Origin of the sequence: Actinoplanes auranticolor (assembly GCF_018332655.1) — a bacterium.
GTDB lineage: Bacteria > Actinomycetota > Actinomycetes > Mycobacteriales > Micromonosporaceae > Actinoplanes > Actinoplanes auranticolor.
In genome coordinates, this window is the sequence record NZ_BOQL01000001.1 from 1 (window position 1) to 57,671 (window position 57,671).

A 57,671-nucleotide genomic window follows, 5' to 3' on the forward strand; every position below is an offset into this window, starting at 1 on the left:
GTCGTTCCCGCGACGCCCGGCAGTGTCGTTCCCACCACGCCCGGCGGCCTCGTCCCCACCACACCAGGCAAGGTCGTTCCCAGCCGGCCGGGCGCCGTCACTCCTCCCGGGCGGGGTGGGCTGCGGCCCGGGGCCACCACCCCGTACCCGCCCGGCGCCGGCCCGTGGCCTGGTGGCGTACCGCTGATCCCCGCCACCGGGTCGTCGACCGAGCCCATCAGCGGCATCCCCGGCATCGGCGGCCCGCGGCCGGCCGGGCCGCAGTGGCCCGGCGATCCGGTCCAGGCTGTCGGCCCCTTCGGCCCGGTGCGGATGCCCGGGTTCGTTCCGCCGGTCGACGCCCGCCCCGTCCTTCCCCCCGACGGTATGGATCCTGCCGACGATGCTGCCCTGCGGGAGATGGCGCGGCTGCTCGGCAACAGTCTGTCCCTGGCCGGCGGGCCCGAGGAGGTCGCCGAGCGGTTGCGCGCCGCGCTCGTGCAGGCTCAGCCGGGGCTTTTCGCCAGGTTGCCCGGTGGCCCGGCCCTCCAGGCCACGCAGCTGGCCGAGGCCCTGACCTGGCTGGTGCACCACCTGGACCAGCCGCCGGTGCTGGTCGCGGCGTGCGGCCGGCTCGGTGCCTCGCTGGCCGAGTGCGGAGTGCTGCCGCAGCAGTTGCAGCTCGCCGGGGCGGCGCTGGCCGAGGCGATGCGGGCCGGCATGGCTGCCGGTGGCTGGCGGCAGGATTTTGATCAGGCCTGGCGGTCGACGTGGCAGCACGCGTACGAGTGGATCGCCCATGGGATGGCCGCCGCCGCTTATCAGCCGACCTTCTGGACCGCGGTTGTCGTCGGGCACGAACGGCGCCGGGATGATCTCGCTGTGCTGTGGCTGCGACCGTATTTGCCCATGCCTTTCCGGCCCGGCCAGTATGCCCGGATCGAGGTGCCCGCGCAGTCGGGGGTGTGGCGGCCGTACTCGTTGTCGGGTGCACCTCGCCGGGACAACCTCGTCGAGTTGCACGTGCGGGCCAAGAGTCACACCGGGGTCAGCGGCACGCTGGTCTACCACACCGCGATCGGGGACACCGTACGGATCGCCCGGGCCGAGGGGGAGATGGGGTTGCCCGCGTCCGGGCGGGACCTGCTGATGATCGCCGGGGACACCGGGGTCGTTCCGCTCAAGGCGCTGCTCACCGAACTGGCCGAGACCGGGGATCCGCGGGCGGCGGTCCTCTTCTGGGGCGTGCGCAACCTCAGCGAGCTGTACGACATCGACGACATCACCGACATCGCCCGAGCCTGCCGCCGGGCCACCGTGATTCCGGTGATCTCCGAGGGGGAGGCCGGGCCGTACCCGAGTGGCCTGGTCACCGACGCGGTCGCGGCCTACGGCGAGTGGTCCGAACACGAGGTCTACCTGGCCGGACCGCCGCTGATGCTGGCCGCGACCAGCCTGGCCCTGCAGGCGCTGGGCGTGGCCCCCGACCGCATCCACCACGACAAGCCCGACTGACGAGCCCCGGCCCGCCCTGGCCGATCGGCCAGGCCCGGCGGCCGGGACGCGTCGGCGGCCGGGCGGTACCGGACCGGTCAGATGAGGGCGTCGGCCAGGATCTTGGCGTAGGCCGGCGGCACGTACGTCGGCCCGCCCGGCGTCAGCACCTCGTCCCGGGACGCCGCCGCCCACGCCTCCGCCGGCACCGCCGCCCGCAGCGCCGTGATCACCGGTGCGTCCGCCCACTGCGGGTCGTCGCCCAGCATCGTCAGCGCGACCAGCGACTCCTCCACCTCGCCGACGCATTCGAACGGCTTGTGCGCGTCGATGCCGAGCAGTTCCAGGTAGCCCGGCACCTGCTCCGGCTCGGCGAAGAGGTCCCGGCCGAAGATCCGGGTGAGCCGGGACCGGGACATCGACGGAGCCATGGCCAGCGCCACGAACCGGCACTTGGGGCAGTCGCCGCACCAGCGGGCCGTCGGGTCGTGCAGCTTGAACGCCTTGTTGCAGCTCGTCACCACGTCGTCGTACGCGGTGTGCCGGGCGAAGAGCTGGGCGATGTGCAGCTCCGACAGCGAGCGCAGCAGGGAGAAGTACGGCTCGGTCAGGCCGGTGTGCGCGGTGACGGCGGCCCGCAGCAGGCCCTCGGCGGCCACGCCCTTGGACCACTGATGGTTGATCTCGTGACCGTTCCAGATCAGGTTGGGGTCAGAGGCCGAGCGTTCGTTGGACATCACCACCGGGCCCAGGCCGTGCAGGGCCGCGGTGGCGATCGCGATCAGGGAGTTGATCGCGGTCACCGGGATGTGGCCGTTGAGGGCACCGGCCTTGTTCAGCTCGAACAGGCGCGGGTCGAGCTTGCGGCGGGCGGCCAGGGCGGTCAGGCCCGAGGCGGCGTTCACGTTGACGATCACCGGGTTGGGGTTGACCGAGAACGGCACCGGGTCCAGCCCGGCGGCCCGCAGGATCTCCAGGGTGACGATGGAGTCCTTGCCACCGCCGACCGCCGACAGCGGCCGCCCGTCCGAGTTGTCCACGGGGGAAGCGGGAGAAGCCGAGGAAGCCGGCGCGGTGACCGACAGCTCGAGCACGTGCGGGAGCTTGTTGACGTAGGCGTACTCCCCGAGACCGTGTGTGTAGACGGCTGTGAAGAACTCGGTGACCGCAGCCGGCACCGCGACCGGCGCCTCGATCCGGGCCGGCGCGCCGACCTTGTAGTAGCTCACCCCGGCGACGACGTGCAGCAGCTCCAGCACCTTGAAGAAGTGCGCCGGCGGCTTGCCCGGCCCGAGCGGGAAGGTGATGGTCTCGGTGAACTCCAGCGGCGCCGGGCCGTCGAGCAGGTAGTCGAACTCCGCGACTCCCGTCGCCCGATCGAACCTGTATGCGGGGAACCGCATGACCTCGTACTGCGCGCGCACCCGGAGCTCCCGTCGTAGGACCAGCGAGCCATACTAGTGCGACTCGACCGAGGGAGACGATTGTGCGCCTGGCAGACCTGCGCGGCCGTTCCGTAGCCGTCTGGGGGACCGGCCGCGAGGGCCGGGCCGCCGTCACGGCCGTCGCCGCCCACGGTCCCTCGCGCCTGATCGCGGTGGACGACAGCGTCAACTTCCTGTCGGTGCCCTGGGAGGGCGAGCTGGCCGCACTGGCGCCGCTGGCCGGCGGCGACCACGCCCAGGCCGCCCTGGTGGCCGCCGACGTGGTGGTGCGCTCGCCGGGCGTGCCGCAGACCCACCCGTGGATGGCCGACCTGCGCGCCCGCGGGGTCACGGTGACCGGTGGCAGCGCGCTGTGGATGGCCGACCACGCGAACCGCACCATCGGCGTGACCGGCAGCAAGGGCAAGAGCACCACGTCCAGCCTGATCAGCCACCTGCTGGCCGCGGTGGGGCGGCCCAACGTCTTCGGCGGCAACATCGGGGTGCCGCTGCTCGACCTGCCTCCGGCAGAGCTGTACGTCCTGGAGCTCTCCAGCTACCAGTGCAGCGATCTGACCGACTCCCCGCGGGTCGCCGTGGTGACCTCGCTGTTCCCCGAGCATCTGGACGCGCACGGCGGCGAGCGGGAGTACTACCGCGACAAGCTCAACCTGCTGGCCCACGGTCCCGAGCTGATCGTGATCAACGGAGCCGACGACCGCCTGATCGCCGAGACCGTGGCGGTCAAGGACGCGAACGGCTTCGCGGCGATCCCGGCCGCCGGCGGCGATTCGCGGTTCCGGGTCGAGGCCGACGCCCAGGTCTATTGCAGCGACGAGGCCCTGTTCCCGCGGGACACGCTCAAGCTGCGGGGCCGGCACAACGAACGCAATCTCTGTGTCGCCCTGGCGGTGCTGGACGGCATGGGCATCGACGTCGTCGGCGAGCGGGAGGCCCTGCGCGTGGCGGTGGCATCCTTCCAGGGGCTGCCGCACCGGCTGGCCGAGATCGAGGACCCGTCGGGGCTGACGTTCGTGGACGACACGCTGTCCACGAGTCCGTACTCGGCGATGCACGCGATCGACGCGTACGAGGGCCGGCCGTTGACCGTGCTCGTCGGCGGCACCGACCGCGGCCTGGACTACAGCCCCCTGCGTGAGCACCTCAAGGACCGGGAGATCACCGTGATCGGCCTGCCGGACAGCGGGCCGCGCATCCTGGCCGAGCTGGCCGGCCTGGCCGGCGTGCGCACGGAGGCGGCCGAGGATCTGCCTTCGGCGGTACGGCTGGCCCGCAAGCTCACGCCGGCCGAGGGAGTGGTGCTGCTGTCCCCGGCGGCGCCCAGTTACGGCCGTTTCCGCAACTTCGAGCACCGCTCCGAGGTCTTCGCCCAAGCGGTCCGCGACAGCGCTTAACCGGTTCTGGGCAGAATTATTGCCGGAGCTTCCTCTGTTTCGAGACGCCCTCGCGGATTGCGAGGGCGTTTCGCGTTGCTCGCCGGTTCCCCCGTCCGGGCCACTCAGTCACGCCGTTTGATGCCGTTGGCGACCCAAAAAGCCGACCAGTAAAACGGTCTAAACGGGTGCAGGTGATAGCGGTCACGCCCTAACGGCCATATGTGGATCGACGTACGTCAACCGACTGCCGGGTCACCCGCATCGACCGACGTGCTCCAGGTAACGGTTTGAAAACTTCACCCACGGTCTTGACACGGGGGGTCAGAAAGTAAGAACTTTTACCGCGACAGTTAACACTCCTTTCTGAAGGGACGGCCCATGGTCGAGCCAGACGCAGACGGCACCGCAGCGACCGCGGTCGTCGACTCGCTGGTGCGCGACCAGGCCCCGCCGCCGCAGCACACCATGAACAACTCGGACGGGGTACTGGTGCGGGTGCGCACCCTGCTGCCCGAGTTCACCGGCGCCCTGCAGCGCGTCGCCGAGCAGGTCCTCACCGACCCGGCGGCGGCCTCCCGGGCCACCATCGTCGAGCTGGCCGAGCGCAGCGGCACCTCGCCGGCCACCGTGACCCGGTTCTGCCGGGCGCTGGGCTTCGACGGCTACGCCGACCTGCGCCTGGGCATCGCGGCCGAGACCGGCCGGGCCCGCGCGTCCGGCTGGACCGTGGACATCGGCCGTGAGATCCAGCCCAGCGACCCGCTGGAGCGGGTGCTCGGGCAGATCATGGCGGCCGACACCCGGGCCATGCACGACACCGCCTCGCTGCTGGACCTGGCCGAGGTCGAGCGGGCCGCGGTGGCCATCGCCGCCGCGCCGCGGGTCAACATCTTCGGGGCCAGCGGCAGCGCGCTGGTCGGCGAGGAGATGCAGTTCAGCCTGCACCGCATCGGGGTGGCCGCCTGGGCCTGGACCGATGTGCACAACGGCCTGGCCAGCGCCGCGCTCTCCCGGGCCGGCGACGTCGCCCTGGGCATCTCGCACAGCGGCGAGACCGGCGAGACCATAGAACTGCTCGCCGAGGCCAGCAGCCGCGGCGCCACCACCATCGCGCTGACCAGCTTCCCCCGCTCGCCCCTGGCCGAGCTGGCGGACATCGTGCTGCTCACCGCCACCCAGGCCACGACCTTCCGGCCGGACGCGCTCTCCGCGCGGCACCCGCAGCTGGTCGTCCTCGATCTGCTCTACGTAGCCGTCGCCCAGCGGACCCACGAACGTTCGCACGCGGCCTTCCAACGCACCGCCCAAGCCGTCCACGGCCACAAAGCCGTCAAGGACGGGAGCTCCGCCCCATGAATTCGAGATCCCCTCTCACCCGCATAACTCATTCGTCCAGGAGGACTAGCGTGAAGCGCAGAATCGCGGTTGCGGCGACCCTCGCCGCGACGCTGATCGGTGCCGCCGCGTGCGGCTCGAACAGCGACAGCAGCGACACCCCCAACGCCGCCGCTTCCGTCAACGGTGCCGGCAAGACCATCAAGGTCTGGCTGATGGTCGACGCCCAGTCGGGCTGGCCCGAGGTCGTCAAGCAGGCCAACGAACGCTTCACCCAGGCGACCGGCGCCCAGGTGCAGGTCGACTACCAGCAGTGGACCGACCACCTGGCCAAGCTGGACACCACCCTGGCCGGTAACGACGTGCCCGACGTGGTGGAGCTGGGCAACACCGAGATGCCCAAGTACGTCTTCAACCAGGCCTTCGCCCCGCTCGACAAGGGGCAGTTCGAGAACTCGGCGCAGTGGCTGACCGGTCTCTCGGCGCCGTGCGAGCTCGACGGCAAGACCTACTGCGTGCCGTACTACGCCGGCGCCCGGGTGCTCGGCTACCGCACCGACCTCTTCGAAAAGGCGGGCCTCGCCGCGCCGAAGACCTACGAGGACGTCATCAACGCCGCGAAGGTCCTCAAGGAGAAGAACGGCAGCGACAAGCAGTTCTCCGCCTTCCACATGCCCGGCAAGTACTGGTACGCGGGCATGGCGTGGGTGCACGGCAACGGCGGCACGATCGCCAAGAAGGACGGCGACAAGTGGGTCGGCACGCTGTCCGAGCCCGGTGCGCAGGCGGGCCTGACCAAGTGGGCCGAGCTGGCCAAGACCTTCTACAGCGGTGACCCGACCAAGGACGAGAACGACCAGGCGGCGATCTTCTCGCAGGGCAAGACCGGCATGATGTACGGCAACGGGTGGGAGCTCGGCGCCGCGCAGGAGCAGCCCAAGGACCCGAACAACCCGGCCGGCGACAAGGTCAAGACGAAGGTGAACGGCAAGGTCACCGGCGTGGCGATGCCCGGCATCCCGTCCTTCCTAGGCGGCTCGAACGTGGCCGTCACGGCCAAGAGCAAGAACGCCGACCTGGCCGCCAAGTGGGCGCAGATCTTCACCGACACCAAGAGCCAGGAGGCGCTGATCGCCAAGGGCGCGCTGCCCAACGCGACCAACCTGCTGGACAAGGCCGCCGCGGTGAAGGGCAACGAGGCGACCGCCCAGGCCGCCAAGGAGACCTGGTTCGTCCCGATGGCGCCGAAGTGGTCCGACGTCGAGTCGGCCAACGTGCTGCAGAACATGCTCGTCAGCATCGCCAGCGGCAAGGCCACCGTGCCGGACGCCGCCAAGGAAGCCGACACGAAGATCAACGAGATCCTCAACGCCAGCTGACCGGACGCGCCGCCCGCCCGGCTCCGGGCGGGCGGCGCACCCGGCACCTCACTTTCCCCCGCAAGAGAGGTAAGGGACCGATGTCCGTCGTCGACTCCCCGTCCGCCCCGCCGGCAGAGCAGCCGCCGGCCGAGGCGCCGACGGGTGGGCGCGCCCGGCGCCAGCGTCGCTCGGCCACGAGCGGCGGCTTCGCCCCGCTGGTGCTCACCCTTCCGGCGCTGCTGCTGCTGGCCGGTCTGCTCGGTTATCCCCTGGTACGGATGGCCGTTCTGTCGTTCCAGAGCCTCGGTCTGCGCCAGCTGTTCGGCAACCTTCCCCCCGACAACGTCGGCTTCGACAACTACGTCAAGATCTTCACGGACCGGACCTTCTACGAGGTCGTGGCCCGGACCGTCGCCTTCACGGTGGTGTCCGTGGTGCTCACCGTCGTGCTCGGGCTCGGGGTCGCGCTGCTGATGCGCCGGGTCGCGCCCAGCGTGCGGATCGCCATGATCGTCGCGATGATGTTCGTCTGGGCCATGCCGCAGCTGGTCGCCACCCAGACCTTCCGCTGGCTGGTGGACTCCGACTTCGGTGTCCTCAACTACCTCATCGACCTGCTGCCCGGCGTCGACTTCGCCAACCACAGCTGGTTCGCCGACCCGTGGCAGGGCTGGACGGTGATCACCACCATCGTGGTGTGGGCGGGTATCCCGTTCATCGCGATCACCCTCAACGCCGGCCTCACCCAGGTCCCCAAGGAACTGCTCGAGGCAGCCGTCGTGGACGGGGCCTCGGTCTGGCAGGCGCTGCTGAAGGTGACCCTGCCCATCCTCAAGCCGCTGCTGATCATCGTCACCACGCTGTCGGTGATCTGGAACTTCGGCCTCTTCACCCAGGTCTGGGTGGTCCGCAACGGCCGGCCCGAGGAGGAGTACCAGGTGCTCGCGACCTGGTCCTACAGCACCGCGTTCAACAACAACAACTACGGACTGGGCTCCGCGATCGCCGTCGTCACCGTGTTGCTGCTGCTCTCCGTGATGGCCTTCTACATGCGGCAGATGTTCAAGATCGGAGACGTGGACTGATGGTCGCCACCACACCGCAGACCGCCGTACGCAAGCGGCGCCGCCCGCAGCGCGAGTCGGACACGCCCACGGTCGGCCGGAGCAGGGCCGCGACGGTCGCCGCCAACACCTTCGGTGTGCTGTTCGCGATCGTGATGTTCTTCCCGGTCTACTGGGTCATCAACACCTCGTTCAAGCCGGCGCCGGAGATCCTGCAGTTCGAGCCCACGTTCTTCCCGAGCACCTTCACGCTGGACAACTTCAAGTCGGCGTTCAACGCGCCGTTCTTCCAGCAGAACCTGATCAACGGCGTGCTCATCACGTGTGGCGCGGTGCTCGGCGCGCTGGTCGTCGGCTTCCTGGCTGCCCTGGCCATCGCCCGGTTCCGGTTCTACGGCCGCAAGGCGATCATCCTCGTCGTCCTGTCGGTCCAGATGGTGCCGTTCATCGCCATCCTGATCCCGCTGTTCCTCATGCTGCAGGGCGCGAACCTGACCAACAGCCTGATCGGGGTCACGCTGGTCTATATCGTGTTGATCCTGCCGTATACGGTCTGGACCCTGCGCGGTTTCATCCAGGCCATCCCGCGCGAGCTCGACGAGGCCGCACTGATCGACGGAGCCAGCCGATTCCAGGTCTTCTGGAAGATCATCCTGCCGCTGACGGGTCCCGGTCTGGTTGCGACCTCCGTCTACGGCTTCATCCAGGCCTGGAACGAGTTCATCATCATCAACACGCTCAACGACCAGGCGAACCAGAACCTGATGGCCTGGCTCCTGCAGAACCAGACGAGTCGTGGCACCTTCTGGGGCCCGCTCATGGCAGGGTCGATCTTGACCGCCCTCCCGGTGGTCATCTTCTTCCTGATCGTCCAGCGCAACATCGCAACCGGCCTGACGGCTGGCGCCGTCAAGGGCTGACCCGGCACCGCATCACCATCTGAGGAGAAAGCGCATGACTGAGATTTTCAAGCCCGAGGTCGACCGCCGGACGCTGCTGCGCCGCGCTGCCGCCGTGGGCCTGCTGGCCACCCCCGCCGTCACGATGCTGAGCGCCTGCGTGGGCGGCGGCAGTGACGACAAGGACGCCGCCGCGGACAAGCCCGCCGGTACGGTCTCCGCGACCAACCCGCTGGGCATCAAGGAGGACGAGCCGCTGGAGATCCTGATCTTCAACGGTGGCCTCGGCACCAAGTACGCGACCGACGTGGACATCCCGTCGTACAACAAGCTGTTCCCGAACTCCAAGGTCACGTTCAACCAGGCCGAGGAGATCTCCACGGTGGTGCAGCCGCGGTTCACCGCGGGCAACCCGCCGGACATGATCAACAACTCCGGCTCGAAGCTGATGGACCAGGGCGCCCTGGTCCAGGCCGGCCAGGTGCAGGAGCTGACCGACCTGTTCGCGGCGCCGTCGGTGGACATCGCCGGCAAGACCGTCAAGGACACCCTGATCCCGGGCACGATCGAGCAGGGCACGTTCAACGACAAGCCGTACGTGCTCAACTACGCCTTCACCGTCTTCGGCCTCTGGTACAGCGGCAAGCTGTTCAAGGACAACGGCTGGACCGTGCCGACCACGTGGAGTGACTTCACCGCGCTGCTCGACAAGATGAAGGCCAAGGGCATCACGCCGTTCGGCTACGCGGGTGCGAACGCGCCGTACTACATGTACACGCTGCTGCTCACCAGCGCGGCCAAGATCGGTGGCGCCGACATCCTCAAGAACATCGACAACCTCGAGGACGGTGCCTGGACGAACGACGCCGTCAAGCAGGCCGCCGCCGCGTGGGCCGAGATCGGCGCCAAGTACTCCAACAAGGCGTTCCTCGGTCTCAAGCACACCGAGGTCCAGCTCCAGCAGAACCAGTACAAGGTGGGCCTCTACCCGTCCGGCTCCTGGCTCGAGAACGAGCAGGCCAAGGACACCCCCGCGGGCTTCGACTACCAGCTCATGCCGGTGCCGAGCGTGACCACGGCCGACAAGCTGCCCGTCACCGCCCTCTACGCCGCCGCGGGCGAGCAGTACTTCGTCGCCAGCAAGGGCAAGAACCCGCGCGGCGGCATGGAGTTCCTGCGCCACATGCTGAGCAAGGCCGGCGCCGTGGGCTTCACCCAGCTCACCAAGACGCTGACCGTCGTGGCCGGCGCCACCGACGGTATGGAGATCAGTGCCGGCCTGACCTCGGGCAACAAGGCCCTGGGCGCGGCGGGCGCGGACACCTTCAGCTTCCGCTTCGACACCTGGTACAAGAAGCTGGACGACGAGCTGCGCGCCGCCACCAACGAGCTGATCTACCAGGGCGGCACCGCCGACAAGTTCGTCACGCGGATGCAGAAGGCCGCCGACGCGGTCAAGAAGGACTCGTCCATCCAGAAGTTCTCCCGCTGACCAAGCGCTGAGCCGCTGACGACGTACCCGCAATCACGAACGGAGCTAAAGAACCATGAAGCACGGCAGGTACCCGTTCATCATTGGCTTCCTGATCGTGCCGGTGGCCATCTACGGCACGTTCGTGATCGCGGCGTACGTCCAGGCGTTCCAGCTGTCGTTCACCAACTGGCGGGGCTTCTCGCCGGACGTCAGCTACATCGGCTTCGACAACTTCGTCAAGCTGTTCCAGGACAGCACGTTCTGGAAGGCGATCCAGCACCACATCCTGCTGCTGATCTTCCTTCCGTTGCTCACCATCATCCTGGCGCTGTTCTTCGCGTTCCTGCTCAACGTGGGCGGCGGCTCGAAGGGCGGCCGTACCCGGGGGGTCTGGGGTTCGAAGTTCTACCGGGTGGTGTTCTTCTTCCCGCAGCTGCTGGCCCTGGCCCTGGTCGCGGTCATCTTCTCCCGGGTCTACTCCTCCGACGACAGCGGCCTGATCAACGGCCTGCTCAACCAGGTCGGCGCCGGGCCGGTGCTGTTCCTGGCCGACAAGAACCTGGCGCTGTGGTCGATCCTGGCCGTGCTCGTCTGGCAGGCGGTCGGCTTCTACGTGGTGCTGTTCTCCGCCGGGATGGGCTCCATCCCGACGGAGATCTACGAGGCTGCCGCGCTGGACGGCGCCACCCGGGGCACCCTGTTCTTCAAGGTGACGCTGCCGCTGCTGTGGAACACGCTGCAGGTCGCCTGGGTCTACCTGGGCATCGCCGCCTTCGACGCGTTCGCCCTGGTGAACGTCATGTCCGTGGACCGCGGCGGCCCGGACGGCGCCACCACGGTGCTGGGCCTGGAGATCTACCGCAACGCCTTCGACTACGCGCAGTTCGGCTACGCCTCGGCGATGGGTGTCGTGCTGTTCTTCCTCACCATCACGTTCGCGGCGCTGACCCTGCGGGTCACCCGGCGCGACGCGATCGAGCTGTGAGCCGGACCGGGAGCCTCAAGTGACTACTACCAAGACGGACGGGCCGGCGGCCTCGTACACCGGGTCGCGGCACGCCACCCCCGCCACGCAGCGGGAGAAGAAAGAGATCAAGCTCTTCAGCGGCTTCGCCCACGTCGCCCTGGCGGTCTGGGGCCTGCTGGTCATCGCGCCGCTGATCTGGGTGATCCTGGCGTCGTTCAAGAGCAACGCGGAGATCTTCACGCAGGCGCCGTTCAGCCTGCCCAGCAAGATCTCGTTCGAGACTTACAAGACGGCCTGGACCGAGGCGCACGTCGGGCGCTACTTCCTCAACAGCGTCTTCGTGGTGGCCCTCAGCACGGCCGGCACGATGCTGCTGGGCTCGATGGCCGCCTACGTGCTGGCCCGCTACAAGTTCGTCGGCAACCGCTTCATCTACTACCTGTTCGTCTCGGGCCTGGCCTTCCCGGTGTTCCTGGCGCTGGTGCCGCTGTTCCTGATCCTGCAGAACCTCGGCCTGCTCAACACCTACACCGGCCTGATCCTGGTCTACATCGCGTACTCGCTGCCGTTCACGGTCTTCTTCATGACGGCGTTCTTCAAGACGCTGCCGAACCAGATCGCCGAGGCCGCGATCGTCGACGGCGCCTCCCACACCCGGCTGTTCTTCCAGGTCATGCTGCCGATGGCCAAGTCCGGCCTGGTCAGCATCACGATCTTCAACATCGTCGGGCAGTGGAACCAGTACCTGCTGCCGGTGGCGATCATGCAGGGCGCGGGCGCGCAGGAGAAGTGGGTGCTCACCCAGGGAATCGCCAACATCTCGGTCTCGGCGGGCTACCAGGCCAACTGGGCCGCGTTGTTCGCGGCGCTCACGCTCTCGATCCTGCCGATGATCATCGTGTACGCGTTCTTCCAGCGTCAGATCCAGTCCGGCCTGACCGCGGGCGCGACCAAGTAGCTCAGCACGGCCCACCGGGCGGCGTCCTTCCACGGGGGAGGGGCGTCGCCCGGCGGCGTTCCGTTACCGCGTGGTGAACCGCTGCACCGCGGCCTCGACGTCGGGCTCGGTGACCGGGAAGCCCGGGAAGCGCGACAGCCGGACCAGCGGGATGGCCCGCATCATCTGACCGTTGGCCGGGTCGGAGAGCATGTCGGTGAACAGGCCCGTGCCGAGCTGCTCGCGCAGCCAGGAGCCGGCGGCCGGGTGCGCGAGCCACATGTCCACGGTCGATTCGGCGGTCAGCGGCACGGCGTAACCCGGGCCGGTCAGCGTGACCGTGCCGGTGAGGCGGATGTCCCGCGAGGACGCGCCGACGCGCACGCCGAACTCGCCGCCCTCCACCACCCAGCCCCGGGCGCCCTCGTGCCAGAACGCGAAGGCCCGCGCCCCGAGGGTCAGGGTCACCGGCGCGCTCTCGCCGGGGCCGAGCGCGACCTGGGTGAACGCGCGCAGCTCCTGCTCGGGCCGGTACACGCTGGCCTGGGGATCGGTGACGTAGAGCTGGACCGTCTCCCGGCCGGGGCGCCCGCCGGTGTTGGTGACCGTCACGCTGACCTCGACCCGCGGGTCGTCACCGTCGGCGAGCACGGAGACGGACAGGTCGCTGTAGCCGAAGCTGGTGTACGACAGGCCGTGGCCGAACGGGTACGCCACCTCGAGGCGGTGGGCGTCGTACCACCGGTAGCCGATCAGCAGGCCCTCGCCGTACCGGACGTGGCCGAGCTCGCCGGGGAACGCGCCGATGGTCGGGTTGTCCGTGAAGCGCACCGGGACGGTCTCGGCGAGCCGGCCCGCCGGGTCGGCCGCACCGAGCAGCAGGTCGGCGGTCGCGCTGCCGCCGGCCTGGCCGAGCAGCCAGCCCTCGAGGACGGCCCGGGCGCGGTCCTGCCAGGGCGCGACGGTGACGACCGAGCCGTTGGACAGCACGACGACCACCCTCGGGTTGGCGTCGGCGACGGCGTGCAGCAGGTCGAGCTGGTGGGCGGGCAGGTCCATGTGGTCGCGGTCGTAGCCCTCGGACTCGTACGACGCGGGCAGGCCGAGGAACAGCACGGCCACGTCGGCGGCGGCTGCCGCGCGTACCGCCTCGGCGACCAGGCCCTCGTCGGCGGCGTCGGACTCGATCACGAAGCCGGGGGCGAAGGTGACCTCGCGGCGCCCGTCGAGGGCGGCCCGCAGGGCGTCCAGCGCAGTGTCCACCCGGGTGGGGTTGACCTGGGACGATCCGGCGCCCTGGAAGCGCGGCGTACGGGCGAACTCACCGATCACCGCGACCGGGCCGCCACCCGCTGGGTCGAGCGGCAGGATGCCGCCTTCGTTCTTGAGGAGCACGGCGCTGGCCGTGGCTGCCTCCCGGGCGAGCGCGTGGTGGGTGTCGGCGTCGAAGCTCTGCCCCTCGTGCAGCGCCGGCAGGGCTCGGTTGATCAGCGTCAGCACCCGGGTCGCCGCCCGGTCGACGTCCGCCTCGCTCAGCGTCCCGGCCCGGACAGCGTCCAGGATGACGCGGGTGCCGGCGCCACCGGACGACGGCATCTCCAGGTCCAGCCCCGCGGCCACTCCGGCGTCACGGCGGTTGACCGCGCCCCAGTCGGAGACGACCAGCCCCTCGAAGCCCCACTCGTCCCGCAGCACCTGGGTCAGCAGCCACGGGTCCTCACTGGCGTACGTGCCGTTGATCTTGTTGTAGGCGCACATCACCGTCCAGGGCTGCGCCCCGGTGACCACCCGCTCGAAGGCGGGCAGATAGATCTCGCGCAGCGTCCGCTCGTCGACGTCGGCGGAGACCGTCATCCGGTCGGTCTCCTGGTTGTTGGCGGCGAAGTGCTTGAGCGAGGCACCCACCCCGGTGCTCTGCAGGCCGTTGACCAGGGCCGCGCCCAGCTCCCCGGCGAGCAGCGGGTCCTCGGAGAAGTACTCGAAGTTGCGCCCGCACAGCGGCGAGCGCTTCATGTTGACACCCGGGCCGAGCAGCACGGCGACCTGCTCGGCCCGGCACTCGCGGCCCAGCGCCTCGCCGATGCGGGCCAGCAGGCCGGTGTCCCAGGTGGAGGCGAGCCCGGCGGCGGGCGGGAAGCAGGTGGCCGGGACGCTGTCGTTGAGGCCGACGTGGTCGGACTCGCCGGCCTGCTTGCGCAGCCCGTGCGGCCCGTCGGTGACCATCACGCCGGGGATGCCGAGGCGCTCGACCGGCTGCGTACGCCAGAAGTCGGCCCCGTCCAGCAGGGACGCCTTCTCCTCGAGGGTGAGGGTGGCGAGCAGCGCTTGAACGTCGAGTGTCATGACCCGACCGTAACAATGAAAACCTCCATGCGGAAGTTTCTGTGTCCTACGATGACGCGATGGACCAGCCCTCCGAGATCACCCGGCGCGGCGCGTACGACAAGGGTGTGCGCCGCCGGCGCGAGATCCTCGACCGGGCCATCGAGGTCTTCGCCGACCGCGGCGCCGAGGGCACCTCGCTGCGGGCCGTCGGCGCGGCCATCGGGGTCTCGCACGCCGCGCTCAAGCACTACTTCGCCTCCCGCGAGGAGCTGCTGATCGAGGTCTACCGGGCCGCCGAGCAGCGCTCGATCGCCGAGGACCCGCCACCGCCGGACGTCTCGGTGGTCGGGCTGATGACCCACGCGGCCCGCCGCAACCACGGCGTCCCCGGTCTGGTCCAGCTGTACTCGACGCTGGTGGCCGGTGCCCTGGAGGCGGGCCACGAACGGTCCCGGGAGTTCTTCGGCCGGCGCTTCGCCGACCTCCGCGGGGTGCTGACCGAGCGCATCGAGGCGGACCAGCGGGCCGGCCGCATCCGCTCCGACATAGCGCCGCAGGCGGCGGCCGCGCTGATCATCGCGGCTTCCGACGGCCTGCAGACCCAGTGGCTGCTGGACCCGGCCGTCGACATCGAGAAGTCACTGGAGCTGCTGGAAGGGCTGCTCGGCGGCTGAAGTGTCATACCCGCCCGGCAGAATGGGTCCGTGCTGGTGGCTGTGGTGTCCGACGACGGGAGCTGGCACGGGTCCGGCCGCTGGCAGCAGCTGCACCCCGACGGCAGCCCGGCCGGGGAGCCGCAGCGGGTCGCCGACCTGCCGGCCGCCATCGCCGCGCGCGAGGCCGCCGAGCGACCGCGCTGGCTCTGGGCGGCCACCACCGACTGCTATCCCACGCTGCTGCGGGCCGGGGTCCGGGTGCGCCGCTGCCACGACATCGAGCTGACCGAGGCGCTGCTGCTCGGCCACGCGGGCCGCTGGGGTGAGCCCCGGGCGCTGGCGGCGGCCTGGGCCCGGCTGACCGGCGCGCCGGTGCCGGCCGACCCGCCGCCGCGGCTGCCCGAACCACCGGGCTTCGCCCAGGGCGCCCTCTTCGAGGCCATGTCCGGACCGTCGGCCACCGCCGGCTCCGTGACCCTCGAGGCCCTGACCAGGGTGTACGCGGACCAGCAGGCCCGGATCGCCGCCACCGGTCAACCCGGCCGGTTCGCCCTGCTGGTGGCCGCCGAGTCCGCGGGCGCGCTGGTCGGCGCCGAGATGGGCCACGCCGGCCTGCCCTGGCGCGCGGACATCCACGACCAGCTGCTGCGCGACCTGCTCGGCGCCCCGCAGCCGGTCGGCCCGCCCCGCCGCCTGGCCGAGCTGACGGCCGAGATCAACGCCGCCTTCGGCGTGCACGGCCTGCACCCGGACTCCCCGGCGGAGGTGCTGCGCGCGTTCGCCCGCGCCGGCATCGAGGTGCCGAACACCCGGGCGTGGGTGCTGCGCCAGGTGGAGCACCCAGCGGTCAAGCCCCTGCTCGAATACAAGGAGCTCTACCGCATCTGGACGGCGCACGGCTGGGCCTGGCGCGACGCCTGGATCAGCGAGGGCCGCTTCCGCCCGGAGTACGTCCCGGGCGGCGTGGTGTCGGGCCGCTGGGCCACCCGCGGCGGCGGCGCCCTGCAGGTGCCCAAGGTGGTCCGCCGCGCGGTGGTGGCCGACCCGGGCTGGCGGTTCGTGGTCGCCGACGCGGGCCAGCTGGAGCCCCGCGTGCTGGCGGCGGTCTCCGGCGACTCCCGGCTGGCCCGCGCGGGCGCCGCGGGAGACCTCTATGCGGCCCTGGCCACCGACTCGTTCGGCGGCGACCGGGCCAAAGCCAAGGTCGCCCTGCTCGGCGCGATGTACGGCCAGACCGGCGGCGCGGCGATCCCGGCCCTGGCGGTGCTGCGGCAGAGCTACCCGACAGCCTTCGACTACGTGGAGGCGGCGGCCCGCACTGGCGAGGCCGGCGGCCTGGTCCGCTCGTGGCTGGGCCGCACCTGCCCACCGGCCTCCACGGCGTGGCGCGAGGCGGGCCTGGAGCCGCCGGAGGAGTCGGGCTCGGCCGAGCCGCAGGGCGGGGCGTCAGGCCGGGCGCGAGGCCGCTTCACCAGGAATTTCGTCATCCAGGCAACGGCGGCGGAATGGGCGCTGGTCCTGCTGGCGACCCTGCGGACGGCGCTGGAGGGGACGCGGGCGGAGCTGGTGCTGTTCGTGCACGACGAGGTGGGGGTGCACTGCCCGGCCGAGGAGGCGGAGCAGGTGGCGGAGGCGGTTCGGGTGAGTGCGGCCAGGGCGGGGGAGCTGTTGTTCGGGGGGATCGCGGTGCGGTTCCCGCTCGATGTGTCGATCGTGGAGTGCTACGCCGACGCGTGAGCTAGCGAGCCGTCGCCGCCCGGAGTTCGCTCAGCCACTCGATGCCGAGCCGATGGCCGTCGGGGAACTGATCGTCGCGATCCCAGCGCCACGCAGTGATCATCGCCAGCATGACTGCCCGGCAGTCGCGGAGCAGGTTGTGGTCGACGTCCGGGTAGAGCTCTCCGACCTCGACGGGTGCGTGGGCCAGATCGAACTCGACCGGCCCCCGGCAGCACGTCTCGAAGTCGATGAAGAGCGGGCCGATGGGGGTGGGGAGCAGGTTGCCCGGGTGAGGTTCGCCGTGCAGGAGCTGTTCGGGCCGGCCGCTGTCGCTGACCGCCCGGCGCAGGCGGTCCAACGTGGCCGCGAGAAAGACCCGGTCCGCGTCGGTGAGCTTCGGCGTCCGGTCGTGGTCGGCCACGAGCGTCCGGGCCTCGGAGATCCGGTCCGTGAAGTGCGGGGTGGGCAGGTCGACCTGACGCATCCCGGCGTGCAGGCGTTCCAGCGCGCCGGCGTAGTCCGCGGGCGGGAGCGCTCGAGTGGTCACCGGTTCGTAGTAGGTCCACAGGGTCACCACGAAGTCGTCCCGGACGAAGACCTCGGGCGTTTCCAGCGCGGCCACCGGGCTGCCGGCCGCGAACAGCCGCCGGGCGACATCCACTTCGAACTGGGCTGACTGGTGTGCTGCCGGGGCCACCCGGGCCAGAACATCGCAGGGCTGAAGGCGCAGGCTGAGCTTGTTCGAGTTGTGCAGCACGACGGCGTCGTGGGCGGTCAGGCCGAGCGATGCGGCGGTCGACAGGGCTGCCTGGATTGCCCGCTGGGCCGCGTCCGCCTGCATCGGAGCACCGTAACTCAGCCTTCGTGCAGCAGCAGCCGTATATCGATCTCCCTTGCGTCACCGCCCGGACGCGCGACGAAGTTTGGAAAACCGCTGTCATGGCCTCGGGCGAGGAGGTTCTGCGAGACGCCGGGGCACTACCACTCTCGAGGGTGAATCACGCGACCCCCCGATCATGCCCCGCAGAGCACCACAGCACCACAGCACCACCGCGCCGGGAAAGGAAATTACCTGGGTATCGCCTGGCCACGCCTCTCGGTTCCGGTCGCGAACGATCGCCCACGACCGGACAGCAGACTGGAATCTCCGGTCATCCGGTCGCCGTACGCCGACATATCAAATCTGGGCCAAGCCTCGACCACCCTAGAATGCAAGGTGCGGTTCCGTCAGCGATCCGCTGCCCCGGACCCCGGCATGCTACGAGCCAGCCAAGGCGGAACCATGCCTCCGGACTCCCACGGCGCGTACCAGATTCGCGAAGCGTGCCGCACCATTGCCGCGTTCGCCTCCCCCGTGGACACGGCCACACTGATCACCATTTCCGACACCAGGCACCCCTCCGGCGTCCTTACCGTCACGGTGACCGGGGATCTCGACTTCGGCACCGCGTCCACCTTCTACCGGCAGATCTGTGGCCTCCTCGACGGCCGATACGGCGGCGGCGTGGAACTGGATTTCTCTCGTCTCAACTTCTGTGACCTCGCCGGATGGCGCGCCGTCCACGCGGTGGCCGAAACCGCCGCCACAATGGGGTACCAGGCCCGTATCACAGCAGCGGCATCATGCCTTGACGTAGTGCTGCGGCTCTGCCACATTCCCGTGTTCCTGGGTTACCGGCCGCCGCAGAAGGCGTTGTAGCAGTCCACTGTGCTGATGTCAGCAAGGTCGGGCGGTGGTGGAACAGGCGTGGAGCCATCGATAGACACGTCCTTGCGACAGAAACACTCGGCATCAGCTGCGCCACTACGCACGCGCGGGGCCGTTGTTCCGGGCGTGGATCGGTCATGGCGTCGCGAGGGACGCCAACCGATGGCCAGAAACGCTCGATGTACTGCCCGTTTGAGACCTGGTTGCGCAGATCGTGGGCTTCTCCGGGGCGCGCGCCTCTAGTCTTCTCCTCTCCGGAGGATCTCCGGGAGATGTCACTGCGCCCACCGTTTCCGCCTCGCGACGGCCGGTGCTTGCTGTAGATCTGAGGAGACGCCGTGTTGCTCGTGCGTGACGAGGTTCTTCGCGCTCATCACATGAGCCTGGCGGAGTCTCATCTGCGGACCGTCAGAGCGGTCCACGCCGGTACGGATGACCTGAGCGCACTGCAGGCGCGGAAGTTGCTCGACACGCTCGCTGTCGCGGCTCACTCGAGGCTCCATGCGGAGTCGTTGCGGGACTGGCGGGACGACCGTACGCTCGCCGAGGCCCGGGCGCTGCCGGCCGATGTGGTGCTCACCAAGCTGTTGTCCCGCGTGCCGCTGCTCGACCGTGGGGAGTTGCGCGCCCGGTCTCGTGACGCGTTCACCCGGCAGGTGACCAGTTTCCTGCACTATTACGAATCCTCGGGTACGACCGGCGACCCGGTGGCCGCGCCGAAGGCCGTCGACGACCTGGTGGTCAACACGATGAACATCGGCGAGATGTGGGGCCGGATTCTCGACCCGTCGGATTCGGCGCTGATCCTGATCAATGGTCCTTTCGCTCCTGCCGGATACCAGTTCGAGAAGGTCCTGGAATATCTCGGGGTCCTGTCGATGCGGCTGTGGGCCGACAACGTCACCGGCGACTACACCCGAGTGCTCCGGCTGGCCGCGGACCTGCAGGCCAATGTGTACGTGGGTACGGCCTCGCGCCTGCTGGAGCTGGTGCACTTCGCGGTCCGCAACGGCGCGCCGCCGCCGCGCTTCGACCGGCTGCTGCTGATGGCCGAGCAGACCGGCGAAAGCCTGCTACGGCACCTGGAACAGCTGACCGGAGCGACCGCGTACGTCGCCTCCTACGGCTCATCCGAGACCGGTACCACGGCGGTGACCTGCGAGCGCGGACGCCTGCATCTGCAGTTGCAGAGCTATCTGCTGGAACTGCACGACGAACGGGGCACCCGGCTGGTGGACGGGGGGCCGGACAGCGGCGAACTGGTCGTCACCACCCTGGATCTGCCGGCCCGGCCGCTGGTGCGCTACCGGACCGGTGATCTGGTCCAGACGACGGGCGAACCGTGCCCGTGCGGTCTCGCGCTGCCGGTGATGCGTACGCTCGGCCGGCGACAGGATGTGGTCACGTTCGGCGGCGTGAACGTACGGCAGGAGGACTTCGAGGCGGAACTGTGGTCCGGCGCCGGCGGAGGGCCGATCGTCCTCGATTACATGCTGGTCGTCCGGGGCCACGAGGTGGTCTGCCTGATGACCACCGACCAGCCACCGAGTGACTCGTGGGTCGCCGCCACGACCGGCCGTCTCGGCTCGTCCTTCGCGGGGCGGCGCTTCGGGATCGGTGTCGTGAACGCGCTCCCACCACTGGCAACGATGGGTTCCTACGTCGGCTGGAAGCTGTCGCGGATGCTGGACCTGGACGATGCGCGGGCGTGGAGCGGGCTTCCGGCGCCGATCGAAGCGGCGCTGCGAGAGACCCTGCAGCAGGTGGAGGCGTCCACCGGTCTGCGCCCGGCCCACCCCGGCGGCACGCTCACCGAACCGGAAAGGATCACCGATGAAAGCTGACCGGAGCCCGATGTCCGAGGCGGACAAGGCCCAGTTCGTGCTGGGTGTCTACTTCCGTACGCAGGCCGCGATCGAACGCTTCATGGGGGTGGACGGCCTGCCACAGTGGACCGAGCACGTCGCGAGTATCAACGCCGAAGCCGCCCGCCGGCGGGTGCCCGACGCCGCCGGCCAGGCTCGCGACCTGCTGACCGGCCTGGAGTCCATGCTCGAGGTCTACGGTTCGGACACCAGCCGTACGGAGACACCCGACCGTACCCGGCTCACCGTGCGCCGCTGTGGCATCTATGACTACCGGGAGCGTGCCCAGCAGCAGGGCGTACAGCTGACTCTCAAGCGACCCTGCGAGTTCTGTGTCGACCTGCACCACCGGACCGCCAACCACCTCGGCGTCACGGTCGAGCACGAGCTCGGCGAGCGCAGCTGCGAGTGGGTCGCCCACGTGCCGCCCGGCGACCAGGAGGGGCCGGCGTCGTGACGCAGAGCGACACGCTGCCCCTGCCGTACCGGCGCGATGCCGACTGCCCGTTCGACCCCGACCCGGAGATGAGCCGACTGCGTGCGCACGAGCCGATCTCCCGGATAACCATCAACGGTGGGGACGTCGTGTGGCTGGTCACCCGGTTCGACGACGGCCGGGACATCCTCGGCGACCGCCGCTTCAGCAGCGAGCTGACCCCGCTGGGAATCGTCCTGCCCGAGCCGGGCAACCGTACGCTGGCCGAGGAGTTGCAGGACCAGCAGCCCGGCACGTTCATCGAATCCGACCCACCGGAACACACCCGGCTGCGCCAGATGGTCGCCGGCGAGTTCAGCGCGCAACGGATGACGCAACTCCGGCCCCGGATCGAGGCCATCGTCGAGCACCACCTCGATGCGATGGCCGCCGCCGGGCCGCCGGTCGATCTGGTCAAGGAGTTCGCGCTGCCGGTGCCGTCGACGGTGATCTGCGAGATGCTCGGCGTACCGAAGGACTTCGACTTCGACTTCGCCGGCTACACCCGGATCATGACCGACGTGATGTCCAGCCTGGAGACGCTGATCCCGGCCCGGAACGCGCTACGTGCCGGGATGCGCGAACTCGTCGAGCACAACAGGAAGCAGCCCGGCGACAACGTGCTCGGCCGGATCATCCAGGAGCACGGGGCCTCCGTCACCGATCAGGAGCTCGTCGGTATCGGCAACCTGCTGCTGGTCGCCGGGCATGAGACGACCGCGAACATGCTCGGCATCGGTACCCTCGCCCTGTTGCGCCATCCCGAACAGCTGGCGTTGCTGCGCGACGATCCGCACGTCGTCGAGCGCGCCGTCGATGAACTCGTCCGGTACGTGTCGATCCCCAACCATGGGGAGATCAGGACCGCCACCGCCGATGTGACGGTCAACGGAACCCTGATCAGAGACGGCGAGCAGGTGCTGGTGGCGATCCCCTCCGCCAACCGGGATGAATCGAGGTTCCCGGATCCCGATCGGCTCGACTTCACCCGGGAACCCCGTACCCACCTGGCCTACGGCCACGGCGTGCACTATTGCGTCGGCGTTTCGCTGGCCCGCCTGGAGATGCACCTGGCGTTTCCGGCTCTGCTGCGGAGGTTCCCGGAGTTACGGCTGGCTGTCCCCTTCGAGGACGTGTCGTACCGGCGATCCAATGTCACCTATGGCGTCCACTCGTTGCCGGTCGCCTGGTAGCGCAGGAGCCCTTCACCGTTGCTTGGAGGCGATGAATGTCGAACATCACCGCAGTGCTGGCCCGGGTCGTGGTCTCCGACCTCGACGCGGCGATTCCCTTGTACCAGGCCCTTTCGGGTGCCCCGGAGGTGCAGCGGTTCGCCTTCGCCGGCGTGGAGCTGGCCAGCGTGGGCCCGTTCCTGCTGCTGTCCGGTCCGCACGCGGCCCGATACAACAATCGGGTGGCCACGCTGCTGGTCAACGATCTGGGCCCGGTGATCCGCGCCATCACCGAGGCCGGCGGCGACATCCTGGACGGACCCGATCCCGCCCCGAACGGCGCCCGGCTGATCGCGAGGAACCCGGACGGCGCGGTATTCGAATACATCGAGACCGGGCCACCAACATAGGAACTTCCGTAGCGTGGACCGTGGTGCCCTTTATCGGGTTACTGCAGCTGATCATTCGTTGTCCGAGCGATAGCCGAGGTTGGGCGCCAGCCATTTCTCCGCTTCGGCGACATTCCAGCCCTTGCGGCGGGCATAGTCCTCGACCTGGTCGCGGCCGATCTGGCCGAGCACGAAGTACTGCGACTGCGGATGGGAGAAGTACAGGCCGCTGACGGCGGCGCCGGGCCACATGGCCATGCTCTCGGTCAGCTCGATCCCCGTGTTGGCCTGAACGTCGAGCAGTTGCCAGATCGTCTGCTTCTCGGTGTGCTCGGGACAGGCCGGGTAACCGGGAGCCGGTCGGATGCCGACGTACTTCTCCTTGATCAGCGCCTCTTTGTCGAGGTTCTCGTCGGGCTGGTACGCCCAGAACTCGGTACGGACGCGTTCGTGGAGCCGTTCGGCGAAGGCCTCGGCCAGCCGGTCGGCCAGCGACTCCAGCAGGATGGCGCTGTAGTCGTCCATCGCGGCCTTGAACTCGGCGATCTTGTCGCCGATGCCGAGACCGGCGGTCACGGCGAACGCGCCGACATAGTCCGGGGCGCCGGTGTCGCGGGGTGCGACGAAGTCGGCGAGGGACCGGTGTGGCACTCCGGCCCGGTGTTCGGTCTGTTGCCGCAGCTGATGCAAGGTGCTGAGCACCGCGGTGCGGTCCTCGCCGGTGTACAGCTCGATGTCGTCGCCGACCGCGTTGGCGGGGAACAACCCGATGACACCGGCCGCGCTGATCCACTTCTCGGCGATGAGCCGGTCGAGCATCGTCTGCGCGTCTTCGTACAGTCGGCGGGCGGCCTCTCCGGTGGCCGGGTTGTTGAGGATGTCGGGGAACCGGCCCTTCATCTCCCACGCGTTGAAGAACGGCTGCCAGTCGATGTACTCGCGCAGTTCGCTGAGCGGATAGTCGGAGAACGTCTTGACGAACTGGTGCGCCGCCGGCGCCGGCCTGCCGTCCTGATGGACCCGGGGCGACTGCGCGGCGATCAGCCGGGGCCGCGGCGGGCGGTAGCCGTCCCAGTCGATCGGTGTGTGGTTGTCCCGAGCCGCCGCGATCGGCAGCATCACCTTCGCGTCGTTGCGGGCGGCGTAGCGTTCCCGCAGCGACTCGTAGTCGGCGGCGACCTCGGCGAGCAGAGCGGGACGCTGCTCGTCGGACAGCAGTGCTGCGACGACCGGAACCGAACGCGAGGCGTCCTTCACCCAGATGACCGGCCCGTGGTACTTCTGGTCGACCTTGACCGCGGTGTGCGCCCGCGAGGTCGTGGCGCCGCCGAGGAGCAGGGGAATCTTCAGGCCGCGGCGCTCCATCTCGGCCGCGAAGCCGACCATCTCCTCGAGCGAGGGGGTGATCAGCCCGGACAGCCCGATGACGTCGGCACCGTGCTCCTCAGCCGCGGCGAGGATCTTCTCGGCGGGAACCATGACGCCGAGGTCGATGACGTCGTAGTTGTTGCACTGCAGGACGACGCCGACGATGTTCTTGCCGATGTCGTGCACGTCGCCCTTGACGGTTGCCATGACGACGACGCCGTTGCTTCGCCGGGCGTTCTCGGGTGTCTTGGTCGCCTCGATGAACGGGATCAGGTAGGCGACTGCCTTCTTCATCACCCGCGCCGACTTGACCACCTGCGGCAGGAACATCTTCCCGGCGCCGAACAGGTCACCGACGACGTTCATCCCGGCCATCAAGGGGCCCTCGATGACTTCGATGGGCTGACCGCCGCGGCCCTCGATGAGCGCCCGGAGTTCCTCGGTGTCGGCCTCCACGTGATCGTCGATGCCTTTGACCAACGCGTGAGTGATGCGTTCTCCGACGGGCAGTGAGCGCCAAGCGTCGTTGATGGCCTCGGCCTTGCGGCCGTCACCGGCGAACTCGGTGGCGATCTCCAGCAGCCGTTCACCGGCGTCGCGTCGGCGGTTGAGGATCACGTCTTCAATGCCCTCGCGCAGCACCGGATCGACCTGGTCGTAGACGACCAGAGCGCCGGCGTTCACGATGCCCATGTCCATACCGGCGCCGATGGCGTGGTACAGGAAGACGGCGTGGATGGCCTCCCGCACGGCATTGTTGCCGCGGAACGAGAAGGAGACGTTGGACACGCCGCCGGACACCAGAGCACCGGGCAGGTTCTCCTTGATCCAGCGCGTGCCCTCGATGAAGTCGACGCCGTAATTGGCGTGCTCCTCGATGCCGGTCGCGACCGCGAAGATGTTCGGGTCGAAGATGATGTCTTCGGCCGGGAAGCCGATCTCGTCGACGAGGATCCGGTAGGCCCGCTCGCAGATCTGCTTGCGGCGCTCGAGGTTGTCGGCCTGACCGTCTTCGTCGAAGGCCATCACGACGACGGCGGCGCCGTACTTGCGGCACAGCCGCGCCTGGGCACGGAAGTTGTCCTCGCCCTCCTTCAGTGAGATCGAGTTCACGATCGGCTTGCCCTGCACACAGCGCAGCCCGGCCTCGATGACCTCGAACTTCGATGAGTCGATCATCAACGGGACGCGGCTGATGTCGGGCTCGCTCGCGATCAGCTTGACGAAGCGGTCCATCGCGGCGAGGCCGTCGATCATGCCCTCGTCCATGTTGATGTCGATGACCTGGGCGCCGTTCTCGACCTGCTGGCGGGCGACCGACAGCGCGGCCGGGTAGTCGCCGTCGCGGATCAGATTGCGGAACTTCGCCGAGCCGGTGATGTTGGTCCGCTCGCCGACGTTGACGAACAGCGACTCGGCAGTGATGTTGAGCGGCTCCAGGCCGGACAGCCGGCAGGCCGTACCCGAGACGGCGGGCACCCGCGGGGCGAGGCCCTCGACGGCTGCGGCCATCGCCGCGATGTGTTCCGGGGTGGTGCCGCAGCAGCCGCCGAGCACGTTGAGCAGGCCGCTGTCCGCGAACTCCCGCACGATCGCGGCTGTCTGCCCAGGCATCTCGTCGTACTCGCCGAACTGGTTGGGCAGACCCGCGTTCGGATAGCAGGAGACGAAGCAGTCGGCCAGGCGCGACACCTCGGCCAGGTAGGGCCGCATCTCCTGCGCCCCGAGGGCGCAGTTGAGCCCGATCAGCAGGGGCCGCGCGTGCCGTACCGAATTCCAGAACGCCTCGGTGACCTGACCGGACAGGGTACGGCCGGAAGCGTCGGTGATGGTGCCCGAGATCATCACCGGCCAACGGCGCTCACGCTGCTCGAAGAGAGTTTCCAGCGCGAAGATCGCCGCCTTGGCGTTCAGCGTGTCGAAGATCGTCTCCACCATCAGGATGTCGACGCCGCCGTCGACCAGGCCGTTGGCCTGCTCCAGGTACGCCTCGACCAGTTCGGTGTACGTGACGTTACGTGCGCCGGGGTCGTTGACATCCGGCGAGATGGACGCGGTCCGGTTCGTCGGGCCCAACGCACCCACCGCGAACCGGGGCCGGGCCGGGTCGAGCGCGGTCGCCGCGTCACACTCGGCCCGGGCCAGCCTGGCGGCCTCGAGGTTGAGCTCGTACGCGATGTCCTGCATGCCGTAGTCGGCGAGCGAGATCCGCTGGGCGTTGAAGGTGTTGGTCTCGATCAGGTCGGCTCCGGCCCGCAGGTACTCGCGGTGGATCTCCCGGATCGCCTCGGGCTGGGTGAGCGACAGCAGGTCGTTGTTACCCCGCAGGTCGCTCGGCCACTCGGCGAACCGCTCGCCCCGGAAGTCCTGTTCAGCGAAGGTGCGGCGCTGGATCATCGTGCCCATCGCGCCGTCGAGGACGAGGATCCGGGACCGCAGAAGCTCGGTGAGTTGGGCCGTGGCATCCGGGCGCAAGAGCATCAGAAGATCCTCTCACCCGGGACGTCGAGCCGCCAATCAGGTTGGCCGGAGACGTCAGCGACACCACAGTCGGCCCCGTCACTACGATGGCGCCGAGCGGCCGGCCGACCCTCGCCTCAGCAGGAGGAACATGATGTTCGTCGTCTTCGTGACAGGCGTCCGCAGTTCCGGCAAATCCACCCTGGCGCGGTACCTGGCGCTCCACGGGCACGACGCGGTGAGTCTCGACGACGACACGACCTGGGCGGCCGGAAATTCACGCCGCTGGGACCCCGACCGCCTCGATGCCCTCATCAGCACGGCCCGCGAGCGGGGCGTACAAACCCTGTGGCTGGTCGGACACGCCGACAACGCCGTGGATCTCAGCGCACGGTTCGACGTGTGCGCCCTGCTGGACATCGATCAGACAACGGTGGTCCATCGCGTCGGTCAACGTCGCGGCGGCAACCACTTCGGCGACTCCGGCGCTGCCCTGCAGAAGGCCCTCGAAAGCCACACTTCCTTCCTGGCGAGATGGCGCCGGCGCGGTGCCGTTACCGTCGACGCCACCGCGCCGGTACCGGCCGTCGCCCGGCAACTCCTGACAGAGGTCGCCGCGACCGTGCTGACCCGCGAGCCGCATTAGCACCCACCTCGTCGAACACATCGCCCACCGACATCCGCCCGCCCTGCGCCGGCTCACGTACACCGGCGATCAACTGGACGCCCTCTCGGTCACCGGGAGGGAGATCAGAAGTGCGCAACAGACCGTTCGCACCCGCCCTGATCGGCGATCCGCTGCGGGAAAAGCCAAGGATTTGGCATCACCCCGAGCGGGCACGAGCCCGGTCACCGGGGAGTCGAACCCGGCCTCCCGGGCCGACATCCAGCACCCGGATCTGCCGATGAGAGCGAACAGTGACTCGGATATGCCGGGGTCAGGAAATCAATGGTTGCTGGGAGCCCGAATCAAGTGCCTCCTGTGCCTTGTCAATACCGGCTCGGATCATTGATCCGTACTCGTTGTCGGGAAGCGCATCCAGGTCAGCGGCCGCCGCGGACAGATGAATACCCGCCTCGGCAGGGTTTCCCGCACGCCTGTACGCATCGGCCAAGTTCAAATGTAGAGAGGGCATGAAGGCTCTTACCTGCAGGGAGTCGTGGTAGTGGCGCGCACGCTCATCGTCAAGATCCGTCACCGCGGCGAGGGCACGCTGGTCCCACGCCAACTCGTCCGTGACCGTGTCCTGTAGATCAGCAAGATAGTGAGCGATGCTGCACCGGTGAAGCGCATCACCGCGCTCGCCTACCACGTCCCACAGCCGCGTGAGGGAGTCTCTCGCCCCAACCCGGTCTCCCGCCCGGCCTTGTTCGACGGCGGCACCGATGGCGCCCATGATGCTGTCCGGGTTGAGGTTCGACGATTCTGACACCGTGGTCCTTTCCCATTCATACCGGCCGCGACTACCGACATGGCCGTTCCGATGCCGGCAGGGGCCAGCCCTACAGAGCAGGTTGGAGTCTCAACCAGGTCGAGTGTCAAGAGGGCCGTCGCCGGAGAAGCGCGAAACGCCCTGCGCAGATGCGAAAGTAGACAGTCCAGAGGTGGACGTCACCGGTCGCTTCGGCGGCCGGATAGACCGGATGGGAGACCCATCCGGACGCCCTCATCTCCCGCAGAGAAGTCGCGGTCGGCGCTCGGTGCCGCCTGCCCTGACTCGTTCGCCGGCACTCACCGTAGTTACACCTGGTGACATGGTGAGCTGCTCGGCAGCGACGCTGGGCAGACGACCGAGGTTAGACCACCAGCCCAGCCGGACGGCGCTAGCTGACCGCCGGTGCGATCGGGTAGCCGGTAGCGGCCACCTCCGTCCGGACCCCGGCGAGGCTCGACTCCGGGTTCAGCGCCCGGACGACGTCGTCGGTGAGCGGCCGCAGCGCCGCGACGTGCGCCACCGCGTCCCGGTCGATCTCGGTCTCGTAGTAGTCACTGGCGAAGTCAACGTACTCGTCGACGATGTCGTCGCACAGGATGCTGAGCCGGTCGGCGCCGTCCGGGCTGATGTCGTAGGGGCCGCGCGACGGCGGGAACGTGATGCCGGCGCCGGCATGCCAGCGGTCATCGGTGGTCCGCCGCCACAGCACCGCTGTCGCGATCAGGTCGCCGCCGTCGCAGAACGCCGGCTCGGTGACGTGTCCGGCGAACTCCGGCGGCAGCCCGTCGAGCAGTCCCGACCAGAGCGCCGTTTCGTCACTGCCGGCATAGGGCGACATCGCGGACTCGTGGTCGAACAGCCGGATGAACACGCCCGCCTCGCAGAAGACGATGGTGTACTCATCGCCGCTACCGTTGCTCATCAGCGCGGCTTCGTCGTCACCCCAGGCGGTGTAGCTGTAGTACTCGTACCCGGTGCCCTGGATCAACTCCAGGACGGCCAGGGCCCGGCACCGGGCGCGCAGCACCGGAATCGAGGGCAGTCGGCCGACGATGTCGTAGACGTTCACCGGATGACCTTACGAGCCCGCTGTCACCCGCCCCGGGACGGCCCGCCGCACCCGACGCCGGACGCCCCCGCGAGCGCGGACGCCCCTGCGACGACATTGCTCAACGGAAGGTATGTTCGCGCCCACCACGACCTACCCGCGTTCGCATCGATCACCCCGTGCCGCCGATGCCTGATACGCCGTCCACCCCGCGTCACGCCCCCGCCGCTCCCCCGAGCACGGGACCTCGGCATGGAAAGCCAAGAGGCCGACTCCCCACAGGACACGCGGAACTGCCGAGTTGAGTGCGACACTGGATGGCAGGAAGGAACTGCTCCACGCGGAAGGTGCCGAGGGAAGGAGTGGAACGACATGTCGTTCACCAACGAAGAGATCGCCTATCTTCGATCGCAGCCAGTTCTGCGACTCGCGACTCTTGGCGCCGACGAGCAGCCCGACGTGGTTCCCCTCGCCTTCGAATTCGACGGAGATTTCTTCTGGGTGGGAGGCTCCGCGCGCTCCGTGCTCGATACCCGCAAGTTCCGCAACGTCCAGGCCGGCAACCAGCGGGTCGCATTCGTGGTCGACGACATGGTGTCGTTCGATCCGTTCATCGCCCGTTCGATCCGGGTCTACGGGCGCGCCGAAGGGCCATGCGAACGAGTCGGGATCGTGGGGCCAGGCATCTACATGCGCATCACCCCGACCATCTCGTGGAGCTGGAACATGACGGGTGAACCCGTCGGCAGCACGTGGTACGAACCGAGGCGGACGATTCACCAGGCGCCAGGAGACAAATAGACTCCGGAGCGCGACCGCCTCGCATACCGCACGCGCGAACGCCCCAAACTGCCGCCGAGAACGCTCGGTCTGCTCGGCGGCCAGTGTCGGCGTGGCCGGCAGATGCCGCGGACGAGATTGACAGCGCCGCACGCACCTTCGTGATCTGTGGACTACCTCGTCATGGGCGTGTAGCCGTAGGCTCAATTCGCGCGACAAGCTCAGGGCGCAGCAGATTTTCGTGTCTGATCAGTGATCGTGGTCCTCGAGTAGCGCCGCGCCTTCGTTCCACTCGATCCGGTACTTTTCGGCTTGGTGCAGCCCTCGAGCCGCATCGATCGGCCTTCCCTGCATGCCGTTCGCCGCGATGGTGGGGTCAGCGCCCAGATCGAGCAGGCGTTGTAGGACTCGGGCGCGGACGGCTTGTTGCTCGGCTGACCACGGCGCGGTACCGGTGGCCGCCGAGTACCAAAGCGCCGTACGTCCGCTGCTGTCCACGGCGTTGATAGGGCAGCCAGCGGCAAGGAGCCTCTCGATGATCGCCAGTCGCGCCTCAGCGGAGCCAACGACACCGCGGGCCACCTCGTGTAGCGGCGTGGTCCTGAAGGCCGAAAGGGCCATGGCGTCCGCGCCGGCGGCGACGAGTATCACCACGACGTCAGATGCCGCAATCCCAGCGGCCAGATGCAGCGGCGTGTACCTGCGGTAATTGCCAGCGTCTACGACGGCGCCGGCGGCCAACAGCCGAGTCACCTCCTGGCCATCGCCCGCCCTCGCGGCAATGTGCAGCGGACTCTCTCCCAGTTCTTGCCTTGCCACCTCGCAAGACTAGACGTCCTCAGCGCACATGATCCGATGCGCTGATCTGCCGCGAACAAAAGCGCACCCGATAGCCCGCGCGTTGTCACCTGCGTCAGCGGAAAACTCGGTTCTCGCGTGAAATGTGTGGTAGACGTCGAACGCAGGTTGCCGGAGCAGGTCGAGCAAGTCGACGGGCTGACCGGGCACCGGACCGTGCCCGGCGGGTGACGTTGGCATGCCCGTGAGTCGCGATCGTCTGCTCCGGCTGGTCCGAGCCCTGCCCACCCGGTCTCTGTGCAGATGCCATGCCGCAGTCGGTCAAAGCGCACGCGGCTACTCGGCGGGCGTGGGTGGCGTGGTGGCAGGGGTGCCGACCCAGGGGTAGGTGACTTGTCCGTTCGGTCATAGTTCCGGATCCTCGTTCTGCCGGCGGGGCTGCTGTCGATTGCCAGGACGGCATCCCTTGCCCATCCCCCGGCGCAGCAGGACGAAGGACTCCGACATGACACGGGACCGCCATAGAGCTTCGGGGATGCATCAGGCAAATGATCACTCGACACGGGGAACTGCTGATGACAGTGCGGTCGTCGCCTCCGAGGTGACGGACAGATTGTCCGTGCCTAACCGTCGGTGGCTGATCATCTATGCCATGGAGCAGCGGCTTGCCTTCTGGCACTGCTGGCGCCCGGTAAGTGTCAGGTGATGCTCTGCACGGACGATGTTCCGTATGTGTATTCGTTGACTGTGCACGGGCCGTACCGGGCAGAGGAACATCCGTGCCGGTAAACGCCGGCCTCGTCCACCCACGGGCCCTGCTGCACCACGCCGTCCCCCAGCTCGACGGCGGCTGGATGACGTCCGTCGGACTCGACACGGATCGGAGCCCGCAGCTGAGTGGTCATCGACTACTCGCCGCCACCTTGGTCGACTCCGCGACGTTGCCGGGCGGTAGCACCATTCCGGCCTGGCTCGCCGCCTCGATCCTCGGCCTGTTGTTGACGGTGATGGTGTTCGTTGTGGTCACCGTCCGCGTACAGCGGCTGGTCGTCGCCCTAGCCGAATCGCGGGCCGCCGAGCAAGCCGCCAGCACCCGGGTCCAGCTGCTCACCACCCTGCTGGGCAGTATCAGCGAAGGCGTCATCGTCGTGAATCCCGAGGGCAAACTCCTGTACTCCAACTCCGCAGCCGCGCCGATTATCGACGGCGGCGCACAGCCCTTCTTCGGTACCGAACACCGGAGCCGGTTCCCGGTCTTCCACCCGGACGGATCCACCCCGTTCCCCGCCGACGACCTGCCACTGACCCAGGTGCTCCAACACGGGCAGGTCGTCGAACGGGCAGAGCTGACCGTCGCCAAAGCCGGCCGGTTGACGGGGGCGATCCTCAGCGTGAGCGCTCATCCGATGGACGACCACCACGGCATGACCGGCGCGGTCGCGGTCTTCCGCGACATCACCAGCCGCATGCATTACCAGGCGGCTCTGCTGGCCCAACAACAGGAGTTACGGGACTTCACCGGGGTCGTCGCCCACGACCTGAAGGCTCCTCTGGCCGGCGTGGGCGGTTTCGCCGAAATCATGTACGACGACCAGCAGAGCAACCCCGCCATGACCACGCCTCAGGCCGCCAAGAGCCTGCAGCGCATCATCAAAGGTGTCCAGCGGATGGATCATCTGATCGACAACCTGCTCGCGTACGCCACCGCGAGTGATAGCGCCCTCAAGCCCGAACGCGTCGATCTGCAGCAGATCATCGCCGACGTCACCGCCGAGCGCACCGCCCACCTGCTTGCAGGCGACCGTGCGAACGGCGGGGCAGCCGCCCTGCCCCCCGCCATCTCCACCTGGCCGCTGTCCCCCGTGTACGCCGATCCCGCCATGATGCGGCAACTCTTCGACAATCTCATCGGCAACGCCCTGAAATTCGCCATGCCCAACGAACCGGCCCGGATCAACATCACGGCTCGCCCCGAGGCAGACAACCGGATCAGTGTGGAGATATCCGACCGCGGAGTCGGCATCCCCGCCAGCCAGCACGACAAGGTCTTCACCCAGTTCCACCGTTCCCACACCAACGGCGCCTACCCGGGCACCGGCCTCGGCCTGGCAATCTGTGAGCGCATCGTCGAACGCCACGGCGGGACGATCACCGTCACCGACAACCCCGGCGGTGGGTGCCGGTTTCAGTTCACCCTGACCAGCGCCGGCGATGCCCACCCGTAACACCGACCGGCCGCGGCGTTAGCCGCAGCTCGAGCGCACTGTCATGCCGCAGACGACGGGCGCTCGCCGGGGCCGGTGGGAGCGATCGCCGGCTTGAACGAGCTCCAGCCGCGGCGCAACCTGCTCCGGTGACTTGCGCGCTGCCGGCGGCGCAGTCGAATCGATCGCTGCGGGCACGGTACGCCCATGAGCTGCGTACCGCTGCGTGAGAGCGCGGATCGAGACGCCTCGCCGGGCGGTCCCGGCGGATTGCCTCGCACTCAACCTTTCGTGGGGCCGGCACCGTCGGTTGAGTGAACGGCTACCGGAAGGACGAGGATGCGGGGAGACTCCCGGGCGTGCCGACGCTGCTGGAGACACCCGGAGGGGCTCCCGGAACGGTCATGACCATTGACCCGGGCGGCGCGCAGATCGGCGGCCGGTTGGACGTGAACCCCCCACAGGCGATCCTGTGGCGGGACGGCAAAGTGGTCGACCTGCCGGCAGGCGCGACCGGGACGATTGCGGACGTGGTCGGCGACACGGTCGTCGGGTATTCGACGACACCGGCCGATGAAAGCACCGGCTGGGTGTGGCGGGACGGGAAGGTGACCACGCTGGCGAAGGTCAGGGGCTACTCGTGGACCCGCCCGCACGCAGTCAACGCGAAGGGAGTCATCGCCGGGTGGGTGCACGGCACAGCGCCGGACGACACGGTCCCCGTCACCTGGTCGTCCGACGGCACGGTGCACCCGTTGCAACTGCCGTCGTACCGGCCGGGCGAGCGCTCAGGGACTGCGCGCGACATCGCCGACGACGGCACGATTGTCGGTGAGGCCGACGGGTTTCCCATGCTGTGGTGGCCCGACGGCACCCCGGAGGGGCTCGGAGGCCCGTGGGGGGATGAGAACAAGAACGGGATCGCATGGGCGATCGCGGGCCGGTACGTCTATGGCAGCGGCGACGGCGTCGAGACTCGCTGGGCACTGAAGGACGGCTCGCTGTTCAGCACGGCCAGCCTGCCCGACGCTGGTGAGTTCGGAGCCCGCGCCGGCACCGCCGACGGTACTGCCCTGTTGGCCGGGGACGGTCTGGAGAAGCCGGCCGGCCGGATGGATCGGCCTCGACGACAAGGGTCCGGTTCCCATTGACGAGCTGCGAGGCCCCGACGGTGAGATGACGATGGCGACGGCGATCAGCGCCGACGGCAACACGATCGGTGGCACCGTTCTTGGCGGCGGCCGCGGCCGTCCGGCGATCTGGCGCTGCCACTAGGTTCTGCCTCGTAGACCTTGGCCGTCAGGTATGGCGTGGAGCAATCGAGCATGGCGACGAGGTCGAGGCTGCGGAATCGTCGCGTGATGCGCTTGTCCCGCGCCGGGCTGCCTTCGCCCCTCCTCCCGTCCGGTTAGTTCGGCTGCTGCTCCGTTCGAGGTCGTGGCGTCGCAGAGGACTCGGAGGACGCCGGAAGGGCCGTGTGCCTCGGTCCGGCGTACTGATGCAGTTTGAGCTTTTCGTGGATGGCGGCCGGCGGTTTCCGGGTGGTGCGGTACGCCAGGTCCTCCAGATAGATCCACAGGTTGCTGTTGCGCTTGGCGCGTTCGGCGCGCACGAAGGGCTCGATCGTCTCCCAGATGCGGCGGGCCTGGGGGCCGTTCGAGCCGATGATCAGCTCCTCCTTGACGATGCCGTGTGCGACCAGCTTGCCGAGGTCGTCGTAGAGTCCGCCCACCATGCGCAACTGGGACCGGACCTCCAACGACAGGTCCGTATACGGCTGGACCGGTTGCTGGGGAAGCTCGTCGAAGACGAACTGTTGAGCGTCGAAGAACTCCTGGGTCCGGAACCGGCTGAAGACCTGGAGCACGACCGGCAGGGCGTAACCGTCCATCGTGGTTCGTGTCTGCCGGAGCGCGAGCGTCCCCGAGACGATCAGGGAGACGACGGCGATGGCGATGGAGGCGAGGGAGATTGCTGTCGTGGCGTCCACTTATCCAAGGTAATCGATCCCCTTGGCCGCGTGGAGTCTTCGGCAGCCGGTCACCAGCGCGGTAACTCGGGAGGATCGGATCGAAGGGGCATCGGCAATGGGGATCTCCGGCTGAGCGGATGTCGCGTCAGGAAAGACGGAGGCGCAGGTAGGAGCGGTCGTCGAAGCTGATCTGGCCGGCCATGACGCCCTTGGTGCCGCGGAGCGGGCCGATGCAGTGCGGGTCCTCGGCCAGCAGCTCGGCCAGCCGCGCCTCGGTTTCCGCCAGGGTCGGCCGGATCTCCGGATAGCCGTCGCTGGCCAGCACCAGCTCGTCGACGTGCCCGGGGACGTCGTGCACGGTGACGAGCGAGGGCGGCACCGGGCGGCCGTCGATCGCGGCGAAGGCGTAGGGACCGACGGTGTTGCGCAGGGCGCCCTGGCGGGAGATCAGCGCCCGGGCCGCGATCCGCCCCGGATCGGTGACGGCGAGATCCAGCTCTCCGGCCTCGCGGATGGCGAGCTCGGCCGCGATCACCGCCGCCCGGAAGTCGGCGGCGATCCGGTCGAGCGGCTTGCGCGGCCTGCCCGCGCCCTCAGCAAGCCCGGCGTAGTGGAAGCCGACATCCCCGATCTGCCACACCTGCCTGCGCCGCCGCGAGTAGACGGTCACCGACGCGCTCGGGCGCAGATGCGGCCGCAGCGCGGGGTCGATCCGCCCGGCAAGCGTCGACGTCAGGTGGCGAGTGGCGGTCTCCACGTCGGCGTCCTCGGCGAGGGTGGTGATCGCTTCGACGCAGGCGGCCATCGCCCAGCGGCCGCCCGGGACGGCCGGCACGCCGTACCCCTGGCCGGTTGTGTCTGTGGCGCCGTCCACGATCGCCGCGTGACTTTGCGTCACGATCACCGCGTCCTCGCAGAGCGAGGGGTTGCCGGCCTTGCCGGCGACGAAGCTCTCGATGACCCGCACGCCGGTCAGCCGTCGGCCCAGGCGTCCAGGTCCAGGCGTTGCAGCACGTGCGGGGCGAACATCGCGAAGACCGACAGGATGGCGATCAGCGTGAACAGGGTGCGCAGCACCAGTACCTCGCCGCGGCCGCCGACCTTGATGGCTATCCCGTTCGGCACCCCGACCATGCGCCACATCCGGCGTCCGGTCGGGATCGGCCACAGGATCGGTACGCCGTTCTTGGTGATCATGTCGCCCAGCAGGTGCACCACGCAGCCCACGCCGACCGCGAAGCCGAGCATCGGATAGCCGCGGTCGCCGGGCAGGTTCGCCGCCGTGAACCAGGCGATCGCCGCCGACGCCAGGGTCACGATCACCCAGCCCGCGCGTTCGGCCCACTCGTCGAACAGGCCGCGCAGGGCCAGGCCGGCCATGAAGAAGACCACCGCCACGACCGCCCACTTGCCGGAGCCCGCGCACAGCGCCGTCGTGCCCCAGCCGACCAGGCCGGCGAACGGCAGCGTGTGGGTGAACGTGCGGTGCCCGTTGTTGCGGCGCGGGTCCCTGCTCAGCTTGGTCGCCGTGTAGATGCCGAGCGAGATCTTCTCGATCACCTCGGCCACGAACAGCGAGAACACGCCGAACGTGCGGGCCACCGTGGCGCCGCCCTGGTTGCGGGTCACCTTGCCGGACAGGTCCAGGTCGGGCAGCAGGGCGCCGCCCGCGCAGACCGTGGTGCCGACCGCGATCGCGAGCGGCGACTGGGCGTACCCCGCGAAGTGATCCAAGGCCCAACTGCCGGCCAGCCAGACGGCCGCGCCCGACAGTGCGTGCGACGGACCCATCATGGTCGTGCCCACCCCTCCCCGTAGCCCCGGCGCGACGTGGCCGGGGGTAAACCTGGCAACTGTCGCAGAGCGGGGAGGGGCGTTCAACGACCGCCACGTCTACTGTGGAGTGTTTACGGTCACCTATAGGTCGGCGCGTTCCAGGGGGCGACCTGGTGCCGGTAGCCGTACCCGGCCTCGTACCGGCCGTACCGCGCGTGCCGCATCAGGCCCATGACCAGGAAGACCAGCGGGATCGCCGGCCAGAAGAAGTGCGCGCCCGAGAGGGCCCAGAGCGCGGTCAGGAAGAGCGCCAGGACGGCGACGAACCGGGCGTGCCGGCGGATGCCCCGGCGTGTCGCGGCCTGCGCCTCCGGTGTCGCGGCCAGCGCCTGGCGGCCGTTGTCGGGCAGGTCGGCGGTCAGCGGGCCGAGCTCGTCGCGGAACTTGGCGGCGTACACCTGACCGAGTCGCTCCTCACCCTCCTCGAGGGTGAGCCGCCCCTCGGTCATCGCGGCCCGCAGGATCGCGGCCACCTGCTCGCGCTCGGTGTCGGAGGTCCGCAGCCGCTGCGGACCGGACCGGGTGGCGTCGCTGGGATACACGGTGACCTCCTGAGACGTGGCGGGACTGGCTTCCAGCGTGGCCGATCCGGCACCGGGCCGCGTCGCCCCGGCGGAGCATCCGGTACGCCCACCGGCGGAGCAGCGGCAGTGCAGCGGCGTACGCCCTGAGGAGTACGCGGCAACCCGCCGTAGTACCAGGGGCGCAGGGAACCGTCGCCCTGCGTGCCGATGCCCGGGTGAGCTGCGGTGCCGTAGGTTCGAGGACGTGCCGGACCGGGGTGTGCGCGACCAGCCGTCTTCTGCTCGCAGGAGACCGTCCGCTGCCTTTCGGAAAGCTGCCTCCCGGAAAGCGGAGTGGGAGGAGTTCCGCCGCCGCAGCCGCTCGGGGCGGTTGCGGTCGGCGGACTGGCCCGCGTACGCCCGCCGCCGGTCGCGGCACGGGCACTGGCGGGGTGCGATCGTGGCCGCTCTCTGCTTCCACGTCTTCGGCAACTGGTCGTACGCGGCTCACCTGGCCCATCCGCGTGACGTCATCGCGTGCACGCTCCTGCTGGCCGGCCCGCTGGCCCTGGCCTGGCGGGGGCGCGCGCCGGTCGCGGTGGTCGCGGTCGCCGGTGCGGCCTCGATCGGGTACGCCGCCCTGGCCCCGCCGTCCTGGACCTACGCGGTCGCGCCGGTCATCGCGCTGTTCACCGCGGTCCGCACCGGTCACCGCCGATCCGCGCTGATCACGGCGGCGGCCGGCTACCTGGTCTACCTCGCGGTCCTCATCGTCTTCGCCGATCCGCTCGGGCTGCCGGCCACGGCCCGCCCGACCCCGCGCGACGCCGTGCTCACCGGCCTCGGGCTGGCGCTGACGGCGTTCATCGCCAGCGCCGCCGGCGCCCGCGCCGCATACCTGGCCGAGCTGTCCAAGGCCAACGCCGAACGCGCCCGTGCGAAAGCGGAGCAGGAACGCCGCCAGGCCGCCGACGAGCGGCTGCGCATCGCCCGGGAGCTGCACGACGTGCTCGGCCACCACCTGTCACTGATCAACGTGCAGGCCGGGGTGGGCCTGCACCTCATGGACAACCGCCCGGAGCAGGCCCGCGAGGCGCTGAGCGCGATCAAGACCGCGAGCGCCGAGGCGCTGCGGGAGGTCCGTGCCGTGCTGGGTGTGCTGCGCCCCGAGGAGGAGGCCGCGCCCCGCCAGCCCGCGCTGGGCCTGGACCGCCTCACCGACCTGACGGCGGACGCCGGCCTGCCGGTGACGACCGAGACGGTGGGGGAGCGGCGGGACCTGCCGGCCGAGGTGGACCGGGCGGCGTACCGGATCGTCCAGGAGGCCCTGACCAACGTGCGCCGGCATGCGGAGGCCGGCGCCTCGGCCACCGTCTCGGTGACGTACGCCCCGGGCGAGCTGCGGCTGGAGATCCGAAACGACGGCGCCCGGCCCCCGATCCGCCCGGAGGCCGACCGGGCCGGCGGGATCAACCGGGCCGGCGGGATCGACGGAGCTGGCGGGACCGACCGGGCTGGCGGGAACGACTGGGCCGGCGAGACTGACCGGACTGTCCAGGGCGATCGGGCCACGCCGGGCGGCCGGGCCGCCGAGGGCGGGGAGACCGGGGTGGCCGACGACGGTGGCAGCGGCATCGCCGGGATGCGGGCCCGGGCGGCCAGCCTGGGCGGCTCGCTGCAGGCGGGCCCGCTGCCCGACGGTGGCTACCTGGTCTCCGCGGTTCTGCCCACCCGCACCACTCCGACGAGGGAGCCCGCATGATCACCGTGCTGCTGGCCGACGACCAGGCCCTGGTCCGGGCCGGTTTCCGGGCGCTGCTGAACGCCGAGCCGGACATCGAGGTGGTCGCCGAGGCGGGTGACGGCCTGGAGGCCTCCCGGCTGGCCGCCCAGACCCGGCCGGACGTGGTGCTGATGGACATCCGGATGCCCGGCGTGGACGGGCTGGAGGCCACCCGGCGCATCGCCGCCGACCCGGACCTGGCCGGCACCCGGGTGGTCATCCTGACCACCTTCGAGCTGGACGAGTACGTCTTCGAGGCGCTGCGCACCGGCGCGTCGGGCTTCCTGGTCAAGGACACCGAACCGGTCGAGCTGCTGCGCGCGGTCCGGGCGGTCGCGGCCGGCGACGCCCTGCTGTCGCCGAGTGTCACCCGGCGGGTCATCGGTGAGTTCGCCACCCCGGGTGGCCGCGGTCGCCAGTCGGTGCCGGCCGGGGAGGCCGAACGCGCCCTGGAGCAGCTCACCGACCGCGAACGCGAGGTGATGGTGCTGGTCGGGGAGGGGTTGTCCAACGACGAGATCGCGGCCCGCCTGCTGATCAGCCCGGCGACCGCGAAGACCCACGTCAGCCGGACCATGGTGAAGCTGGGGGCGCGGGACCGGGCGCAGCTCGTGGTGCACGCCTACGAGGCGGGGCTGATCCGCCCGGGCTGGCTCACCTGAGCGGAGCCGGCCGGGGCGGCTGCTCCGCTCACTTCTCGACGTGCTTCTTCAGGGTCTCGTAGAACTGGCGGTCGCCGACCTGGCTGTAGACGTTGCGGTCGGCGCCGAGCAGCACCATGAACGGGCACTCCTCGTCCTCGCCGGTCAGGGTCTTCTCGAGCACCTTGCGGCCCGTCGCCACCTCGTACAGGGCCAGCCGGTACTTGGCCTCGCGCATCGGGATCCTGAGGCCCTTGGGGTCGTCGAACTTGCAGTTCTTGATCTTCTTGCCGGTCTGCACCAGGTCCACGCAGGCCACCAGGCGCACCTTGCCCGGCGACGACGGGTCCCACGCCTTCTGCTTCGGCGCCGTATACCAGTCCGGGATGTCGAACAGGGTCACCTCGTGCTTGGTGTCGAAGTCCTTGCTCTCCTCGCCGAAGATGCTCACCGGCTGGGTGCCCGACGACTTCACCTTCGGCGACTTCGGGTAGTACCACTGCTCGCAGATCCGCTTGAGGTCGTCGGCCGTGCGTACCGGATAGGTGCTCGCCCGGGGGCCGGTGACGGTCTCCGCCTCCGTGCCCGGGGCCGCGCCCGGCGCGGCGGACGGCGCGCCCGGGAAGCTCAGGCCCTTGGCGACCGGCGGCGTGCTCGACCGCATCGCTCGGATCCCCACGAAGCCGGCCCCGCCCAGGCAGCCCAGCACCACCACCACGGCGGTGACCGTTCCCCAGACACGCCACCGGGAACGCCGTGGCTGCGGCGCGGGCGCCTGCCATGGCGGAAACGCCGGCTGATCAGGTGTTATTCGTGGTTCATCCATGGGTCGCCTCCCCGTGTACCAGCATGGAAGCGGCGATCATATCGGTACGCGTCAGTAACCGGGGGCCACGCTCTCGCCGGGCCGGGCGAACCAGGTCGGCGCCTCCGGCGGGAGCGAGGTGCGGATGCGGAGCAGGGCGAACGGATCGAGCTCGGGCAGCGCGTCCGGGGCGAACCAGCCGACCGCGATCGATTCCGAGTCGTTGACCCGCGCCTCACCGCCCACCGCCCGGCAGCGGAACCAGCTGTTGACCATGTGGCAGCGGTCGCCGTTGGGGTAGACGACCTCGTGCAGGGCCACCCCGGCCAGGCGTTCGATCTCCACCTGGACGCCGGTCTCCTCCTCGACCTCGCGGACCAGCGCGTCCGCGGGCTGCTCGCCGGGATCCATCATCCCGGCGACGACCGACCACCGGTGGTTGTCGCTGCGTTGCCCGAGCAGGATCCGGCCGCGCTCGTCGAGGACGATCGCGCTGACCGTGGGAAACATGATCAGGTCGTGGCCGACCAGGGCACGCAGGTTCTTCACGTAGTCGGAGGCAGGCATGCCGCGACCTTAACGACGGCCGGTCAGCGCTGGAGCGCGACCTGCCCGGCGTACAGCAGCGCCACGGCGACCGCCAGCCCGCCGAGGACCAGCCGCAGTCCGCGTTCCGGCAGGCGGGGTTGCAGGTGCGCGCCGGCGTACCCGCCGACCAGGCCGCCCACGCCGCACAGCAGGCCGATGCCCCAGTCCGGGGCGATGTCGCCCTGCCCGGCCGCCGCCAGCGCGGCGAAGGCGCCGGCGCCGGCCACCGACGTGACGAAGGTCGAGGCCAGCGCCGCGGGCGCGACGACCGCCACCGGCAGCCCGCGGCCGACCAGGATCGGGCCCAGGATCGACCCGCCGCCGATCCCGTAGACGCCGCCGACCACCCCGACGCCCAGCGCCAGGCCCAGGATGCCCCGCTGCGGTGGTGGTGCGGCGGACGCCGGGCGGTCCGGCGGCGGTGGTTCGCGCAGGCAGAGCCAGACGCCCAGCGGCAGCAGCAGCACGGCGACGATCACCCGGAACACCCCCGGGCCGGGCACCGCGAAGACCCGGACCACCGCGCCCACCACCACGCCGGGCAGCGTGCCCAGCAGCAGGAGCCGGGTCAGCGGGCTGGCCAGGCTGCCCCGGCGCCGGTAGCGCAGCAGCGCGCCCGGCCCGGACACGACGTTGAACAGCAGGTTCGTCGGGGTCACCGCCGGGTTCGGCACGTCCAGCACGCTGAGCTGCACCGGCAGCAGGAACACCGCGCCGGAGACGCCGACCGGGGTGGTGACGATCGAGATGAGCAGGCCGGCGGTCACGGCGATGATGGCGTCGGCCCAGGTCACCGGGACAGTGTGCCCGGCGATTGTTAAGCCGGGTCCGGCCGTCGACGATCTTCGGCGGCGGGCTCCGTTAGTGTTCGTAACACCTGCCAGTAACAATGCAGCGAGGTCCGGACGAAGGGGGTGGGCGGCGGCGTGGCGGAGCGCGAGCGCTTGGCGCAGGCGGACTCCGGCGAGCGGCCCTGGCGTGCGTGGGGGCCCTATCTCGCCGAGCGGGCCTGGGGCACGGTCCGGGAGGACTACAGCGAGCACGGCACCGCCTGGGACTACTTCCCGCACGACCACGCGCGCTCCCGGGCGTACCGGTGGAACGACGACGGCATGGCCGGAGTCTGCGACGACCGGCAGACCTTCTGTTTCGCCCTGGCCCTGTGGAACGGCGCCGACCCGATCCTCAAGGAGCGGATGTTCGGCCTCGGCGGCGACGGCGGCAACCACGGCGAGGACGCCAAGGAGTACTGGTGGTACCAGGACTCCACGCCGACCCACTCGTGGATGCGCTGGCGCTATCACTACCCCCAGGCCCCCTTCCCGTACGACGAGCTGGTCCGGGTCAACGGCCACCGTTCCCGGGAGGAGCCGGAGTACGAGCTGATCGACACGGGCGTCTTCGACGATGACCGGTTCTGGGTCGTGACGGTCGACTACGCCAAGGCCGATGTGAACGACATGTGCATCGTCGTCACCGTCTCCAACCGCGGGCCGGACGAGGCCACCCTGCACGTGCTGCCGTCGCTGTGGTTCCGCAACACCTGGTCGTGGGGCCTGCCCAACCGCCCGGTCCCGGTCATCACCGGCAGTCCCGGTCGGCTCGACGGCGAGCACCGCACCCTCGGGCACATCACCCTGGACGGCGAGGGCGCGCCGCCCGCGCTGATGTGCGACAACGAGACCAACGCGCAGCGGCTGTGGGGCCTGCCCGGCACGAGCATGTACCCCAAGGACGGGATCAACGACCACCTCCTCGCCGGCGCCCCGACGGTCAACCCGGCCGGGGTGGGCACCAAGGGCGCGCTGCACTACGAGCTGACGCTGGGCCCGGGGGAGACCCGCGAGATCCGGCTGCGGCTGACCCGCAGCGACGAGGCTCCCGGCGAGCCCGATCTGGGTGACGGCTTCGCGGCCGTGGTGCGGGACCGGCTGGCCGAGGCGGACGCGTACTTCGCCGAGCTGATCCCCGCCGCGGCCTCGGCCGAGGAGGCCGCCGTCGCCCGCCAGGGCATCGCCGGGCTGATGTGGGGCAAGCAGTTCTACCACTTCGACGTCAAGCAGTGGCTGCACGGCGATCCCGGCTCCGCGCCACCGCCGCCCGGCCGGCGCTACGGGCGCAACAACGCCTGGTGGCACATGAACAGCTTCGACGTCATCTCCATGCCGGACCCCTGGGAGTATCCCTGGTACGCCGCCTGGGACCTGGCCTTCCACTGCGTCTCGATCGCCCGGGTCGATCCGGGGTTCGCCAAGTCGCAGCTGCTGCTGTTGCTGCGCGAGTGGTACATGCACCCCAACGGCCAGATCCCCGCGTACGAGTGGGCCTTCGGTGACGTCAACCCGCCGGTGCACGCCTGGGCCGCGCTCAACGTCTTCGAGATCGACGGGGGCCGGGACTTCGACTTCCTGGCCCGGGTCATGCACAAGCTGCTGCTGAACTTCACCTGGTGGGTCAACCGCAAGGACGTCGGCGGCAACAACGTCTTCGAGGGCGGCTTCCTCGGGCTGGACAACGTGGGCCCGTTCGACCGGTCGGCGGCGCTGCCGGTGGCCGGCGTGCTGGAGCAGTCCGACGGCACCGGCTGGATGGCCATGTACGCGCTGAACCTGCTCGACATGTCGATCCGGCTGGCGCTGCACGACCGCACCTACGAGGACATGGCGACCAAGTTCTTCGAGCACTTCGCGTACATCGCCGAGGCGGCGTACCGGCAGGGGCTCTGGGACGACGAGGACTGCTTCTTCTACGACGTGCTGCGCCTGCCCGACGGGCACCGGATGCCGCTGAAGGCCCGGTCCATCGTCGGGCTGCTGCCGCTGGCGGCGACCACCCGGCTGTCCGCCGGCACCCTCAACCGGCTGCCCGAGCTGGCCGCCCGGCTGCGCTGGCTGCTGGCCGGGCAGGCCGAGTACGCCGACGTGATCAGCGCGCGCCGGCTGTCGGCCGACGGCCGCCAGCAGCGGCTGCTGTCCATGGTGGGCCAGGACCAGCTGCTGCGGATCCTGGCCCGGATGCTCGACCCGGAGGAGTTCCTTTCCCCGTACGGGCTCAGAACGCTCTCCCGCGCGCACCTGGAGAAGCCGTTCACGGTGCACCTGGGCGGTTCGGAGTTCACCGTCGGGTACGAGCCGGCCGAGAGCACCAGCGGCCTGTTCGGCGGCAACTCCAACTGGCGCGGCCCGGTCTGGATGCCGGTCAACTACCTGCTCATCGAGGCGCTGCGGGAGTTCGCGGCGTTCTTCGGCGACGACCTGATGGTGGAGTACCCGACCGGCTCGCAGACCAAGATGCCGCTGAGCGCGGTCGCCGACGACCTGTCCCGGCGGCTGGTGTCGCTGTTCGTCCCGGACTCGTGGGGCCGGCGCCCGATCTACGGTGCCTCCGAGGTGTTCCAGAACCACCCGGACTGGAAGGACCTGATCGCGTTCCCCGAGTACTTCCACGGCGACAACGGTGCCGGCCTGGGCGCCTGGCATCAGACCGGCTGGACCGCGCTGGTGGTCGACCTCATCCTGACGCTGCACCGCCGCTGAGCACCGGATCGCCGGAGGCTAGGTACGCGAACTCAGGGAACGGGCGGCCGGCGGGACGAGGATCGACGGCGTGACCTCGTACCCGTGCCCGTCGTGCCGTACCCCGGCGAACCTGACGTCCGGCTGCCCCGGCTGCGGCCGCGGCCCGGACCCCGACGCCGCCGAGGTGATCCGCCTCGACGCCGAGATCCCGGTGCTCACCGCCCGGCTGGCGGCGGCCCGAGAGGCGGCCGCGGGCGCCGACGCGGCGCTGCGCCACGCGTGGCAGCAGCGGGAGGCCGCAGTCGCGCGGATCCGGGCGTCGCTGGCACCCGTGCCCCGGATGCCGGCCCCCGCCCCGCCGGTCCCCGCCCGTGCACCGGCGGCCCCCCGGTCCAAGGAAGCCTCGACCCGGCTCGTGCAGAACGCGTTGTTCCTGCTCGGCGGCCTGCTGCTGGGTGTGGCGGCGATCGTCTTCACCGCGGTGGCCTGGTCGCAGTTCGGCGTGGGCGGCCGGGCGCTGCTGCTGGCCGGCTTCACCGTCGCGGCCCTGGCGGCACCGTTCGCCGCGCTGCGCCGCGGCCTGACCGCGACGGCCGAGACCTTCGCGGCGGTGGGCCTGCTGCTGGTCCTGCTCGACGGGTACGCGGCCTGGTACGTCAACCTGTTCGGCGTCGCGGACTACTCGGCGCTGGGGTACGCGGGCGCGGTCTGCGCGGTGACGGCTGCCGTGGCTGCCGGGTACGAGCACGTGACCGGCCTGATCGGTCCCCGCTTCGGTGCGCTGCTGGTGGCCCAGCCGGTGCTGCCGCTGCTGGTGGCGCCGTTCGACCCGGATCCGACCGGGTGGGCGTACACGCTGGTGGCGGTGGCTGTGCTGAACCTCGCGGTGGTCCAGCTGCGGCGTTCCGGGCTGACGGCGCTGGGGGTCACGGCGTACGTGCTCGGCGGGGGCGCGGCGATGCTGGCCGGGCTGGCCGCCCTGGTCGGGCTCGGCACTGATGCCGGGCCCGGGCGGATGGCGGTGGCCGCCGGAGCGCTGGTCGCGGCGGCGGTCGTGCCCGTCGCCGGGGCCGTCCTGGCCCGGGCTCCGCGCTGGCAGTCGGTCACCGGCGGACTGCTCGTGGTCGCGCTGGCCGTCGCGGCCGGTCGGTTCGCCGGGGTCGCCGGCGGCAGCTTCGCCGCGCCGGTGCTGGTGGTCGCGGCTCTCGCGGCGCTGGCCGTGCTCGTCACGGCGGTGAACCGGCGGCTGCCGGAAGTGGTACGCCTCGGCCCGTGGATCGGGGCCCTGCTGGTGGTCACCTGCACCGGGGTCGTCGTTGTGGCGGTCACGATCACCGCGGTGGCCGTCGGTCGTGGCGACTGGCGCCTGCCGGCGGTGATCGCCCTGCTCACGGGCGGGATGACCGTGCTGGTGTCGCGCAGCGCACAGCCGCATACGGTGCTCGGTGGCCTGGCGCTGACGGCTGTCGCGGCGCCGGTCGCCTTCGGGCTGCCGTGGTGGACGGCGCCGGGGTTCGAGCTGGTCGTGGTGGCGGGGGCGCTGGGGTTGGCGCTGCGGGGGTTCCCGCTCTGGCCCGCTGCCGTGGCGGTTGTGCTGACCAGTCATGCGGTGGGTGTTGCCTTCGAGCGGCCGGGGGTGGCCTGCGCGACCTTGACGGGGGTGGCCGCCATCGGCGTCGCCACGGCGGTCGTCGCCCGCATGGGTGGACTCGTTGTCGCTCGAGGCCGGGCGCGGCTGGTCGGGGGAGTGGCGCTTGCGGTGGGCATGGTCGCCGTACCGGCCGCTGCCTGGACCGGCGCCGCCGCGCTGTCGCTGTCCGCCCCGGTGCAGAGCCGCGTGGCGTTGACCGCCGCTGCCCTGCTCGTCGGTGCCCTGCTGATCGTCGGCCGCGGTTACCGGCCCTTCGCCCTGGTGGCAGCACTGCTCGGTGTCGTGTCCGCGCCGATCTGGGCCCTGGCCACCGGCGACTCTCCGGCGATCTATGCGGCCACCGCGCTGTTGCTGGTCGCGCTGACCTTCTCGCGTACCGTTCCGGCCGGTCTTGCTGCTCTTCCGCTCGGGATCGCGTTGTTCGTGGCGACCGCGCCGAGCCTGTCCGCTGTGCTGCTGCGTCCCTACGGCTGGCTGGGCCGGGTGTGGGCCGGACGTCCGGCGGGCACCGGTGTCGGCGCGGTGGTCTTCGCCGACGTCGTCGCCCTGGGAATTCTCGCCGTGGCGGTGGTGATCGTCGTCCAGGCCGCTCGTGGGCGGCGGAGCGCGGTGTGGGCGGTGGCGCCGGTGCTGGCGGTCATCGCTCCCCTGGGTCTCGCCGCGGCCGGGGTGCCCTGGCCCGGAGTGCCGGCGGAGAGCCTGGTCGTCGGGCTCGCCGGCCTGCTCGCGGTGGCGCTGCTGCGCCCGGGAGTGCGGATGGCGGGCCCCGCGGTGGTGTGCGCTGCGCTGGCCGGTGCCGGGCTCGCCGGTGCGCTGGCGACCCGCGGCGCGACGCTGGCCGCGCTGGGGCTGACCGTGGTCGCCGGTGCGGTGGCCGGTGTGACGGGCCGCGCCCTGGGCGCGCGGCTGGCCGGCTGGCTGATCGGCGCCGGGACGACGGTGGCGTTCGCCTACACGGTGGGCCGGGCGGCTGATCTCTCCCCGGCGACCAGTGCCTTCATCGTGCTCGGTGCCGCCGCCGTGGTCCTGGCTGTCGGCGCGGTGCTCGGCGGGCACCGGGCTGTGGAGGGGCGGGCGGTGCAGGTGGCGGCGCACGCCGGGGCCCTGGTGGCGCTGCTGCTGACCACCGGCTCGATCCGGCACGCTGCCGCGGTGTGCACGTTCTGGGGGCTGGCGCTCGGCGTGCGCGCGTTGCGGCCGGGTGAGGCGGCGGCGGTCCGGCGGGGACATGTGCTGGCAGCCGCGGTCGCCGAGCTGGGTGGCTGGTGGCTGCTGATCGCCTCGGAGCGGGTGGCGACCGTTGAGGCGTACACGCTGCCGGCGGCCGGGGTGGCGCTGCTGGCCGGGTGGCTGGCGCGGCGGACCCGGCCGGGGCTGTCGAGCTGGGTGACGTACGGGCCGGCGCTGGCCGCGGCGCTGTTGCCGACGTTGGCCTCCGTGCTGGCGGGCGAGGGACAGCCGCTGCGCCGGTTGCTGCTCGGCCTGGGCGCGCTGGTGGTGCTGCTGGCCGGCTCGTACGGGCGGCTGCGGGCGCCGGTGGTGGCGGGTGGCGCGGTGCTGGCCGTGGTGGCGCTGCACGAGGTGGTGCTGGTCTGGGACCTGCTGCCGCGGTGGATCCCGCTGGCGGGGGCGGGGCTGCTGCTGGTCGGGCTGGCGATGACGCTGGAGCGGCGCCGGCGGGATCTGGCCCGGATCCGCGCCGCCCTGGGCCGGATGAGCTGAGCGGGAGCGGGCTGAACGGGAGGGGCCGGCGGCGGGCTGGCGGAAATCCGCTGGAATGCGGCTGTTACAGCCCTGTCCGCGCTCATCGCCGTGCTCCTACCGTGGCACATGCTTCGTTACATCATGCCCGTGGTCGTGGCTCTCGTCTGGGCCGGCATCTTCTCGTTCGTACCGGAACCGCACCGCCGCCGGATCAACGCGGTCCTCATCGGCGGCGCCGGGGCCGCCTACATCAGCGGTGGCAGTTTCGGCCTGGGCGAGCTGGCGTTCACCGCGGTGGTGAGCGCGGTCGCCTACCTGGGGCTGCGGTCGTGGACCTTCATCGGCGTCGGCTGGCTGCTGCACACCGGCTGGGACATCCTGCACCACCGGCGGGGCGCGCCGTTGATCCCGTCGCTGCCCGACTCCTCGTTCGGATGTGCCATCTGCGACCCGGTCATCGCCCTGTGGTGTTTCACGGGCGGCCGGTCGCCGCGGGAACTGCTCCAGTGGTGGCGCGGGTGGCGCCGGGCGGAGGGCGTGCCGGGTCTCGCCCCGGACATCGGCTGACTTCTATGGTTGTCGGGTAGCTTAAAACGTTTCATCGTCGCGGCCGCGACCATGCAGGAGATCCGCCCCCGCTCCCCGTCACCGCTCTCACCGTCGGCGACCGTGCCGAGCCGGTGGCCGTCGAGGGGACGCCGCTGTTCGGCTGGCAGCCGCGTGACCTCGACAGCGGCGAGCGGCAGACCGCGTACCGGATCAGGGTCGTCTCCGGCGGCGACCCGGCGCGGACGGTCCGGGACAGCGGCAAGGTCGTCTCGGACCGGACGGCCTACGTGCCGTACGGCGGGCCGGTGCTGACCGGCGATGCGGCGTACCGGTGGACGGTCCGCACCTGGGACCGTGCCGGCGCCGCCTCGCCGTGGTCGCGCCCGGCCGCGTTCGGAACCGGGATCGGCGGCGCCGGGTGGCACGCGTCCTGGATCCGGCGCACGACGGCGGCGGCACGACGATGTCAGTGGACCTGCCGGTCAATGTCACGGCCCGGGTCGAGCTGCCGGTCCCCGGCGGTACGCCCACCGCGGGCGACCGGCGCCGTGCGGCTCGAGGGCGTCCACGACGGGGCCGCGACCTACACGGTGCGCTCGGGGCGCAGCAGGTTCATCCCGGGGACTCAGCCTGACGAGCCCACCGCGGACAGCGGACTCCGGTAGGGTGCGCGATCATGGGCGCGATCAAACCGTGGCATCTGCTGGTCTGTCTCATCGTCGTGGCGGTGATCATCGGCGGGCTCGTGGTCGCGGGCCGAGCCAGCCGGCGCAAGTAGCCCCGGCTCAGCCCGTCCGCCGGCCCGTCCACAGCAGGTAATCCCACCGCATGACGCCGTTGCCGCGGTCGTGGCGGTGGGCCAGGCCGGCGAGATCCCGGTCGAGTGCGGCCACGCGTCCGGGCTCGGCGGCGAGGTGGCGGTAGGCGGCGACCGTCGGTCCGTAGTGCGTCTTGAAGAAGTCGCGGAACTGCGCGCCGTCGGCGAACCGGTCGATCACCGCGGCGTCCACCGTGGCGGTGACCTCGGCAACCCGATCGCCGAAAAGCTCCCGCACGTGTGCCGCGCTGCCCCACAGCGGCGGCGGCTGCATGCCCGGGGGAGGCGGCGGGGTGTACGCCTTCATGAGGCCGAAGAGCTGCCCGATGAAGCCCTGCGGCGTCCAATTGATCATCCCGATCGTGCCGCCCGGCCGGCACACCCGCACAAGCTCGTCCGCGGCGGCCCGGTGGTGCGGGGCGAACATCACCCCGACGCACGACAGGACGACGTCGAACGAGCCGTCCGGGAACGGCAGCGCCTCGGCATCGCCTTCGCGCCAGTCCACCACCGCTCCACGCCTGGCTGCCAGCGCGCGGCCGGCCTCCAGCAGCGGCGGGGTCAGGTCGCAGGCCACCACCTCGGCGCCGGTCAGCGCGGCCGGGATCGCCGCGTTCCCGGTGCCGGCGGCCACGTCGAGCACCCGCTGCCCGGGGCCGGTGCGGCAGGCCGCGACCAGCGTCGCGCCGAGCTGCGGGATCACCTCGGTGGCGACGCTGGGGTAGTCGCCGAGCGCCCACATCGCCCGGTGGCGGGCCTTGAGTGCGCGGTCGGCCCCGGTCGTGTCCGGCTGAACGGTCATCTGCTGGGCTCCTCTCCTCGGCAGCGACGCTACGGAGGGCCGGAAGCCCCGGGCCAGTACAGGATGTGTACTGCCGTCAGGCGGCGCCGCGGGCCTACGCTGCTCCTCATGGGCGCCTCCTATCACCAGTTCTGTCCCGTGGCCAAGGCCATGGAGCTGCTCGACGAACGCTGGACCCTGCTCATCGTCCGCGAGCTGGTGGCCGGCAGCTGCCGCTTCAACGACCTGCGTCGGGGACTGCCCCGGATGTCCCCGACGCTGCTGTCGAAGCGGCTGCAGCAGCTGGCCTCGGCCGGCGTCGTCGAGCGGCGGCCCGCCGACGGCGAGGTGCAGTACCGGCTGACCCCGGCCGGCCGGGAACTGCGGCCGATCGTCGAGGCGGTCGGTGCCTGGGGCGTCCGCTGGGTCGGCGAGCTCGGCGACGCGGATCTGGACCCGAAGCTGCTGCTGTGGGACATGCACCGCAACATCGACCACGCGGCGGTGCCGTCCGGGCGTACCGTCGTCGCGCTGAGCTTCCCTGATGTGCCGGCGCCGCATCCGCGCTCGTGGTGGCTGGTGATCGCCGACGGCGAGGCGGACGTGTGCGACGAGGACCCGGGCCACGAGGTCACCGTCAGCCTGACCGCGGAGCTGCGCGCCCTGGTCGAGGTCTGGCGCGGTGACCGGACGTGGGCCGAGGTGCTGCGGACGGGACGGCTGCGGGTGCACGGACCGGAGGCAGTCCGCCGGGCGCTGCCCGGGTGGTTCACGTTGTCGCTGTTCGCGTCGGTGCCCCGCCCACCCGCCGCTGTGCCCGCCTGACGGGTGAACGGCACACCCGGCGTCCCACCGTTCCGGGCGGGACGCCGGCGTTCGGATGCGCCGGTGTCACGACCGGCGGCCGGGCAGTGGCACCCGGGCCCAGTCGGTGTCCGACGCCAGATAGAAGCCCGGATACGAAGGCTGGTTGTACGTCGTCTGCTGGCGTGCCACCTCGACCCGGTACTGCGGGTCGTGCATCAGCGTGTACAGCTTGTGGGACGTCACCTCGGTGCTCACGTGGATCCGGATCGCGGAGCTGTCCACCGTGCGCAGCAGCAGTTCCTCGCGCCAGTCGCCGAAGATGTCCGCCACCAGGCTGGGGTTGCCCTTGGTGCCGTTGTTGGTGCGCGTGCCCTCGGCGGTCAGCAGCGTGCCGCGCTGCCAGTCATCGATGGTCGGGGTCACCTCCAGCGCCCCGTTGACGATCTGCGTCGTCAGGTCCGCGGCCCACCTGATGCTCTGATTCGTGCCGGGGATGGGGCCGGGAGTCGCCTGGCCGGTCGCGGTGTGCAGACCGAGCGCTTCGGAGCCGCCGGGCATGCTGGCCCAGGACTCGATGCCGCGCACCTGCGGCAGGACGTCCCCGATCATCCCGCGCCCGGTGTCGCGGCCGGAGTACGTACCGAACAGCACCTCGCCGGTCGCCGCGTCGCGCATCGCCATGCCGTACGGCGCCGACGTGCCGCCCTCGTGCACGGTGAAGATCTCCGGGCCGGGCCGGTCCGGGTTGATGTCGGTGACGTGCATGGCGTCGCCGTGCCCGAGCCGGGCCCGCTGCCCCGGTGCGGCGCTGCCCTCCGGCAGCACGCCGAAGGACGAGTACAGCAGGCTGCCGTCGTGGTCGATGGTGGCGCCGCCGTACACGATCTCCTGACGTCCGTCGCCGTCCACGTCGGCGGCGCTGAGCGAGTGGAAGCCCTGCGTGGTGAGGGTGCCGAACTCGGGGTCGGTACCGTCGCGGCCGTGCGGCGAGTCGTTGAACGGGTTGGTCATCGGCGTCCAGCCGCTGTCGACGGACCAGTCCTGGACGATCCGGCGGCCGTCCCAGCGGTACGCGACGAGCGTGGAACGGGTGTAGTAGCCGCGGGCGAAGACGGCGGACGGCCGGCGCCCGTCGAGGTACGCCACGCCCGCGAGGAACCGGTCCACCCGGTTGCCCGGCTCGATCCGTGCCATGGCGTAGTCGCCCCACATGAGGCCGTCGTCGTGGCGGCCCGGCCGGTACGGGATGGTCTGCAGCTCCCGCCCGGTCGCCCCCTCGAAGACGGTGAGGTACTCCGGTCCGTCGAGGATGAAGCCGGCGAACGCCCGCAGGTTGTTGCGGGCGCTGCGCGACGGCGCGTAGACGTCCATGAAGTGGTCCGCGAGCGCCTCCGCGTCCGCCCGGCTCAGCGGGTAGGCGTACGCCGGCGCGATACCGAACGCCTCCTCCAGCGTCGCCGGCCAGTTGCCGGCGACCACCTCGGGGTGCCGGTGCCAGCCGAGGAACATCTCGACGACGTGGTCGTAGTATCCCGCGGCGCTCAGCCGGTAGTCGTCGCTGTGCGCGTGACCGGCGCGGACGTCGGCGCGCGGCATGGTGATGAAGCGCTGGGACACGACGTCGCCGTCCCGGCCGTACCGGATGGTCTTCGTCCCGGGTGCGGTCTTGACCATCATCTCCGAGCGGCCGTCGCCGTCGAAGTCGTAGACCAGGAACTGCGTGTAGTGCGCCCCGGCGCGGATGTTCACGCCGAGGTCGATGCGGTGCCGCAGGGTGCCGTCGAGCTCGTAGGTGTCGATGAAGACGTTGCCGGTGTAGCCGACCTGGGAGACGTCCTTGGAGTTGGAGGGGTCCCACTTGACGACGTACTCGTACTGACCGTCGCCGTCCACGTCACCGACGCTCATGTCGTTGGCCGAGTACGTGTACGCCTCGCCGGCCGGGGTGACGCCGTCCGCGGGCTTGCGCAGCGGCAGTTCGTAGTGGCCGGCCGACCAGGCGGACACCTCCGCGCTGCGGGCCGCCGCGACGCCGCGGACCAGCGACGCGACGCGGTACTTCGCCGTGGTGGTGCCGCTCCTGTCGAGGTAGTTCGTGCTGTCGGTGACCGTGGCGATCCGCCGGCCGTCCCGGTACACGGCGAAGTCGGTGCCGGTCAGGCCGGTCGCGGAGTGCCCCGACGCCTCGGGTCCCAGCAGTCGCCAGCTCAGGAAGACGCCCTCGCTGGTGGCGGCGGCGACGAGACCGCGGTCGAGGCGTTCCAGCGCGACGCCGGGCCGCCCGCCGGACCGCGCGTCGTCCGGCGAGGCCACGCCGGGGGATGCCGGCAGGCCGGCGAGGAACAAGGCCGCCGCGCAGGCGGCGGCGACGGACGCTGTCGAGGCGCGGACGCGCCGGCGTCGATACGCGTGGTGAGGACTCATCTCGGTACGCCCTTCGGGGTGACGAGGTTGCGGACGTCGTGGGTGCGGATCAGGCCGCGTCGATCTCGGCCTGGAGTTCCTTGATGAAGGCCGCGGCGGCCTGCCGCGGGGTCTGCCGCTCGAAGAGCACCGCCTCGCTGTGGCGCTTGAGGATGGCTTCGATGCCGCTCGCGCCCTTCGGCGTGACCCGCGGCGGCGGCCCGACCTTGAGCGCGGCGAGGTATTCGGCGGCGGCCTGGTCGCCTGCGGTGAGCTTCGGCGTGATCGCGGCCCGGACCTTGGTGTTGGCCGGGACGCCGCGGTCGGTGAGCAGGATGTCGCCGGCCTCCGCGGTGTTGGCCAGGAAGTTGACCAGGAGCGCGGCCTCGGCCGGGTGCTTCGACCGCGCCGAGACCGACCAGAACATCGACGGCTTGTAGTAGGCGGCCGGAGCCGCGGCCTTCTCGCCCGGCAGCCGGAGCAGCTTGAGGTTCTGCCCGCTGGCCTCGGCCACGGACGGCAGCTGGGTGTTCCACCAAGTGCCGAACGCGGCGGTGTTGGTGGCGCTGCCGGACTGGTCCAGGGCGGCACCGGCCCGCTCGACGGTGACCGAGGGCGGCGGCGCGATGCCCTGCTTGGCCAGGTCCAGCAGGTACTGCCAGAAGCCGGCCAGCACGGCCGGGGGGATCGCGACGTCGCCGTTGTCGCCGTAGAGGGTGGCGCCGGCCTGGCGGGCCCAGATGTTGACGCCACCGGTGTCGAAACCCCAGGACTGGATGCCGTGCACCTTGCCGCCGCTCGCTCGCGAGACCTGCGCGCCGAGGTTCTTCAGGTCGTCCCAGGTCCAGGTGCTGTCGTCGGGCAGCGCGATCTTGTACTCGGCGAGCAGGTCGGTGTTGGCCACGATCGCGTACGCGGCGAGCCCGGTCGGGATCGCGTACTGCTTGCCGCCGACCTTGCCGGTCTCCAGGGCGCCCGCGTCGAAGTCGGCCGTGCTGAGGTGCTTGGTGGCGGTGCCCAGGTCCAGCAGGGCGCCGCGCTCGGCGTAGGAGGACAGGTAGAGCTCGTCCATCTGGATGATGTCGGGGGCGTCGTTGGCGGCCACGGTGGTGGCCAGGCTGTCCCAGTAGCCGTTCCACTCCTTGAACTCACCCTTCACGGTGACGTTCGGATGCGCCTTGGTGAACAGGTCGATGACCTGCTGGGTGCGCTTGTGGCGGGCGTCCGAGCCCCACCACGTGAAGCGCAGGGTGACGGGGTCGGTGGAGATCTCGTCGCTCGCGTCGCCCCCACTGTCACCGCAGGCCGCGAGCGCGGCGGCGGCGGCGGTGCCGACGGCGAGGGACAGGACGGATCGTCTGGTTGTTCCGGCGTGCATCGAATTGTCCTTCCGAGGGGTGCCCGGGGATGGGGAGAGTGCAGCGGTGATCGGCTACTTGATGCCGGTGGTGGCGATGCCTTTGATCAGGTAGCGCTGGCCGATCAGGAACGCGAGGAAGACCGGCAGCAGCGAGACCACGCTCATGGCGAACATGGAGCCCCACGACGTGGCGACCGTGGAGTCCACGAAGGACCGCAGCGCGACGGGGACGGTGTACATCTCGGGATCGGTCAGGTAGATGAGCTGGCTGAAGAAGTCGTTCCAGGTCCAGATGAACGTGAAGATCGTCGTGGTCGCCAGCGCCGGCAGCATCAGCGGCAGGATGACCCGCAGGAAGATCCGCGGGTGACCGGCGCCGTCGATGCGGGCGGCCTCGTCCAGTTCCCGCGGCAGCCCGCGGATGAACTGGACCATCAGGAAGACGAAGAACGCGTCGGTGGCCAGCAGCTTCGGCACGATCAGCGGCAGGAAGGTGTTCACCCAGCCGAGCTGGGAGAACAGGATGTACTGCGGCACGATGATCACGTGGATGGGCAGCATGATGGTGCCGAGCATGGTCGCGAAGAAGAGCTTCTTGCCGGTGAAGTCCAGGCGGGCGAACGCGTAGGCCGCCATCGAGCAGGAGACCAGGTTGCCGATGATGCAGGCCAGCACGACGATCGCCGAGTTCAGCAGGTAGTGGCCGAACGGTGCGGCGAGCGCGTTCCATCCGTCGCTGTAGTTGGCGACCTGCAGGCTGTCCAGCACGATGCCCGGCGACCGGAAGATCTCGTTGTTCGGCCGCAGCGAGCTGACCACCATCCAGATCACCGGGTAGAGCATGATCAGCGCGAGCAGGCTGAGGCCGGTGTGCTTGACGATCGAGCGCAGGGGGGCCGGCACCCGTACCCGGGGCGGGCGGGGGTCGCCCGCGGTGCTGACCGGGACGGCGCGTTCCTGAAGATCAGTCATCGTAGAAGACCCAACGCTTGGCAGCCCAGAAGTTGACCGCGGTGAACGCGGCGATGATCAGCAGGAGCAGCCAGGCCAGCGCCGAGGCGTACCCCATGTCGAAGTTGTTGAATCCGCGCTGGTAGAGGTAGAGCGTGTAGAACAGCGTGGAGTCCGACGGCCCGCCGGTCCCGCCCGAGACCACGAACGCCTGGGTGAAGGACTGGAAGGCGTGGATGATCTGCAACACCAGGTTGAAGAAGATGATCGGCGAGAGCAGCGGCAGGGTGATCCGGCGGAACTGTGTCCACCGGTTGGCGCCGTCGACCGCCGCGGCCTCGTAGTACATGGCCGGGATCTGCCGCAGGCCGGCCAGGAAGATGACCATCGGCGCGCCGAAGGTCCACACGTTCAGCACGATGAGTGTCGACAGGGCGGTGTCCGGGTCGGAGATCCAGCCGCGGCCGGTTATGCCCACCACGTCGAGCACCTGGTTGAGCAGGCCCTCCGCGCCGAAGATCTGCCGCCACAGCACGGCGATCGCGACGCTGGAGCCCAGCAGCGACGGCAGGTAGAAGGCCGAGCGGTAGAACGCCAGCCCGCGTAGTCCACGGTCGAGCAGCATCGCCAGGCCCAGCGCCGCGGCCAGCTGCAACGGCACGGAGACGAAGACGTACAGGAACGTGACGCCGAGCGCCCGGTGCAGGCGCTCGTCGGAGAGCATCCGGTTGACGTTCTCCAGGCCGTTGAACTCCGGCGCCTGGATGAGGTTGTAGTCGGTGAAGCCGAGCACGAACGAAGCCACGACGGGCCCGGCGGTGATCACCGTCAGTCCGGCGAACCAGGGCAGGAGGAAGAGGTAGGCGGCCTTGTTGTCCCGCTTGCGCCGCGGGCCGCTCCGGGTGGTGCCGAGCCGCTGGAACTTCTCGAGAGCACTCACACGACCCTCCTTCAGCTGAGCGGTCGAGAAACGAGCGACTCTCCTCACGCCGCGCGGAAAGCGCTTTCCAGCAGTTTGCATCGGTGTCCCGCGCGGGTCAACGGTTTCCGGCAAGTAAAATGGATCGTTTCACGCATCGGTCGGAGCAAAGCATTCTTAGGTTTCCTCATCATTGTGGTGACGCACCTGCTGCTGTGTAGGGAAGCGAGGCAAGGAGGCCTTGCTTCATCATAGATCATCGTCTATTGTAGGAAGAACTCTCTTAAAACGTTTCATTGAGCGAGGGAGATGGGGTGCCGCCTCAGCGCTGGCTGCGCCGCTCCGGCCCGCTCCGCATCGAGTTCGGGGCCGACTACAACCCGGAGCAGTGGCCGCCCGCGGTCTGGGCCGACGACGTACGAGCCATGCGGGAAGCCGGCGTCACCATCGTCTCGCTCGCCGTCTTCTCCTGGGCCCGCCTCGAGCCCCGCTCCGGCGAGTACCACTTCGGCTGGCTCGACGACGTGATCGGACTGCTCGCCGCGGACGGGATCCTGCTCGACCTGGCCACCGCGACCGCCTCCCCGCCGCCGTGGCTGAGCACCGCGCATCCGGAGATCCTGCCGGTGGACCGGCTGGGGCACACGTTCTCACCGGGCGGGCGCCAGCACTGGCGACCGACCTCGCCGGTCTTCCGGCAGCACGCGCTGCGCCTGGTGCGGGCGATGGCGACGCGCTACGCCGGGCATCCGGCGCTGGCGGCGTGGCACGTCTCCAACGAGCTCGGCTGCCACAACGTCTACGACTACTCCGATGACGCTGCGCGCGCCTTCCGGCGCTGGCTCCGGGGCCGCTACCGGACGCTGGACGCGCTCAACGCGGCCTGGGGGACCGCCTTCTGGTCGCAGCGGTACGCGGACTGGGACGAGATCCTGCCGCCGCGGCTCGCCCCCACCCATCCCAACCCGACGCAGCAGCTGGATTTCAAGCGCTTCTCCTCCGACGCGCTCAAGGAGCACCTGCGCGCCGAGCGGGACATCCTCCGCGAGATCACCCCGGGCGTGCCGGTCACGACCAACTTCATGGTCGCCGGGGACATCGACATCATCGACTACGCCGACTGGGTGCCCGAGGTGGACTTCCTCGCCAACGACCACTACGTGCGTCCCGGGCCGCAGGCGCAGGACGAGCTGTCGTTCTCCGCGAACCTGACGGGCAATCTGGCCGGCGGCCGGCCGTGGTTCCTGATGGAACACTCGACCAGCGCGGTGAACTGGCAGCCGGTCAACGTCGCGAAGAAGCCGGGTGAGCTGGCCCGCGACTCACTCACCCACGTGGCGCACGGCGCG

General features: G+C 70.2%; 45 protein-coding genes and 2 pseudogenes (1 of these 47 running past the window's edge). 28 read left to right on the forward strand and 19 right to left on the reverse strand.

Annotated features, from left to right (window positions below):
- A pseudogene (locus Aau02nite_RS47225) lies at window positions 1–1,494 on the forward strand (FAD-binding oxidoreductase); the annotation flags it as partial.
- 77 nt (window positions 1,495–1,571) lie between these two features.
- Here Aau02nite_RS47225 and Aau02nite_RS00010 read toward each other — a convergent pair.
- Complete coding sequence (locus Aau02nite_RS00010) at window positions 1,572–2,897, reverse strand: MurL-like N-terminal domain-containing (protein WP_498368211.1); 1,326 nt, start codon at window positions 2,895–2,897, stop codon at window positions 1,572–1,574.
- A gap of 62 nt (window positions 2,898–2,959) precedes the next feature.
- Here Aau02nite_RS00010 and murD point away from each other — a divergent pair, with 62 nt between their 5' ends.
- The 8 genes from murD to Aau02nite_RS00050 all read left to right on the forward strand — a co-directional run bounded on the left by murD (window position 2,960) and on the right by Aau02nite_RS00050 (window position 12,352).
- Window positions 2,960–4,312: a UDP-N-acetylmuramoyl-L-alanine--D-glutamate ligase gene (murD, locus tag Aau02nite_RS00015; RefSeq protein ID WP_212986178.1), complete on the forward strand. Its 1,353-nt coding sequence runs from the start codon at window positions 2,960–2,962 to the stop codon at window positions 4,310–4,312.
- Between the two features lie 360 nt (window positions 4,313–4,672).
- Window positions 4,673–5,650, forward strand: coding sequence for a MurR/RpiR family transcriptional regulator (locus Aau02nite_RS00020; RefSeq protein WP_212986179.1), 978 nt, complete (start codon window positions 4,673–4,675; stop codon window positions 5,648–5,650).
- Between the two features lie 50 nt (window positions 5,651–5,700).
- Window positions 5,701–7,008 carry an extracellular solute-binding protein gene (locus tag Aau02nite_RS00025; RefSeq protein WP_212986180.1) on the forward strand — a complete coding sequence of 436 codons (1,308 nt, stop codon included), beginning with the start codon at window positions 5,701–5,703 and terminating at the stop codon, window positions 7,006–7,008.
- An 80-nt stretch (window positions 7,009–7,088) separates the two neighbouring features.
- Complete coding sequence (locus Aau02nite_RS00030; RefSeq protein ID WP_212986181.1) at window positions 7,089–8,075, forward strand: carbohydrate ABC transporter permease; 987 nt, start codon at window positions 7,089–7,091, stop codon at window positions 8,073–8,075.
- The gene (locus Aau02nite_RS00035; RefSeq protein ID WP_212986182.1) at window positions 8,075–8,974 is read left to right on the forward strand and encodes a carbohydrate ABC transporter permease; all 900 of its coding nucleotides are present in this window, start codon (window positions 8,075–8,077) and stop codon (window positions 8,972–8,974) included. Before Aau02nite_RS00030 ends, Aau02nite_RS00035 begins: the two co-directional genes overlap by 1 nt.
- Window positions 8,975–9,008: 34 nt before the next feature.
- Window positions 9,009–10,445, forward strand: coding sequence for an N-acetylglucosamine/diacetylchitobiose ABC transporter substrate-binding protein (gene ngcE / locus Aau02nite_RS00040; protein ID WP_212986183.1), 1,437 nt, complete (start codon window positions 9,009–9,011; stop codon window positions 10,443–10,445).
- Window positions 10,446–10,500: 55 nt separating this feature from the next.
- Entirely contained in the window at window positions 10,501–11,412 is a 912-nt protein-coding gene (locus Aau02nite_RS00045; RefSeq protein WP_212986184.1) for a carbohydrate ABC transporter permease, read from the forward strand.
- 19 nt (window positions 11,413–11,431) lie between these two features.
- Window positions 11,432–12,352, forward strand: coding sequence for a carbohydrate ABC transporter permease (locus tag Aau02nite_RS00050; RefSeq protein ID WP_438841079.1), 921 nt, complete (start codon window positions 11,432–11,434; stop codon window positions 12,350–12,352).
- A gap of 63 nt (window positions 12,353–12,415) precedes the next feature.
- Here the strand turns inward: Aau02nite_RS00050 and Aau02nite_RS00055 are convergent, their stop codons facing one another.
- Complete coding sequence (locus Aau02nite_RS00055; protein ID WP_212986185.1) at window positions 12,416–14,674, reverse strand: glycoside hydrolase family 3 C-terminal domain-containing protein; 2,259 nt, start codon at window positions 14,672–14,674, stop codon at window positions 12,416–12,418.
- A 59-nt stretch (window positions 14,675–14,733) separates the two neighbouring features.
- Here Aau02nite_RS00055 and Aau02nite_RS00060 point away from each other — a divergent pair, with 59 nt between their 5' ends.
- Window positions 14,734–15,330, forward strand: coding sequence for a TetR/AcrR family transcriptional regulator (locus tag Aau02nite_RS00060; RefSeq protein WP_212986186.1), 597 nt, complete (start codon window positions 14,734–14,736; stop codon window positions 15,328–15,330).
- 30 nt (window positions 15,331–15,360) lie between these two features.
- Window positions 15,361–17,049, forward strand: coding sequence for a bifunctional 3'-5' exonuclease/DNA polymerase (locus Aau02nite_RS00065; protein ID WP_212986187.1), 1,689 nt, complete (start codon window positions 15,361–15,363; stop codon window positions 17,047–17,049).
- A 1-nt stretch (window position 17,050) separates the two neighbouring features.
- On the opposite strand, the gene Aau02nite_RS00070 is transcribed toward Aau02nite_RS00065, so the two are convergent.
- The gene (locus Aau02nite_RS00070) at window positions 17,051–17,872 is read right to left on the reverse strand and encodes a phosphotransferase family protein (RefSeq protein ID WP_212986188.1); all 822 of its coding nucleotides are present in this window, start codon (window positions 17,870–17,872) and stop codon (window positions 17,051–17,053) included.
- Window positions 17,873–18,313: 441 nt separating this feature from the next.
- On the opposite strand from Aau02nite_RS00070, the gene Aau02nite_RS00075 reads away from it, so the two are divergent.
- The 5 genes from Aau02nite_RS00075 to Aau02nite_RS00095 all read left to right on the forward strand — a co-directional run bounded on the left by Aau02nite_RS00075 (window position 18,314) and on the right by Aau02nite_RS00095 (window position 22,661).
- The gene (locus Aau02nite_RS00075; protein WP_212986189.1) at window positions 18,314–18,730 is read left to right on the forward strand and encodes an STAS domain-containing protein; all 417 of its coding nucleotides are present in this window, start codon (window positions 18,314–18,316) and stop codon (window positions 18,728–18,730) included.
- Window positions 18,731–19,077: 347 nt separating this feature from the next.
- Complete coding sequence (locus tag Aau02nite_RS00080; RefSeq protein WP_212986190.1) at window positions 19,078–20,583, forward strand: phenylacetate--CoA ligase family protein; 1,506 nt, start codon at window positions 19,078–19,080, stop codon at window positions 20,581–20,583.
- A complete protein-coding gene (locus Aau02nite_RS00085) occupies window positions 20,573–21,061 on the forward strand; it encodes a hypothetical protein (RefSeq protein WP_212986191.1) in 489 nt (162 codons plus the stop codon). The genes Aau02nite_RS00080 and Aau02nite_RS00085 overlap by 11 nt, the downstream gene beginning before the upstream one ends.
- Window positions 21,058–22,272, forward strand: a complete 1,215-nt coding sequence (locus tag Aau02nite_RS00090) for a cytochrome P450 (RefSeq protein WP_212986192.1) — start codon at window positions 21,058–21,060, stop codon at window positions 22,270–22,272. The genes Aau02nite_RS00085 and Aau02nite_RS00090 overlap by 4 nt, the downstream gene beginning before the upstream one ends.
- Window positions 22,273–22,307: 35 nt before the next feature.
- Window positions 22,308–22,661, forward strand: coding sequence for a VOC family protein (locus Aau02nite_RS00095; RefSeq protein WP_212986193.1), 354 nt, complete (start codon window positions 22,308–22,310; stop codon window positions 22,659–22,661).
- A 51-nt stretch (window positions 22,662–22,712) separates the two neighbouring features.
- Here the strand turns inward: Aau02nite_RS00095 and metH are convergent, their stop codons facing one another.
- Window positions 22,713–26,489: a methionine synthase gene (gene metH / locus Aau02nite_RS00100; protein ID WP_212986194.1), complete on the reverse strand. Its 3,777-nt coding sequence runs from the start codon at window positions 26,487–26,489 to the stop codon at window positions 22,713–22,715.
- Between the two features lie 130 nt (window positions 26,490–26,619).
- Here metH and Aau02nite_RS00105 point away from each other — a divergent pair, with 130 nt between their 5' ends.
- Complete coding sequence (locus Aau02nite_RS00105; protein ID WP_212986195.1) at window positions 26,620–27,114, forward strand: hypothetical protein; 495 nt, start codon at window positions 26,620–26,622, stop codon at window positions 27,112–27,114.
- A 292-nt stretch (window positions 27,115–27,406) separates the two neighbouring features.
- Here the strand turns inward: Aau02nite_RS00105 and Aau02nite_RS00110 are convergent, their stop codons facing one another.
- Both Aau02nite_RS00110 and Aau02nite_RS00115 read right to left on the reverse strand, forming a co-directional pair.
- Complete coding sequence (locus Aau02nite_RS00110; protein WP_438841080.1) at window positions 27,407–27,901, reverse strand: hypothetical protein; 495 nt, start codon at window positions 27,899–27,901, stop codon at window positions 27,407–27,409.
- A gap of 391 nt (window positions 27,902–28,292) precedes the next feature.
- Window positions 28,293–28,973, reverse strand: coding sequence for a hypothetical protein (locus tag Aau02nite_RS00115; RefSeq protein ID WP_212986196.1), 681 nt, complete (start codon window positions 28,971–28,973; stop codon window positions 28,293–28,295).
- A 351-nt stretch (window positions 28,974–29,324) separates the two neighbouring features.
- Here Aau02nite_RS00115 and Aau02nite_RS00120 point away from each other — a divergent pair, with 351 nt between their 5' ends.
- The gene (locus Aau02nite_RS00120; RefSeq protein WP_212986197.1) at window positions 29,325–29,753 is read left to right on the forward strand and encodes a PPOX class F420-dependent oxidoreductase; all 429 of its coding nucleotides are present in this window, start codon (window positions 29,325–29,327) and stop codon (window positions 29,751–29,753) included.
- Window positions 29,754–29,981: 228 nt separating this feature from the next.
- Here Aau02nite_RS00120 and Aau02nite_RS00125 read toward each other — a convergent pair whose 3' ends face one another.
- Window positions 29,982–30,551 carry an ankyrin repeat domain-containing protein gene (locus Aau02nite_RS00125; protein WP_212986198.1) on the reverse strand — a complete coding sequence of 190 codons (570 nt, stop codon included), beginning with the start codon at window positions 30,549–30,551 and terminating at the stop codon, window positions 29,982–29,984.
- Between the two features lie 758 nt (window positions 30,552–31,309).
- Here Aau02nite_RS00125 and Aau02nite_RS00130 point away from each other — a divergent pair.
- The gene (locus Aau02nite_RS00130; RefSeq protein ID WP_212986199.1) at window positions 31,310–32,755 is read left to right on the forward strand and encodes a sensor histidine kinase; all 1,446 of its coding nucleotides are present in this window, start codon (window positions 31,310–31,312) and stop codon (window positions 32,753–32,755) included.
- Window positions 32,756–33,093: 338 nt separating this feature from the next.
- A complete protein-coding gene (locus Aau02nite_RS00135) occupies window positions 33,094–33,885 on the forward strand; it encodes a hypothetical protein (protein ID WP_212986200.1) in 792 nt (263 codons plus the stop codon).
- A gap of 257 nt (window positions 33,886–34,142) precedes the next feature.
- Here Aau02nite_RS00135 and Aau02nite_RS00140 read toward each other — a convergent pair whose 3' ends face one another.
- The 4 genes from Aau02nite_RS00140 to Aau02nite_RS00155 all read right to left on the reverse strand — a co-directional run bounded on the left by Aau02nite_RS00140 (window position 34,143) and on the right by Aau02nite_RS00155 (window position 37,084).
- Entirely contained in the window at window positions 34,143–34,724 is a 582-nt protein-coding gene (locus tag Aau02nite_RS00140; protein ID WP_212986201.1) for a DUF4760 domain-containing protein, read from the reverse strand.
- Between the two features lie 127 nt (window positions 34,725–34,851).
- The gene (locus Aau02nite_RS00145) at window positions 34,852–35,673 is read right to left on the reverse strand and encodes a hypothetical protein (protein WP_212986202.1); all 822 of its coding nucleotides are present in this window, start codon (window positions 35,671–35,673) and stop codon (window positions 34,852–34,854) included.
- A gap of 5 nt (window positions 35,674–35,678) precedes the next feature.
- The gene (locus Aau02nite_RS00150; RefSeq protein WP_212986203.1) at window positions 35,679–36,500 is read right to left on the reverse strand and encodes a metal-dependent hydrolase; all 822 of its coding nucleotides are present in this window, start codon (window positions 36,498–36,500) and stop codon (window positions 35,679–35,681) included.
- Window positions 36,501–36,619: 119 nt separating this feature from the next.
- Complete coding sequence (locus tag Aau02nite_RS00155) at window positions 36,620–37,084, reverse strand: DUF1707 SHOCT-like domain-containing protein (protein WP_212986204.1); 465 nt, start codon at window positions 37,082–37,084, stop codon at window positions 36,620–36,622.
- A 421-nt stretch (window positions 37,085–37,505) separates the two neighbouring features.
- On the opposite strand from Aau02nite_RS00155, the gene Aau02nite_RS00160 reads away from it, so the two are divergent.
- Together Aau02nite_RS00160 and Aau02nite_RS00165 are read left to right on the forward strand one after the other, a co-directional pair.
- Window positions 37,506–38,807 carry a sensor histidine kinase gene (locus tag Aau02nite_RS00160; protein ID WP_246594780.1) on the forward strand — a complete coding sequence of 434 codons (1,302 nt, stop codon included), beginning with the start codon at window positions 37,506–37,508 and terminating at the stop codon, window positions 38,805–38,807.
- The gene (locus Aau02nite_RS00165) at window positions 38,804–39,490 is read left to right on the forward strand and encodes a response regulator transcription factor (RefSeq protein WP_212986205.1); all 687 of its coding nucleotides are present in this window, start codon (window positions 38,804–38,806) and stop codon (window positions 39,488–39,490) included. The genes Aau02nite_RS00160 and Aau02nite_RS00165 overlap by 4 nt, the downstream gene beginning before the upstream one ends.
- Window positions 39,491–39,518: 28 nt before the next feature.
- Here the strand turns inward: Aau02nite_RS00165 and Aau02nite_RS00170 are convergent, their stop codons facing one another.
- The 3 genes from Aau02nite_RS00170 to Aau02nite_RS00180 form a co-directional block, all read right to left on the reverse strand.
- Entirely contained in the window at window positions 39,519–40,187 is a 669-nt protein-coding gene (locus tag Aau02nite_RS00170; RefSeq protein WP_212986206.1) for a hypothetical protein, read from the reverse strand.
- A gap of 159 nt (window positions 40,188–40,346) precedes the next feature.
- Complete coding sequence (locus Aau02nite_RS00175) at window positions 40,347–40,841, reverse strand: NUDIX hydrolase (RefSeq protein WP_212986207.1); 495 nt, start codon at window positions 40,839–40,841, stop codon at window positions 40,347–40,349.
- Window positions 40,842–40,864: 23 nt separating this feature from the next.
- The gene (locus Aau02nite_RS00180) at window positions 40,865–41,656 is read right to left on the reverse strand and encodes a TSUP family transporter (RefSeq protein WP_246594781.1); all 792 of its coding nucleotides are present in this window, start codon (window positions 41,654–41,656) and stop codon (window positions 40,865–40,867) included.
- Between the two features lie 132 nt (window positions 41,657–41,788).
- Here Aau02nite_RS00180 and Aau02nite_RS00185 point away from each other — a divergent pair, with 132 nt between their 5' ends.
- The 4 genes and pseudogenes from Aau02nite_RS00185 to Aau02nite_RS00200 form a co-directional block, all read left to right on the forward strand.
- Window positions 41,789–44,398 (forward strand): MGH1-like glycoside hydrolase domain-containing protein, encoded by a 2,610-nt coding sequence (locus Aau02nite_RS00185; RefSeq protein ID WP_246594782.1) that lies wholly within the window; start codon window positions 41,789–41,791, stop codon window positions 44,396–44,398.
- A 70-nt stretch (window positions 44,399–44,468) separates the two neighbouring features.
- Entirely contained in the window at window positions 44,469–47,753 is a 3,285-nt protein-coding gene (locus Aau02nite_RS00190) for an SCO7613 C-terminal domain-containing membrane protein (protein WP_212986209.1), read from the forward strand.
- Window positions 47,754–47,861: 108 nt separating this feature from the next.
- Window positions 47,862–48,302 carry a DUF6010 family protein gene (locus Aau02nite_RS00195; protein WP_212986210.1) on the forward strand — a complete coding sequence of 147 codons (441 nt, stop codon included), beginning with the start codon at window positions 47,862–47,864 and terminating at the stop codon, window positions 48,300–48,302.
- Between the two features lie 89 nt (window positions 48,303–48,391).
- Window positions 48,392–48,949 (forward strand): annotated as a pseudogene (locus Aau02nite_RS00200) (glycoside hydrolase family 78 protein); the annotation flags it as partial.
- A 120-nt stretch (window positions 48,950–49,069) separates the two neighbouring features.
- On the opposite strand, the gene Aau02nite_RS00205 reads toward Aau02nite_RS00200, so the two are convergent.
- Window positions 49,070–49,903, reverse strand: a complete 834-nt coding sequence (locus Aau02nite_RS00205; RefSeq protein WP_212986212.1) for a class I SAM-dependent methyltransferase — start codon at window positions 49,901–49,903, stop codon at window positions 49,070–49,072.
- Window positions 49,904–50,011: 108 nt separating this feature from the next.
- Here Aau02nite_RS00205 and Aau02nite_RS00210 point away from each other — a divergent pair, with 108 nt between their 5' ends.
- Complete coding sequence (locus Aau02nite_RS00210) at window positions 50,012–50,707, forward strand: winged helix-turn-helix transcriptional regulator (RefSeq protein WP_212986213.1); 696 nt, start codon at window positions 50,012–50,014, stop codon at window positions 50,705–50,707.
- Window positions 50,708–50,773: 66 nt separating this feature from the next.
- On the opposite strand, the gene Aau02nite_RS00215 is transcribed toward Aau02nite_RS00210, so the two are convergent.
- The 4 genes from Aau02nite_RS00215 to Aau02nite_RS00230 are packed head-to-tail and all read right to left on the reverse strand — an operon-like array spanning window position 50,774 to window position 56,343.
- Window positions 50,774–53,113, reverse strand: a complete 2,340-nt coding sequence (locus Aau02nite_RS00215; RefSeq protein WP_212986214.1) for a rhamnogalacturonan lyase — start codon at window positions 53,111–53,113, stop codon at window positions 50,774–50,776.
- Between the two features lie 49 nt (window positions 53,114–53,162).
- Window positions 53,163–54,470: an ABC transporter substrate-binding protein gene (locus Aau02nite_RS00220; protein ID WP_212986215.1), complete on the reverse strand. Its 1,308-nt coding sequence runs from the start codon at window positions 54,468–54,470 to the stop codon at window positions 53,163–53,165.
- A 54-nt stretch (window positions 54,471–54,524) separates the two neighbouring features.
- Window positions 54,525–55,424 (reverse strand): carbohydrate ABC transporter permease, encoded by a 900-nt coding sequence (locus Aau02nite_RS00225; protein ID WP_212986216.1) that lies wholly within the window; start codon window positions 55,422–55,424, stop codon window positions 54,525–54,527.
- On the reverse strand, window positions 55,417–56,343 hold the full coding sequence (locus tag Aau02nite_RS00230; RefSeq protein ID WP_246594786.1) for a carbohydrate ABC transporter permease: 927 nt from the start codon (window positions 56,341–56,343) through the stop codon (window positions 55,417–55,419). The genes Aau02nite_RS00225 and Aau02nite_RS00230 overlap by 8 nt, the downstream gene beginning before the upstream one ends.
- 293 nt (window positions 56,344–56,636) lie before the next feature.
- Between Aau02nite_RS00230 and Aau02nite_RS00235 the strand changes: the two genes are divergently transcribed.
- Window positions 56,637–57,671: the 5' portion of a beta-galactosidase gene (locus Aau02nite_RS00235; RefSeq protein WP_212986218.1), read on the forward strand. The gene runs 948 nt beyond the window's last position; the window shows 1,035 of its 1,983 coding nt (coding positions 1–1,035); the start codon lies at window positions 56,637–56,639; the stop codon falls past the right edge of the window.

What these genes read in the sequence shown, in the direction of transcription:
- Aau02nite_RS00020 (WP_212986179.1), top strand. Translation starts at nt 4,673, where the DNA reads ATGGTCGAGCCAGACGCAGACGGCACCGCAGCGACCGCGGTCGTCGAC.
- Aau02nite_RS00030 (WP_212986181.1), top strand. Translation starts at nt 7,089, where the DNA reads ATGTCCGTCGTCGACTCCCCGTCCGCCCCGCCGGCAGAGCAGCCGCCG.
- Aau02nite_RS00035 (WP_212986182.1), top strand. Translation starts at nt 8,075, where the DNA reads ATGGTCGCCACCACACCGCAGACCGCCGTACGCAAGCGGCGCCGCCCG.
- ngcE (WP_212986183.1), top strand. Translation starts at nt 9,009, where the DNA reads ATGACTGAGATTTTCAAGCCCGAGGTCGACCGCCGGACGCTGCTGCGC.
- Aau02nite_RS00045 (WP_212986184.1), top strand. Translation starts at nt 10,501, where the DNA reads ATGAAGCACGGCAGGTACCCGTTCATCATTGGCTTCCTGATCGTGCCG.
- Aau02nite_RS00055 (WP_212986185.1), bottom strand. Translation starts at nt 14,674, where the DNA reads ATGACACTCGACGTTCAAGCGCTGCTCGCCACCCTCACCCTCGAGGAG.
- Aau02nite_RS00060 (WP_212986186.1), top strand. Translation starts at nt 14,734, where the DNA reads ATGGACCAGCCCTCCGAGATCACCCGGCGCGGCGCGTACGACAAGGGT.
- Aau02nite_RS00070 (WP_212986188.1), bottom strand. Translation starts at nt 17,872, where the DNA reads ATGCAGGCGGACGCGGCCCAGCGGGCAATCCAGGCAGCCCTGTCGACC.
- Aau02nite_RS00075 (WP_212986189.1), top strand. Translation starts at nt 18,314, where the DNA reads ATGCCTCCGGACTCCCACGGCGCGTACCAGATTCGCGAAGCGTGCCGC.
- Aau02nite_RS00085 (WP_212986191.1), top strand. Translation starts at nt 20,573, where the DNA reads ATGAAAGCTGACCGGAGCCCGATGTCCGAGGCGGACAAGGCCCAGTTC.
- Aau02nite_RS00095 (WP_212986193.1), top strand. Translation starts at nt 22,308, where the DNA reads ATGTCGAACATCACCGCAGTGCTGGCCCGGGTCGTGGTCTCCGACCTC.
- metH (WP_212986194.1), bottom strand. Translation starts at nt 26,489, where the DNA reads ATGCTCTTGCGCCCGGATGCCACGGCCCAACTCACCGAGCTTCTGCGG.
- Aau02nite_RS00105 (WP_212986195.1), top strand. Translation starts at nt 26,620, where the DNA reads ATGATGTTCGTCGTCTTCGTGACAGGCGTCCGCAGTTCCGGCAAATCC.
- Aau02nite_RS00120 (WP_212986197.1), top strand. Translation starts at nt 29,325, where the DNA reads ATGTCGTTCACCAACGAAGAGATCGCCTATCTTCGATCGCAGCCAGTT.
- Aau02nite_RS00150 (WP_212986203.1), bottom strand. Translation starts at nt 36,500, where the DNA reads ATGATGGGTCCGTCGCACGCACTGTCGGGCGCGGCCGTCTGGCTGGCC.
- Aau02nite_RS00165 (WP_212986205.1), top strand. Translation starts at nt 38,804, where the DNA reads ATGATCACCGTGCTGCTGGCCGACGACCAGGCCCTGGTCCGGGCCGGT.
- Aau02nite_RS00175 (WP_212986207.1), bottom strand. Translation starts at nt 40,841, where the DNA reads ATGCCTGCCTCCGACTACGTGAAGAACCTGCGTGCCCTGGTCGGCCAC.
- Aau02nite_RS00195 (WP_212986210.1), top strand. Translation starts at nt 47,862, where the DNA reads ATGCTTCGTTACATCATGCCCGTGGTCGTGGCTCTCGTCTGGGCCGGC.
- Aau02nite_RS00205 (WP_212986212.1), bottom strand. Translation starts at nt 49,903, where the DNA reads ATGACCGTTCAGCCGGACACGACCGGGGCCGACCGCGCACTCAAGGCC.
- Aau02nite_RS00210 (WP_212986213.1), top strand. Translation starts at nt 50,012, where the DNA reads ATGGGCGCCTCCTATCACCAGTTCTGTCCCGTGGCCAAGGCCATGGAG.
- Aau02nite_RS00215 (WP_212986214.1), bottom strand. Translation starts at nt 53,113, where the DNA reads ATGAGTCCTCACCACGCGTATCGACGCCGGCGCGTCCGCGCCTCGACA.
- Aau02nite_RS00220 (WP_212986215.1), bottom strand. Translation starts at nt 54,470, where the DNA reads ATGCACGCCGGAACAACCAGACGATCCGTCCTGTCCCTCGCCGTCGGC.
- Aau02nite_RS00225 (WP_212986216.1), bottom strand. Translation starts at nt 55,424, where the DNA reads ATGACTGATCTTCAGGAACGCGCCGTCCCGGTCAGCACCGCGGGCGAC.